Genomic DNA, 57671 nt, shown 5'->3' with positions numbered 1-57671 from the left:
GACTACCTCGTCGGTGAACGCTGTGGTGATATCACTCATTTGGCTGCTCCCGAGTAGTCAGCGTGGTTGGGGTTCTCCCAGATGACGGTGCCGCCCATGCCGAGACCGATGCACATGGTCGTCAGGCCGTAGCGCACGTCGGGCTGCTGAGCGAACTGGCGGCTCAGCTGCGTCATCAGGCGAACGCCCGAGGACGCGAGGGGGTGGCCGCACGCGATGGCACCGCCCCACTGGTTGACGCGGGGGTCGTCGTCGGCGATTCCGTAGTGCTCGAGGAAGGCGAGAACCTGGATGGCGAAGGCCTCGTTGATCTCGAACAGGCCGATGTCGTCGATGCTCAATCCGGTTCGGCCGAGCAGCTTTTCGGTCGCGGGGACCGGTCCGATGCCCATAACCGCCGGGTCGACGCCGGCGAAGCTGAAGCCGACCATCCGCATTCCGATGTTCAGGCCGAGCTCGTGCGCGGTGTCCTCACCGGCCAGAATCGCGGCGGTTGCGCCGTCGTTGAGTCCAGCGGCGTTGCCTGCGGTGACGCGGCCTGCGGGCCGGAACGGCGTTTTGAGCTTGGCGAGGTCTTCGATGGTGGTGCCGGGGCGAGGCGGCTCGTCCTCGGTGGCCAGGCCCCAGCCTGCGGCCGACTTGGTGGCGACGGGCACGAGGGTGTCGGCGATGTAGCCGGCCTTCTTGGCGGCGTCGTACTTGTTCTGGCTGGCGACGGCGTACGCGTCGGTGCGGTCCTTGGTGATGCTCGGGAACCGGTCGTGCAGGTTCTCGGCGGTGTTGCCCATGACCAGCGCGCTGGGATCGACGAGCTTGTCGGCGAGGAAGCGCGGGTTGGGGTCGACGCCTTCACCCATCGGGTGGCGGCCCATGTGCTCGACGCCACCGGCGATGACGACGTCGTACTGGCCGAAGCCGATGCCCGATCCGGTGGTGGTCACCGAGGTCATCGCGCCTGCGCACATGCGGTCGATGGCGAAGCCGGGGACGCTGCGGGGGAGTCCGGCGAGCAGTGCGGACGTACGTCCGATGGTCAGGCCCTGGTCACCGGTCTGCGTAGTCGCGGCGATCGCGACCTCGTCGATCCGTTCGGGAGGGAGGTTGGGGTTCTTGCGAAGCAGTTCGCGGATTGCCTTGACGACGAGGTCGTCTGCGCGAGTGTCGGCGTACATGCCCTTGGGGCCTGCCTTGCCGAACGGGGTACGGATGCCGTCGACGAAGACGACATTCCTCTGTGAGCTGGTGGACGCGGGTACAGACACGCTTTTCGATCCTCCCGACAGATGCGGACGACTCGCCCGGGTGCCCGGACGCGTCCACTACTGTAGCCGGTATTACCCGTCGGTAACTTGGGAAGGGTCCAGTGCCTTCGCCAGTACCGGCACCACCAGCGTCCGCTGCCAGGGTCGGGCCCCGCCGTCGGCCAGTCGGGCCTCGATCAGCTCGGCCGGGTCCACGTCGGAATCGACCGGATTCTGCCAATCCCACACCAGGCGGCGCAGCAGATCCGGCATCAACAAATTCTCGACCGGCACCGCAACCGATTCGCTGAGCTCGGTCATCGCGGCTCGTACGTCGGCGAGTCGCGCCGCTGCGTCGGGATCGCGGCGAGCCCACCGATTGACCGGAGGCGGGCCGTCGAACGAGGCTGCCATCGAGGGCAATTCGGACGTCGGAAGCGCCCGCGCACGGGTCAGAGCCGAGGCCCACAATCGGGACGATCTGCGCTGACGGGGACCGCCGAAGACCGGCAGTTGCTCGAGCTCCCGCGAGGATTTCGGGTCCGCTGTTGCCGCCGCCACGATCGCCGAGTCGGGCAGTACCCGGCTCGGTGCCACATCACGCTTGGCTGCCAGTTCGTCTCGCGTGGTCCACAATTCGCGAACGGCAGCGAGGGTGCGGGGAGATTTGATCGCATGGATCCCCGACGTCCGACGCCATCTGTCGGTCTTGGGTTTGGGTGGCCCGAGCGTGAGGATGTGGGCGAATTCCTGCGCTGCCCAGTCCGTCTTGCCCTGCTGTTCGAGCTCCTCGGCCATCGCGTCGCGCAGTTCGAGAAGAACCTCGACGTCGAGCGCGGCATAGTTCAGCCAGGTGTCGGGCAGCGGCCGGGTGGACCAGTCGGCTGCCCCGTGGCCTTTCTGCAGGGCCAGTCCGAGGGTGCGTTCGACGATGGCACCGAGCCCCACGCGATCGAATCCGGCGAGGCGTCCTGCCAGTTCGGTGTCGTACAGCGTGGCAGGCACCAGGCCGAGTTCGCCGAGCCCGGGTAGGTCCTGATCGGCGGAGTGCAATACCCATTCGAGCGGGTTGATCACCTCGGCGAGCGGGGCGAGATCGCCGGTGACCGGGATCGGATCGAGCAGGACCGTGCCAGCGCCGCGGCGACGGAACTGCAGCAGGTAGGCGCGCTGGGAGTAGCGGAAGCCGGAGGCGCGTTCGGCGTCGACGGCGAGTGGGCCGTGACCTGCTGCGAGCAGAGCGGCAGCGGCGCGCACGGCGTCCGGCGTGTCGACCACGTCGGGTACGCCGTCAGCCGGGGCCAGTAGCGGAACGGCGACAGGCGCGTTCGCCTCGTCGTCCGGCGTGGTCTCGGGAGAACTCTCGGCTGACATGAGATGTGACTCTAGGCCCTGCGGGTTCGAGAACCGCCCACTATGTCCGGCTGGAACTGCGCTGGCCGAGGGTGGTGATGCCCGCAGGCGGCAAACCGGCCGCGTAGGCGAGCACCTCGCAGAACGCCTCGACGTGCGTCGAGAGGTCCTCGGACGTGGCCGTCCACGAGGCGCGCAGTTCGAGCTGGTGGGCCTTGGGTGGACCGGCGATGTCGCCGTAGCGCACCGAGCTGGTCGAAGTGACCGTGCCGCCGAGTGCGTTGAGCGGCTCCGACCGTGACTCCAGCGCGTCGACCAGCCAACTCCATCCGACCTCGGGGAGCAGGGGATCGTCGGCGAGGGACTCGTCGACGTCCGCCTGGATGTATGCGACCAGTCGAAGGGTGCCGTTCCATGCCTCGGCACCGTCGGGGTCATACAGCAGAATGAGGCGGCCGAAGGCGTCGCCGTCGCTCTGTTCGTCGACCTGTTCGGAATCGGGATGCTTGACCTCGGCACCGATCGCGTAGCTGTAGGGGGCGAGACGCTGCGGCGGCCGGATCGGACCGATTTCGATCGCCGGGTGTACCTGAGCCCGATGCATCGCGTCGATGGCGGCGCGGAACGGCGCAGGTTCGGCGGTGGAATGGGGTTCGGTCACGTCACCGGACGTTAGACGCGTCACGTTGCCCCGAGGCGGAGGCGCGCCGAGCCGTGATGCAACCGAAGTGGGTGTGTCGCCCTTGGTGGCGGGAGCTTTCCCGACGCGTGGCAGCATGGAACCCGATGAACGCCGAACCGCACGCCACAGCCCCAGCCCGCCGGGAACTCCCGGACGCACCGTTCCTGGTCGCGATCGCGGGTCGAACTCCCTCGCGTCGGCCGGTGTGGTTCATGCGCCAGGCCGGTAGGTCGCTGCCCGAGTACCGCAAGATTCGTGCAGGCATCGGCATGTTGGATTCGTGCTTCCGGCCCGATCTCGTGGCCGAGATCACTCTTCAACCCGTTCGCCGTCATGACGTGGACGCGGCAATCCTGTTCTCGGACATCGTCGTTCCGCTCAAGGCCGCCGGTATCGATCTCGACATCGTCGCAGGCACCGGACCGGTCGTGGCGCAGCCGGTGCGGTCGGCTGCCGACGTCGCGGCTCTGCCGGTCCTGACCGTCGATCAGGTGGAGCCGGTGGCCGACGCGGTGCGGATCCTCACCCGCGAGCTCGCCGGTACGCCGCTCATCGGTTTCGCGGGTGCACCGTTCACCCTCGCGTCGTATCTGGTCGAAGGCGGCCCGAGTCGCAACCACGAGAAGACCAAAGCGCTCATGCGGTCCGATCCGGCGACCTGGCACGCCCTGCTCGACGCATTGGCCACCACGACGATCACCTTCCTGCAGGCTCAGTTGGCCGCAGGCGTCGACGCCGTGCAGGTGTTCGACTCCTGGGCGGGTGCGCTGTCCCTCGCCGACTACCGCGAGTACGTCCTGCCGCACTCGCAGCGAGTGTTCGAGGCCGTGTCCTCGGCCGGTGTGCCGAAGATCCACTTCGGCGTCGGAACCGGAGAGTTGCTCGGGGCGATGGGTGAGGCAGGTGCCGATGTGGTCGGCGTCGACTGGCGGATTCCACTCGACGACGCCGTGCATCGTGTCGGCAACGGCAAAGCCTTGCAGGGCAATCTCGATCCGGCGGTGCTGTTCGCCGGTTGGGACGCCGTCGAGACCGAAGTTCGACGCATCGCCGCCGAGGGAGACCGCGCTGTCGCGGCCGGTGCGCGCGGACATGTGTTCAACCTCGGACACGGAGTGCTTCCCGATACCGATCCCGACATTCTTACGCGCGTGGTGTCGCTGGTGCATTCGTTGTGACGGTGCGGCGATATGCCGTCGTCGGCGGCGGAATCTCCGGCCTCGTCGCGGCGTATCGCCTTCGGCAGTCCTGCGGGCCGGATGCCGAGATCACTCTCGTCGAGTCCTCGTCTCGCATCGGCGGCACGCTGCGCACCACCGCGGTCGGCACGGACTCCCTCGACGTCGGTGCGGAGGCCTTCATCGGTCGACGTCCCGAGGTGCCGGCACTGCTCGCCGAGCTCGGTCTGTCGGATCAGCTGGTGTACCCGGCACCGGTGCGACCGCTCGTCTTCTCCGGCGGTCGAACACACCCGCTTCCGCCCGGCACCCTGATGGGCATCCCGTCGTCCGCCGATTCCGTTCGGGATCTGGTGGACCCCGAAGACCTGCACGTCATCGAGACCGAAACCGCCCGGCCCTTCGCCTGGACCGCGGGATCGGATGTCAGCGTGGCCGAACTCGTGGGCACCAGATTCGGCTCCCAGGTGGTCAGCCGTTCGGTTGATCCGCTGCTCGGCGGCGTGTACTCCGGTTCGTCGAGCTCCATCGGCGTCCGCGCGGCACTGCCTACGTTGGCTGCGGCATTGGACGGCGGAGCGGCGAACCTCACCGAGGCAGTGCAGGCAGCACTGCCCACCCCGTCGCCGGGGCCGGTGTTCGGCGGACTGCGCGACGGCTATGCGGTGTTGCTCGATGCCCTCGTCGCTGCGACCGATGCCAGGACGGTCTTCGGAGCAGGCGTCGGCGAGATCCGCCGCGAGTCCGACGGATGGTTCGTCGACGGAGTCGGATCCGTCGACGGAGTGGTGCTCGCGGTCCCTGCCCCAGTTCTCGGTCGGCTCATCGCCGAGGTGGCACCCGCGGCGTCGCAGGCCGCGCGGGAGATCGAACTCGCATCCTCGGTCGTCGTCGCGCTCGCGTTCCCCAAGACCACGGAGCTACCCCAGAATTCGGGAATCCTGGTGGCCACGGACGCGGGCCTGGACGTCAAGGCATTCACCCTGTCGAGCCGCAAGTGGCCACACCTCGGTGAGCGTGACGCGGTACTGCTGCGGGCCTCGCTCGGCCGATTCGGTGACACCACGGCGTCGGACCGATCCGATGCGGAGTCGATAGAGACAGCCTCGAACGATCTGCGGACGGTAGCCGGAATCGATGTGAGGCCGCTCGCCGCGACCGTGCAGCGCTGGCCGGGGGGCCTGCCGCAGTACGCGCCGGGTCACCTCGATCGCGTCGCCGCCATCGAGGCCGGGGTCGCCGACCTACCCGGCCTCGAGGTCACCGGGGCCTGGCAGCGCGGCGTCGGGGTGCCGGCGTGTATTGCGTCCGCCACCACCGCTGCCGCTCGTCTGATCGAAGTGGCACGATAGGGCCATGGCACGCCTCGATTACTCAGCGCTCAACTCGACACTTCGCTACTTGATGTTCTCGGTCTACAAGGTCACGCCCGGCGTTCTGGGCGAGGATCGGGCCGCGGCCGCGAAGGAAGCGAAGGTGTTCTTCGAAGGTCGTGAGGACAAGGGTGTCGCGGTGCGCGGGGTCTACGACATCGCCGGCATGCGCGCCGACGCCGATTTCATGGTGTGGACCCACGCCGAGCGCATCGAGGACCTGCAGTCGACGTATTCCGATTTCCGTCGCACCACCGCGCTGGGCAAGGCGAGCACACCGGTGTGGAGCAACACCGCGCTGCACCGTCCGGCCGAATTCAACAAGAGCCACGTCCCGGCCTTCATCGCCGGTGAGGATCCGGGCGCGTACATCTGCGTCTACCCGTTCGTCCGCTCGATCGACTGGTACCTGCTGCCCGACGACGAGCGTCGCACGATGCTGGCCGACCACGGCAAGGCAGCACGCGACTACAAGGACGTTCGGGCGAACACCGTGCCGTCGTTCGCGCTCGGCGACTACGAGTGGATTCTGGCCTTCGAGGCTCCCGAGCTCGACCGCATCGTCGACCTGATGCGTGACCTGCGGGCCACCGAGGCGAGGCGTCACGTGCGCGAGGAGACTCCGTTCTTCACCGGCCCTCGGGTCGAGGTGGACGCGCTCGTCGAATCTCTGCCGTGACGACCACGGGCACACCCGCGATCGAAGCCGTCCTGTTCGACTTCTCGGGCACGCTGTTCAGGCTCGAGGAGGAGCCCTCGTGGTTCGACGGCGTCCACGACGCCGACGGCACTCCGGTCGACGGAGCGGGAGCTGCAGAGCTGATGCGGCGCATGACTGCTCCGGTCGGGGAGACTGTGGAGTTCGACGACGCCACCAGACACGCCTGGCGAAACCGAGATCTCGACCCGGCGCTGCACCGACAGGCGTACCTGCACGTGCTCGCACAGTCGGGGGTCAGCGACCCGCAGCAGGCCGAGTCGGTGTACGGACGCGTGATCGACGCAGATTCCTGGACGCCGTATCCGGACACCGAAGCGGTGCTGAAAAGGCTTGCGCACGAGTCGGTTCGGGTCGGAGTGTTGAGCAACATCGCCTTCGACATCCGTCCTGCGTTCGTCGATCGCGGTCTCGATCGGTACGTCGACGAATTCGTGCTCTCGTTCGAGGTGGGTCACGTCAAACCGCAGCCCGAGATCTTTCGGCACGCCGTCGCCGCTCTGGGCGTCGATCCGTCGCGGACGCTGATGGTCGGCGACAGCGACGAGGCCGACGGTGCCGCGCGGGAGATCGGATGCAACTTCGCTCTCGTGGATCCGGTGCCGACGGCGCAGCGGCCGGATGCACTGCTGGCAGCGTTGAGCGCGTTCGGAATTCGATGACCGGGGTGGTTCGATGACCGGAGCGGCCGGCGTCCAGCACATGGGCCACTGGGGAATGTTTCGGGCCGAGTCGGACGGACGAGAAGTCACTGCGGTCCATCCCCAGGTGACCGACAGCAACCCTTCCCCGGTGTTGGGAAACCTCGTCGGGTCGGTGACCCATCGATCGCGCGTTACCTCACCCGCGGTACGCAGAGGCTGGCTCGAGCGCGGCCCGGGTCCGACCGACAAGCGTGGCAGCGATGAGTTCGTCGACGTCTCGTGGGACGAGTTGACCGACCTGCTGTCCAACGAATTGCGCAGAGTTGTCGGCACATACGGCAACAGCGCCATCTACGGCGGCTCGTACGGGTGGGCGAGTGCCGGACGCTTCCATCACGCGCAGAGCCAGGTGCATCGCTTCCTGAACTGCATCGGCGGTTACACGCGATCGGTGCACAGCTACTCACTCGGTGCGACCGGTGTCATCATGCCGCACGTTCTCGGCGCGCACTGGAAGATGTTCTCGCGCTCCACATCCTGGAACGTGATAGCCGAGCACACCGAATTGTTGGTGGCGTTCGGTGGAGTTCCGGTGAAGAACACCGGCATCAATCACGGCGGTACGTCCGATCATCCGACGGTCGACTCACTCGACGCGATGCGGGCTCGCGGTGGGCAGATCGTCACCGTGAGTCCGCTACGCAACGACATAAGCGGCGACGCTCGATGGATTGCGCCGCGACCCGGTACCGACGTGGCGATGATGCTGGCACTCGCGTACGTGCTGGCCGACGAGAAGCTGCACGACACAGCGTTTCTGGAGAAGTACTGCGAGGGATACCCCGAGTTCGAGCGCTACCTGCTCGGCAGCACGGACGGCACACCCAAGACCCCGCGGTGGGCGTCGACGATCTGCGGCATCGAGGCCGCGGTGATCGCGGATCTGGCCCGAGAGATGGCGTCGAAACGCACGATGGTGACGGTCACCTGGTCGCTGCAGCGGACGCGGCACGGCGAGCAGGCCCCGTGGATGGGCGTCACCTTGGCGTCGATGCTCGGTGGGATAGGCGTTCCGGGAGCAGGATTCGGGCACGGGTACGGGTCGATGAACGAGCCCGGTCTGGCCCCGGTGCCGTATCCGTTGCCGACTCTGCCGCAGGGGATCAATCCCGTTCCCGACCTCATTCCGGTCGCCGCCGTCTCGGACATGCTGCTGAACCCGGGCTCCCAATTCGATTACGACGGTAAGCGATTGACCTATCCCGACATCAAGATCGTCTACTGGGCCGGCGGCAATCCGTTCCACCACCACCAAGACCTCGGGCGGCTGCGTCGCGCGCTCGGCAGAGCCGACACGGTCGTCGTACACGATCCGTACTGGACACCGATGGCCAAGCACGCCGACATCGTCGTCCCGTCGACCACGTCGTTGGAGCGATCGGACCTGAGCTGCACGCGCAACGATCCCTTGCTCGTCGCCATGTCACCCGCCGCTGAGCGCTTCGCCGAATCCCGCGACGATTACGACACGTTCGCCGAGCTGGCGACGAAACTCGGTGTGGGCGAGCAGTTCACCGAGGGGCGTAGCTCGCAGCAGTGGCTCGAGCACATGTACGAGCAGTGGCGCGGATATCTACGCGCCGACGGCGTCGACACTCCGGAATACGAAAACTTCCGGCGTGAGGGTTCGTTTCGGATGAAGACCGAGGACGATCTGACGTTCTTCGAGGATTTCCGACGCGATCCGGTGGGCAACGCGTTGCGCACCCCGAGCGGGAAAATCGAGATCTTTTCGGCGACGGTGGACGGGTTCGGCTACGACGACTGCCAGGGTCATCCGATGTGGTTCGAGCCGACCGAGTGGCTCGGCGGACCGAGGGCCGAGCAGTTTCCGTTGCACCTGATCGCCAATCAGCCGCGCACCAGGCTGCATAGTCAGCTCGATCACGGTGCGGTGAGCCGGAACTCGAAAATTCGGGGCCGCGAGCCGATACGCATGCACTCGTCGGCGGCCGGGGCCAGGGGAGTGTCGGACGGCGACGTGGTGCGGGTGTTCAACGACCGCGGTTCGTGCCTGGCCGGTGTGGTCGTCGACGACGCGCTGCTCGAGTCTGTCGTCCAGTTGTCCACAGGGGCCTGGTACGACCCCGAAGATCCGGCCGATCCCGATTCGATGTGCGTTCACGGGAGCGTGAACGTGCTCACCGCAGACGAGGGATCGTCGGCGCTCGCACGCGGCTGCACCGGCCAACACGTGTTGGTGGAGATCGAACGCTACGACGAGCCGTTGCCGCCGATCACAGCGTTCGATCCACCGGTTCGGTCCAGGGTCAGAACACGACCCGAGAGATGATCTCGGCGACGAGTGCAGGCTTGTCCTCGCCCTCGATCTGCAACGTTCCCGCCGTCACCATCTGCAGTGCTCCGCCGGATACCTCTTCGACCGAGACGAGGGTGGTTTGCAGACGCACGTGGGCTCCGACCTTCACCGGGTTGATGAAGCGAACCTTGTTGGAGCCGTAGTTGATTCCGAGCTTGGTGTTCTCGATGGTGTAGATCTGCCAGTTGAGCATCGACACCAGGGACAGGCTCAGAAATCCGTGGGCGATAGGTGCTCCGAAGGGGCTTTCCTTCTTCGCCCGCTCGACGTCGACGTGGATCCACTGATGATCGCCGGTGGCGTCGGCGAAGGTGTTCACCCGTTCCTGGGTGATCTGCAACCAATCGCTGGTGCCCAGGTCTTCGCCGACGGCCGCTTTGATCTGCTCTGGTGACGTGAAAGTGCGCATGCTCACAGTATGGACGAAGCAGCGCCGATCAGGATGCAGGCTTGAGTGTCAACGAAATCGAGTTGATGCAGTACCGCTGGTCGGTCGGCGTGGGGTAGCCCTCCCCCTCGAAGACGTGGCCGAGGTGGCTGTGGCAGGTGCGGCAGATGACCTCGACGCGACGCATCCCGAGCGAGGTGTCCTCCTTCAGGATGACGGCGTCGCTGTCGGCCGGGTCGAAGAACGACGGCCAGCCGCAGTGCGACTCGAACTTCTCGGTGCTGCGGAACAGTTCGGCACCGCAGGCGCGGCATTCGTAGATGCCCTCGGTGGTGGTGTCGGTGTATTCGCCGACTCCTGGGCGCTCGGTGCCTGCCTGCCGCAGCACCGCGTACTCCTCGGGGGTCAGCTTCTCGCGCCACTGTGCATCGGTGAGCTGGACGGCCGGGGCGGAATTGTTGTCGGTAGCTGAACTCATGCTCACACGCTAATACGTTTTGTCGGGCTATGCCGTTTTCGCTGGTGGTGCGCTCGGCAGTAGGTAGCTGGGTTCTATTCCGTCCTCCAACCGCCCTTCGCTGCGTGCGGCGAACCAGCGGGCGACGAGGACCCCGAAGATGACGACGATCAGCAGTGCCCAGCCGAAGGTGGTGCGCAGGTAGTCCAAGGCCCGGCCGGTTTCGATCCAGCGCCCCGAGAGCCATCGGTCGTAGTTCATGAACCCGTAGATCGCGAGCCAGGCGGGCCAGTTCCGCAGCACCGAATTCTTCAGCACGACGGTCATCAGCAGCGGGAACAGCATCATCGAGTAGTACATCTGGCCGAGCGAGCCCAGCAGCCAGTGCGCGGTGAGGATCAACCCCGATGTGGTGGCGAAGAAGAACAGACGGTCCTCGCGGCAGTATCGGTAGAGCAGCCACAGCGAGATGAGAACCATGATTCCCAGTACCGCTCGTATTCCGAGGGTGAGGAGTTCGGGGACACCGTAGTAGCGGCCGTTGCCGACGACCGCGCTGTTGAAGTAGTCGCGAGTCTGCAGCAGGTACGGCAGCGTGCGATCGATGAAGTTCATCGGATCCACCGACAACGGCCAGGCGATGGCCATCATCAGGACCGGAATGGCGATCGAGGTGATGAACACCTTCCACTGACGCGTCATCAGCGGGAGCAGGAGGAGCGGCGCGAGCATCGGCTTGATCGCCAGAGTCAAACCCATGGCGACGCCTGCCGACAGGTCCTTGCGCTGAAGGAGGAACCCGAGGAAGGCCACCTCGCCGAGCAGAACGAAGCCGTTGAAGTTGGTGAACACCAACGTGTTGGTGACGGTTTCGCTGACGAAGGCAGCCAGCAGGAGAGCGGGGGCCGCGACCGAATCGAGCCGGAACCCGAAGATGCGCAACAGGATGTACAACGCCAGGAGAATGGCGATCGTGCTGGCGAGGATGAACAGCCAACGAGACCGCTCGGGGTCGATGACGGCGATGGGGGAGAGCAGCATCGTCGCGCTCGGTTGGTACAGGTAGTGCGGATCGACGGAGTCGAAGTTCGCGGTGTACACCGGCTGACGGTTGAGAAATGCCAGGGCAGCGCTGTACACCGGGTTGAAGTCGTTGGTGATGTCACCGTTGACCGCCTTGATCACCACGCGCTGGATGACGGTCATGATGGCGATCGGCCACAGGGCGTACTTGATTACCTCGGCGGTCGTCCGCCCCGAACGCGGCTCCAGAAAGCTAAGTGACACCCGGGAACGGTACCCGAGGCGGTGACCGTCCCGGCGAAGGACACCCCGCGACGGGTACCGACTCAGGCGGGGCAGACCGTGCCGTCGGTCGGAAGCGCGGTGTCGCGTGCGTAGTTCACCGCTGCGCTCTGCAGACACTGCGATCCGCCCAGGCTCGGATGCCCGCTGCCCTGCCATGCAGCCGAGGCGACGCCTGCACCGGTCGCACCGACCAACCCGGTGACCGAGGACAGTCCGCCGTTGCCGACGATCGGGTCGCCTGCGTTGGACAGGACCAATACCGGAACGTCCAGAGAGGTGGGCAGGGGAGTGGACGGAGCCGTCAGCCAGGACGAGCACAGCAACGCCGTCAGTGCAGCATCGGTGCCGTAGATCGGATAGCGGTCGGTCCACTGCGAAGTCAGGTCGCGAACGCCCTGCGGTGATGGCCACTGCTGCCCGTCCGTGCACCGAGACACGAATTGCCCGTCGGTGCCGTAGGCGTTGCGGCCTCGCTCGGCGAGGGCGGACAACGCGGTGGTGTCGGACCCGGCAGCCGAGGACAGGGCGGCGGCGAGCCCGGTGGCCCGAGACGACGCGTCGCCTGCTGTCGAGGCGAGGGCGAAGGTGATGCCGTCGAGAATCTCGTGCGTGGACAGCGGTGAGAATTCGCCACCGGCGGCGCGTCGGAGCAGCTGCGCGACGGCGGCCGTCGGGTCGGGGCCGAGGGAGCAGTTCAGCGCGACGCATCGCTGCGCGAACGCACCGAACGCTGCTTCCTTGCCCTGTGTCCGCTGCTCTGCCAACGTGATCTGGTCGGCACCCACTCCGGCCGGTGAGTCCAGGATCAGGCGCGAGATGTTGGCCGGAAACTTCGCTGCGTAGGCCAACGCGGTGAGCGCGCCGTTGCCCGAGCCGATCAGGCCGATCTGTTCCACGCCCCAAAGTTGACGCAGACGGTCGAGATCGTCGGCGGCGTAAGTGGTTCCGAAGGCGAGCTCCTGCGGCTGCAACGTGTCGGTGCACTCGATCGTGGCGTCACGACCGGCGTCGACAGCGCGGTCGACGCTGTCGGCATCGGATCTGGTGAACTGTCCCAGCGCGTCGACGTCCGTTTTGGTCGTCGGGTCGATGCAGTCGACGGCGGTGGATCGGCCGATGCCGCGTCGATCCACCGCGACGATCGGATGGGCCTCGAGCAGCGTCGCGAGCGGGCCGGCGGCCATCGTGGCCAACGTGGCAATCGAGGACCGATCCGAACCGGACGTGAACACCAGCGGTCCCGCATCGGTGGGTGTTCGGTCGAGCCGAGCTCGCAGCGCGCCGACGGCGAAGGTGCCGAACATCTGCCCGCTGGCATCGACGTCTGCTTCGTACTCTGCGCATTCGAGTGTCAGCCCGGGGGTGGTGGAGGTGAGCCCGAAGGTGCCGAGTGTGGCTGTGGTGCAGTCGGTCCAGGCGAGATCGGTAGCGGGAACGGCAAGCGCGACCGGTTCCGGTGGCGCGTCCGCCGAGGTTTCCGCCGGTTGACCGGGGGATCGTTGTTCCACCGCGACGTCGGGTCGGAGCGACGGGCCGGCGCCGCAGGCCGCGCACATCGTGGCGAGGACGAGGACCGCGGCGAGCAACGTTCGTTTCTGCGTCACCGTGCGAGGCTATCGACTTTTCGATCGTTGCCGGGTGGCGCGCAGCTCATGGGCGACGAACCCAGCGCGTGAGCAGCGTTCCGTCCGCATCGCCCAGAACGTGTGCCCGGTGCATGGGCGTGTCGGACGCGACGCCTGCGTGGGCGATACGGCCCGCCTCTCCTGCGACCAACATCGGCGAGGTCGTCAGACACAATTCGTCCGCCGCCCCGTCGGAGACGAGTTGCCCGAACAGTCCCGGTCCGCCCTCGCACAGGATGCGGCGGAATCCGAGGTCGCTCAGCGTCGCAACGATGTCGCCGGTCGACACCGATTCGCCGGACACCCCGATCACCGTCGCACCCGCCGAACGAAGCGCGGCCACTGTCGAGCTGTCCGCCGCCGCGGAGGTCAGCACCACCGGCTGCACGTCGGCGTCGGTGACCAATCGAGAATCCGCATCGATGGAACCGGAGGCGGTCACCACCACGATCGTCGGAACCGGTTCGAGTCCACCGGCCACCCGCCGTGCCTTCGCTTCGGCGGACAGCGAAACGCCGCCGTAGTTCTCGGCGCGAGCGGTTCCGGCACCGACCAGTACGGCGTCGCAGAGTTCACGCAGAATGCCGAACAGTCGGGCGTCCGCGGGGGTTCCCAGGCCCGCCGACTTACCTTCAGCGGTGACCGATCCGTCGATGCTGGCGACGAAGTTCGTGCGGATCCACGGTCGGTCCAGTTGTGTGGGGTAGGAGTACAGGGCCCGGATGGCATCGTCGTCGAGGATCGAGCCGACGGCGGGCGCGGAGTCGGCTGCCTGCTCCGATGTGAAGTAGGTCCCATTATCGAGAAGCTGCATGAGAGAGATCAGACCACGTCGTTACGCTCGACAAATGCCCGCACGCCTTGTCGACCGAAATCCCGTGGTCCCCTCCGATCAGTTGATCGCGCAGATGGTCCCGCCGGCGATGTTCGACGACGTCAGTTTCTCCTCGTACATTCCCGACCCCAAGGAGCCGACGCAGGCTGCTGCGGTCGCGAAGGCCGAGGAGTTCGCGAACAAGGTGCAGAAGATCCGCGGCAAGGGCAAACGAGGTCTGTTCGGCAAGAAGACCCCGGCCATCGGTGCAGGCCTGTACCTCGACGGCGGCTTCGGTGTCGGCAAGACTCACTTGCTCGCCTCGATCTACCACAGCGTTCCCGAGCCCAAGGCGTTCGGCACGTTCGTCGAGCTGACGCACGTGGTCGGTGCTCTGGGCTTCAACAAGGCCCTCGAAGAACTCTCCAACCACAGCGTGCTGTGTATCGACGAGTTCGAGCTCGACGATCCCGGCGACACGATGTTGGTCTCTCGGTTGCTCTCCGAGCTCTCGCAGCGCGGAGTGTCCATCGTCGCGACCTCGAACACCTTGCCCGGGCAGCTCGGTGAGGGTCGCTTCGCCGCCGAGGACTTCATGCGGGAGATCAAGAAACTCGGCTCGATCTTCGAGTCCATCCGGGTCGACGGACCCGACTACCGCCATCGCGACCTGCCCCCGGCTCCCGAGCCCACGTCCGAGGCCGAGCTGGTAGACCGCGCCGATACCGTCGAGGGCGCAACCCTGGACGATTTCGACGAGCTGCTGGCGCATCTGAGCACGCTGCACCCCTCGCGCTACGGCAAGTTGCTCGACGGCATTCCTGCGGTGTTCCTGAAGAACGTGCACCCGGCATCGGATCAGGCCATCGCCCTGCGCCTGGTGGTCCTCGCCGATCGCCTGTACGACGCGGGTATCCCGGTGACGGCGTCGGGCGGCAAGCTCGACGAGATCTTCACCGAGGAGATGTTGGCCGGCGGCTACCGCAAGAAGTATCTGCGCGCCACGTCGCGGCTGCTCGCGTTGTCCCGTTTCGCCGCAGTCGGCTGAGCGGTCGTCACAGCCTCACCTCCATGACGTAGTCGTCGTGTGTCTGGACGCCGACGACGAATTTCTTGGTGCCCACGATCTGGAAGCCGTGTTTGGTGTAGAACTTCTGCGCCCGTACGTTCTGTTGGTTGACACCCAACCATGCTGCCGCACAACTGGATTCGCGTGCCTGGCTCAGCGACGACGACATCAGTCGGCCCGCGGCTCCGCTGCCGTGCTGGGTCGGTTCCACGTAGAGTTTGCTGATCTCGATGGTCGGCTCGTGCGACAGGGTGGCGCGAATATCCGGGTCGGTGGGCGTCCCCGACACGAGCATCGCGTAGCCCACCACGTGAGCGTCCACAGTTTCGTCGATCAGGACGGCTCTGTTCGGATCGGCGATGTAGTTCTCGAAGTGCTCGGCCGACAGCACGTTCGAAATGAACTGCTCGATGTCGTCGGGCCGGGTTCCCGGCGGGCAGGCGAGCGGAAAGGTCGACGCGGCCACCTCGGCGACGCGATGTGCATCGCCGAGTGTTGCTACCCGCACGGTCACAGCAGATCCACTGCGTTCTTGGCATCGCGCAACGACATACCGGTCCGGTCGCGCAGCAGTTTGATGGCCGAGATCGTCTTGCCCTCCGATTTGAGGGACTGCAGTCGCGGGATCAGATCGTTCCAGGGTGTCGGACCGGATTGCGCGGCGTCGACGATGGTGGCCGAGGACGGAAGGGGCTCGCCGCGCTGGACGCTTTCGATCGCGATCTTCGCGTCGTGGAGGCCGGCACCTGTTCGGTCGCGAAAGACCTTGATCGCCTGGAGCTTCTTGTTGGCGGCCAGAAGCTGATGAATGTCTGCGCGGGCGCTCTCGTCGAGACCGACGAACATGATGTGGCGTGAGGTGTCCGAGGACGAGCCGGGCTTCTTGCGGGCCAGCAGCCACGCCGCGAGCACCGCCGCGTCGACGAGGACCAACGCCACGATGAACCATCCCCAGGTCGGCATGCCTTAGTAGACCACTTCAGCGTGACGGGTCGAAGAGCGGGACGTCAACGGACGAATCGGACGTCGGGGCAGCGAACAACGAGGTGGCCCCGGCAAGGGTTTTCGTCGCCGCGTCGTACCTGACCGGAGCGAGGTCGTGGCCTGCGCCCTCGATGTCGACGAGCAGTGTAGGTGCCGGGACGAGCGCGAGCGCAGCGCTCAGCTCGGCAGTGGTGCCGAACGGGTCCTTCGTGCCGTGCACCAGCACAGCCGGTGTTCGCAGTTCCGGAAGGTGCTGGGTACGAACCTTTTCCGGCTTGCCCGGCGGGTGCAAGGGGTAGGACGTCAGCACGAGCCCGTCGACGAGGCCCGGTCGTTCGGCCGCGATCATCGACCCTTGCCTGCCACCGTAGGAATGCCCACCGAACGCGATGAATCCGTCTGTCTCGGCGCGGAGGCGTTCGACGGCAACGGAGATACCGAGCCGGTCCTCGGCCGAGCGGGACGGGTGCGGCGGTCCTTTGGGTTTGCGTACCCGAAAGGGAAGGTCGAACCTCAGCACCGTGAACCCGGCTGCCGTCCATACTGCGGCGATGCGTTGCAACAGCGGCGACTCGCAGTTGCCGCCCGCACCGTGGGTGAGAGCCAGGCCGCCCCGTGACGGGATCGCGGGCGTGTGCAGAAAGGCGACACCCCCGCCGAGATCGATGTCGGCGGGGGCGTCGGGACCTTCGGGTTCAGGCATCGTTCGAGGACGTTACCTTTTCCTGGTTGTCGGCGTGATCCGTGGCGGAATCGTCATCGGAGCCGGCGGAGTCCCGGTCGTCGGCGTCCACCATCTCACCGTTGTCGTCGACCATGTCCGCGAACGCGGTGCCGGCGACGGTCCCGTTGGTTCCCGGAAGGGCCACGGTGGGCCGGGCGCCGGGTCGATACCGGTCGTCGAGGCCCTCGACGGACTTCTTCGCTTCCTCCAGGGTGGCGTCGTCGACTGTGGGTTCGCTCTGAGCTTCGTCCGACACGTGAGTGTCCTTCCGTCGAAGTGTGTGCGTCATCTCCACTGTGCACTTCTATGGCGTGAATCACCACATTTGATTCGTCAAGCACAAAAAAGACCCCCTCGAAAGGGGGCCTTCGTTGTGTTGCTGTGGTGCGCGATACTGGGATTGAACCAGTGACCTCTTCCGTGTCAGGGAAGCGCTCTCCCGCTGAGCTAATCGCGCGTGTCCTCGCATCGGCCTTGCGACCGACGCACTTGCGAGGTGGAGACGGGAATCGAACCCGTGTGCACGGCTTTGCAGGCCGTTGCCTCACCACTCGGCCACTCCACCATGGGTCGAGACCCTCGAGCGGATGACGGGATTCGAACCCGCGACCCTCACCTTGGCAAGGTGATGCGCTACCACTGCGCCACATCCGCATACCCCGGAGCCGTTCACTGCTGGGCAGTTACTGTCTCCGTGGTGCGGGGAAAACATTAACCCAACGGGAGTGAAACTCACAAATCTCGTGGTCAGCCGCGGAATTCGACCGATCGGCCCATGTGAATGATGTGAAAGCAGAGGCGGAACGAGTCCAGTGGAGGTAGTCCATCGACGAATTCGATGATCGGGCAGGCGATTCGGTTCGCCGCGGCACCTCGTGTTAATGTTTTGCCTCGTTCGGTCCCGTGGCTCAGTGGGAGAGCGTCCGCTTCACACGCGGAAGGTCGCTGGTTCGATCCCAGCCGGGACCACAGAAAAGAAGGCCCGCACCGCTCGTCGGTGTGGGCCTTCTTGCGTTCGAGGCCGGTAACCTGGGTCGGTGAGCACCGAAGAGACGAAGCCGCAGGCCGTCGACGACCAGGGTCCGATGGACACAGCCAAGGTGAAGCATCGGCGCTTCCGGGCGCGCATCGCCGAGAACAAGTCGCTCGATCTCGCGTACCGGATAACGATCGGTGTCGTCGGAACGGTCGTGCTGGTGCTGGGTGTACTCGCCATTCCGTACCCGGGGCCCGGGTGGCTGATCGTGTTCGCGGGTCTGGGCATCCTGGCCTCGGAATTCGCGTGGGCCAAGAGTGCGCTGCGGTTCGTCCGCAAGAGATACGACGCATTCATGGCGTGGTTCTCCAAGCAATCGATGTTCGTCAAGGGCCTCGGCGTTCTGTTCACCACCGTGGTCGTGCTGGCCACGCTGTGGCTGCTGGGAACGTTCGCGTTGGTCGGAGGGTGGATCGGGCTCGACTGGACGTGGCTCGAAAGCCCGATCTGACGTCACGCGTCGCGCTGAGGCCAATCGAGTGGACCGATGCCGATAGGCTGTCGGAGGCCTTCCTGGCCAGAAGAACCGATCGAGGAGTACATCGCTGTGAGCATGCCCGTTGTCGCCGCTGTTTCGCCCGCCCGCATCATGGTGCCGGCCGGAACCACGGCAGGTACGGCGCTCCGCGACACCGGCCTGCCCAACAAGGGACCCGACGCGATCGTCGTCGTGCGCGATCCCGACGGCAAGCTCCGTGACCTGTCATGGGCACCGCAGGGCGACACCGAGGTCGAGCCCGTTCCGGCGAACACCGAGGACGGACGAAGCGTCATCAGGCACTCGGCTGCGCACGTGCTGGCGCAGGCCGTTCAGGATCTCTTTCCCGACGCCAAGCTGGGCATCGGACCGTTCATCAAGGATGGCTTCTACTACGACTTCGACGTTCAGCAGCCGTTCACTCCCGAGGATCTGACGGCCCTCGAGAAGAAGATGAAGCAGATCGTCAAGGCCGGACAACGTTTCTCACGTCGGGTGTACGAGTCGGTGGAGCAGGCCCGTGAGGAGTTGGCTAACGAGCCGTACAAGCTCGAGCTGATCGACGACAAGTCCGGCATCGACGATCCTGAGGTCATGGAGGTCGGCGGGGGAGAGCTGACCGCCTACGACAATCTCAATCCCCGGACCGGCGAGCGCATCTGGGGCGATCTGTGCCGCGGACCCCACATCCCCACCACCAAGTACGTGCCCGCGTTCAAGCTCACCCGCAGTTCGGCCGCCTACTGGCGCGGCAATCAGGACAATGCAGGCCTGCAGCGCATCTACGGAACGGCTTGGGAGTCTGCCGAAGCGCTCGATGCGCATCTCGAACTGCTGGCCGAGGCGGAGCGTCGCGATCACCGCAAGCTCGGATCCGAGCTGGACCTGTTCAGCTTTCCCGACGAATTGGGCTCCGGTCTTCCGGTGTTCCATCCGAAGGGTGGTGTGATCCGCAACGAGCTGGAGAACTACTCCCGCCAGCGGCACATCGAAGAGGGCTACGAGTTCGTCAACACCCCGCACATCACCAAGGGCCATCTCTACGAGGTCTCGGGTCACCTCGATTGGTACCGGGACGGCATGTTCCCGGCGATGCACCTGGACGCCGAACTCGACGAGAACGGCGACGTGCGCAAGCCCGGCCAGGACTACTACCTCAAGCCGATGAACTGCCCGATGCACAACCTGATCTTCCGCTCTCGCGGCCGTTCGTACCGCGAACTGCCGTTGCGCCTGTTCGAGTTCGGCTCGGTCTACCGCTACGAGAAGTCCGGCGTCATCCACGGTCTGACCCGGGTGCGCGGGATGACCCAGGACGACGCGCACATCTTCTGCACCCGCGAGCAGATGCGCGGCGAGCTCACCAGCACCCTCGAGTTCGTTCTCGGGCTGCTCAAGGACTACGGCCTCGACGACTTCTACCTCGAACTCTCCACTCGCAACCCGGAGAAGTCGGTCGGCAGCGACGAGGTCTGGGAAGAAGCGACCAACACCCTCGCCGAGGTGGCGGCTGCGTCGGGCCTGAACCTGGTGCCCGATCCGGGTGGTGCGGCGTTCTACGGACCGAAGATCTCGGTACAGGCCAAGGATGCGCTGGGGCGTACCTGGCAGATGTCGACCATTCAGCTCGACTTCAACCTGCCCGAACGCTTCGAACTCGAATACACCGGCTCGGGCGGAACCAAGGAACGCCCGGTGATGATTCACCGCGCGCTGTTCGGATCCATCGAGCGCTTCTTCGGAGTGCTCACCGAGCATTACGCGGGCGCGTTCCCGGCCTGGCTCGCACCGGTCCAGGTCGTGGGCATCCCGGTTGCCGAGGTCTACCAGGACCACCTGTTCGCGGTGGTGAACGAGCTGAAGAAGCGTGGCGTACGCGCCGAGGTCGACGCGAGTGACGACCGGATGCAGAAGAAGATCTTCAACCAGACGGCGCAGAAGGTTCCCTTCATGCTCCTCGCCGGCGAACGCGACGTCGAAGCCGGTGCCGTGAGCTTCCGATTCCGGGACGGCACTCAGGTCAACGGCGTCCCGGTGGCGCAGGCCATCACCGTCGTCACCGACTGGATCTCCCAGCGCAACAACGCATCACCGACCGCCGAGCTCGTGCAGACCGAACCCGCAGGAGTGAGCTGATCATGTCGGAACAGGACGAGTCGATCGTCGTCACCGGGGCCGGTGAGCCCGATCGGCTGCAGCGACTGTGGACGCCGCATCGGATGTCCTACATCGCCGAGGCTCCTCAGGGCTCGGCGAAGTCGAACGAGCCGTTCTCCGACATCCCCAAGATGAGCGACGAGGACGGTCTCGTCGTCGCACGAGGCGAATCGGTGTATGCGGTCCTCAACCTGTATCCGTACAACCCGGGCCACGCGATGATCGTGCCGTACCGTCGCGTCGCGGCACTGGAAGACCTCACGCCCGCGGAGAGCGCGGAACTGATGGCCTTCACGCAGCAGATGATTCGCGTCATCAAGCGAGTGTCACGTCCGCACGGGTTCAACGTCGGGCTCAACCTCGGAGCTGCCGCGGGCGGGTCCTTGGCCGAGCATCTGCATCAGCACATCGTGCCCCGGTGGGGCGGCGACGCGAACTTCATCACCGTGATCAGCGGCGCAAAAGTGATGCCGCAGCTGCTCCGCGACACTCGGGCCCTGCTGGCGTCGGCCTGGAACGAATGAACCACAGGCGAGAGGAGCACGCGCCGTGCTGAGCATTTTCGGCCGTGCGCCGGTCTCGAAGGTGACCGCCCCGCTCGGGCGCGCCCTCAACAGCACCGGACTGACCCCCAACTCGGTGACGATCATCGGCACCGTCGTCACCGTGACCGCGGCGGTCACGATGTACCCCGCCGGCTACCTGTGGTGGGGCTCGATCGTCATCACCCTGTTCGTCCTGTTCGACATGCTCGACGGTGCCATGGCGCGGGCTCGGGGTGGTGGTACCAAGTACGGTGCCGTCCTCGATGCGACGTGCGATCGAGTGGCCGACGGTGCGATCTTCGGCGGATTGGCCTGGTGGGCCGTCTATTCCGAGCAGGACAAGCTGCTGCTGGTGGCCACCCTGATCTGCCTGGTCACCTCGCAGGTCATCTCGTACGCCAAAGCCCGCGCCGAGGCCAGCGGCCTGTCAGCGGACGGTGGTTGGATCGAACGACCGGACCGCCTCGTCATCGTTCTGGTCGGAGCTGGGCTCACCGGTGTCGGAAGACATTTCGACATTCCGTGGCTGGACAGCCTGATCTACCCGGCCATGTGGATTCTCGCCGCCCTGAGCATCGTCACCGTGTTCCAGCGCGTTCTCGCAGTTCGTGGATCCGAGGGTGCCCGTGACATCATCGTGCCTCCGGTGGCACCGGCACCCGACGACGGCGACGTGGCCGCGTCGTGAATCTCTCCGACAGAGCGAGCGACGCCGGCTACGCGGCCGGTTGGCGCCTGGTCCGGTCTCTGCCCGAGCCGGTGGCACGACGCCTGTTCGATCGCGGCGCAGACTTCGCGTCGACGCGCAACGGCGGCCCGGATCAGTTGCGTCGCAATCTCGCTCGCGTCCTGGGAACCACTCCCTCCGAGGTACCCGACGAGCTGATTCGCGACAGCCTGCGCTCCTATGCTCGATACTGGCGCGAGGCGTTTCGGTTGCCGTCGATGGATCTGGCCGCGCAGGCCGCCGTCATCGATCGGTGCGTGAACGGCAAGGAACATCTCGAGGGTGCGCTCGCGGCCGGTAAGGGAGTGGTCCTGGCTCTGCCGCACAGTGGCAATTGGGACATGGCCGGAATGTGGCTGGTGCGCACGCACGGAGGACTCTCCACCGTTGCCGAACGGCTGAAGCCCGAATCCCTGTACCAGCGATTCGTCGCCTATCGAGAGAGCCTGGGCTTCGAGATATTCCCGCTCAGCGGCGGCGAGCAACCGCCTCTGCTCGCACTGTCCGAGAGACTGCGCCAGAACAAGGTCGTCTGCCTGCTCGGCGAGCGGGACCTCGCCAAGCACGGGGTGCCGGTCACCTTCTTCGGTGAACCGACCCGGATGCCTGCGGGCGCGGCGAAACTCGCGATCGACACCGGGGCGACGCTGCTCCCGGTGCACGGCTACTTCGACGGCGACGGCTGGGGATTCGACATCTCGCCCGCAGTGGATGTCTCGGCCGGGGTCGGGCCTGCCACCCAGACGTTGGCCGATCATTTCGCAGCCGGAATCCGAGCCCATCCGGCGGATTGGCACATGCTGCAGCCGTTGTGGATGAGCGACTGGTCGGCCGATCGACGCGCCCGAATCGAGGGCGCGTGAAGATCGGCATGGTGTGCCCGTACTCGTTCGACGTTCCCGGTGGAGTGCAAGCACATGTTCAGCAGTTGGCCGAGGTGTTCATCGAACGCGGGCATCGCGTCAGTGTCCTGGCTCCGGCGTCCGACGATGTCGAGCTACCGGACTTCGTGGTGTCGGCGGGCGAGGCTCTCGCCATTCCGTACAACGGATCCGTCGCACGGCTGCGATTCGGACCGATCACGTATTCTCGAATCCGGAAGTGGATCTCCGACAACGACTTCGACGTGCTGCACATCCACGAACCGAACGCGCCGAGCCTGTCGATGCTGGCGCTCAAGGCCGCGGACGGCCCGATCGTGGCGACCTTCCACACCTCGACGACGAAGTCCCTGGTGCTCAGCACCTTTCAAGGAGTGCTGCGTCCGTACCACGAGAAGATCAGCGGCCGTATCGCCGTGTCGGAACTCGCCCGGCGCTGGCAGGTCGAGGCCCTCGGCTCCGACGCCGTCGAGATCCCCAACGGAGTCGACGTGCCCGCATTCGCCGATGCCCCTGTGCTGGAAGGCTATCCACGCGCCGGTCGCACGGTGCTCTTCCTCGGCCGTTTCGACGAACCGCGCAAAGGAATGGCAGTCCTGCTCGGCGCTCTGCCCACACTCGTCGAATCCCACCCCGACATCGAGATCCTGATCGTCGGCCGTGGCGACGAGGACAAGCTACGCAAGGACGCGGGCGCACTCGCGTCGCACCTGACGTTTCTGGGGCAGGTCGACGATGCGACCAAGGCATCCGCGATGCGCAGCGCCGACGTCTACTGCGCACCGAACCTCGGCGGTGAGAGCTTCGGCATCGTCCTGGTCGAGGCCATGGCCGCCGGAACACCGGTGGTGGCAAGCGAACTCGACGCATTCCGACGGGTCCTGCGGGACGGCACGTGCGGACTCCTCGTTCCGATCGACGACTCCGCTGCCCTCGCCGTCGCCGTCTGCTCGATCCTCGGCGACGATGCCGTCCGTGCACGTCTGGTCGACGCCGCCTCCGTGGCTGTCACCACCTACGACTGGCCCGTCGTCGCCGAGCAGATCCTGCGTGTCTACGAAACCGTCACCCTCGGGGGCCAGAAGGTGCGGGCAGCGAACTGATGACCTTCTCAGCGCTCACGATTCTGGTACTCGGGCTGATCGCCGTACTGATCCTCGTCGTCGGCCTGTGGGCCTACGGAACGGCGAACCGACTCGACCGCCTACACGTGCGCACCGACCTCGCCTGGCAGGCGCTCGATGCAGCACTCGCCCGCCGGGCCGTCGTCGCGCGCGCGGTGTCCGCGGCGACCCGGGACTCGGCCCCGTCGAGCAGAGAACTCGCTGCGTTGGCCGATCGGGCCGAACGCGTCGACCGGTCACAGCGTGAAGAGGCCGAGAACGCGGTGTCCATGGCTCTGGCCGTCGTCGAACCGAACGACTTGCCCCCGCAACTGGTCGCCGAACTGGCCGACGCCGAGGCCCGCGTGTTGATCGCACGACGGTTTCACAACGACGCAGTTCGCGACACCCTTGCCCTGCGCGTCAGACGTCCCGTCCGTTGGTTGCACCTCGGCGGAACCGCGGCACTGCCGTCGTACTTCGAGATCGCCGAGCGGTCTGCTGCCGCGACGTTCGGCAGCGAGAACCGCGCCACCCCGAGAACGTCCGCGCGGGTGGTGCTGCTCGACGAGCGCGGTCGCGTACTGCTGCTGCGCGGACACGATCCGACGGTTCCCGACACCTTCTTCTGGTTCACCATCGGTGGGGCAGTGGAGAAGGGCGAATCGCTCCGCGAGGCAGCGGTGCGGGAGGTACACGAGGAGACCGGCCTGACCATCGCTCCGGCCGACCTGCGCGGTCCGCTGTGGCGTCGGGTTGCGACGTTCCCGTTCAACGGAACTCTGATCCGCTCGGAAGAATTGTTCTTCGCGATCCGGACGCAGGAGTTCGAACCGCACAGTGCTGGTTTCACCGATTTCGAACGCCGCACCGTGACCGGCCATCAGTGGTGCACCGAGGCCGACATCCGTGCGCTGAGCGCGGTCGGCGAGAACGTCTATCCCCAGGACCTGGCGGAACTGCTCGACGAGGTCAACGTGGCTCTCGCTCGACGCGGTGATCCGGACGTGCGCGCTATCCGCTAGCGATCTGGACCCTTTTCGAGCAGTCCAGCAATCGTCAAGTGGTTATGGGAAACCGTCGCGTCGAGGCCTACAGTTCTGGGCGCGACTTCGCGCCGCGTGCGATCGTCCTCGGTTACCGCGGCTGAGCGTGGTCGCGTGTATCAGTCCGGAGCACCGGTTCGGTGCCCAGAACACAGGAGTCGGCTTGAGTACCCCACACGCATCCACTACACCCGCTGGATCCGCCGAAGGCGGGGCGGCCGAGAACGGAATCGGCACCGCACGCGTCAAGCGAGGAATGGCCGAGATGCTCAAGGGCGGCGTCATCATGGACGTGGTCACCGCCGATCAGGCCAAGATCGCCGAAGACGCAGGAGCCGTGGCCGTCATGGCACTCGAGCGCGTCCCCGCCGACATTCGCGCGCAGGGCGGGGTGTCGCGAATGAGCGATCCCGACATGATCGACAGCATCATCTCCTCGGTCAGCATCCCGGTGATGGCGAAGGCCCGCATCGGCCACTTCGTCGAAGCGCAGATCCTGCAGAGCCTCGGCGTCGACTACATCGACGAGTCCGAGGTGCTCACCCCGGCCGACTACGCGAACCACATCGACAAGTGGAACTTCACCGTTCCCTTCGTCTGTGGTGCCACCAACCTGGGTGAGGCAATGCGCCGAATCACCGAGGGCGCGGCCATGATTCGCTCCAAGGGCGAGGCCGGAACCGGCGACGTCTCGAACGCGACGACGCACATGCGCAAGATCCGTGACGAGATCCGTCGCCTCACCTCGCTTCCCGAGGACGAGCTGTACGTGGCGGCGAAAGAACTGCAGGCCCCGTACGACCTCGTCGTCGAGGTCGCCCGGGCAGGCAAGCTGCCCGTCACCCTGTTCACCGCGGGCGGCATCGCCACTCCCGCAGACGCGGCGATGATGATGCAGCTCGGTGCCGAGGGCGTGTTCGTCGGATCGGGAATCTTCAAGTCCGGCAACCCCAAGGAGCGCGCCGAGGCGATCGTCAAGGCCACCACGTTCTTCGACGACCCCGATGTGCTCGCCAAGGTCTCGCGCGGTCTCGGCGAGGCGATGGTCGGAATCAACGTCGACGACCTCCCAGTCGGACACCGTCTCGCCGAGCGCGGTTGGTGACGGTTTTCGATCAGTTGCGTTCGAGGGCCGGGCGGTCGGGATGGTCCCAGCGGACCAGGAAGTCCGGCCGCCCGGCCGCGTGGTCGAGGCCGTCGTAGTACTCGAGCAGCGGGGCGCAGGTCCACTGATCGTCGGCGCTCGTTCTGCGGCGTAATGCGCTGCCGGACAGGCGTAGATGCACCGACAGATCGACGTCCAATCCGCGGCCGAGCAGCATCGGTCCCGCGATCAGGACTATCTGATTCGTTGCTGCCGAGGCGCTGCGGGCTCGCGCCGAACGATCGGTGGCCTCATCCCACAGTCGCGGCAGGAAGTGACCTCCGCCACCGGGGCGTAGTGGGGCGATGACCTCTCTGACGAGGGCGTCGTAGTCGAACCACAGTGTGCGATAGCTCAATTCGTCGGTGCGCGAGTACTCGAATCGAATGGACGCAGGTCGGACGTAGTCGTGCAGGTCGACGACGGCAGCCGGACGGCCCAGAGAGCGGGCGTGTTCGGCTGTGCGCGTGGCGAACTCGACCGGCCGCGCGGCATCCGCGCCGTCGATCACGACGATCGATCGGGCACCGTCTCGGCACGAATCGACGATCGACTCGACGAGAAGGTCGGGAAATATCGGCATCGGTTGACCCACGCCGACCATCTTGCCTGGTCCGATCATTGTTAGCCTGAGCCGTTGTCACAGAAAGGTGGACACCAGCCATGGCCAGCATCGAGGACATTCTCGAATTGGAACGGATCGAGAACGACATCTATCGGGGACGGACCTTTCCTTCTCGGCTGCCCCGTACGTTCGGCGGTCAGGTTGCGGGCCAGGCGCTCGTTGCTGCGGTGCGCACGGTGGCCCCCGAGTTTCGTGTGCACTCGCTGCACGGCTACTTCCTGCGTCCGGGCAATCCGAACGAGCCGGCGGTGTTCATGGTGGACCGGATTCGCGACGGACGGTCGTTCTGCACCCGCCGCGTCACCGGCATTCAGCACGGCAAGGCGATCTTCACGATGTCCGCCTCGTTCCACGGCGACGACGACGGCATTTCGCACCAGGACGTCATGCCCGAGGTCGTCGGGCCGGACACCCTGCCCGATCCCACCACCCTTGCCGAGTACGACCACTCCTACTACAAGGAGTGGTCCGAGTGGGATATCCGTCTCATTCCCGAGGACCAGACCGTCAAGCATCCCAGTTTCGCTGCGCAACAACGTGTCTGGTTCCGCTACCGCGACACCTTGCCCGACGACCAGGTCTTCCATGTGTGTGCGCTGGCCTACATGAGCGACATGACGCTGCTCGGATCGGCCAAGGTTCCGCACCCGGACGCCGTCACTCAGACGGCCTCGCTCGATCATGCGCTGTGGTTCCTGCGGCCCTTCCGGGCCGACGAATGGTTGCTCTACGACCAGACGTCTCCGTCGGCAGATTTCGGGCGGGCGCTGACGCAGGGACGAATCTTCGACACGTCAGGCCGGTTGGTCGCCGCGGTGGTGCAAGAGGGGTTGATGCGTTACGAGCGGGACCCCGACGCGCCCCATGTCGATCCCTTCGGCCGCAAGTGAGCGCTCCGACCATCGGTGTTCTCGCCCTGCAGGGCGACGTTCGCGAACACCTGGCTGCGCTCGAATCGAGCGGTGCGCGCGGTGTCACGGTGCGTCGGCCCGCCGAGCTCGCGCAGATCGACGGACTCATCGTCCCCGGCGGGGAATCGACGACCATGAGCAACCTGCTCGGCGTGTTCGACCTTCTCGATCCACTGCGTGCTCGGTTGGCCGAGGGACTGCCCGCCTACGGTTCGTGCGCGGGCATGATTCTGCTGGCCTCCGAGATCCTCGACACCAGGCCCGACGCCCGGCATCTCGATGCGCTCGACATCACCGTTCGGCGAAACGCCTTCGGCCGTCAGGTCGATTCCTTCGAGACCGATCTCGATGTCACCGGCGTCGACGGCGGACCGGTGCGGGCGGTGTTCATTCGCGCGCCTTGGGTCGAGCGGGTGGGCGAGGATGTCGAGGTGCTCGCCACCGTGCCGCACGGCCCGGCTGCCGGACGCGTGGTGGCCGTTCGCCAGAACTCCGTCATGGCGACGAGCTTCCATCCCGAGGTCACCGGGGACGATCGCGTACACGCACTCTTCGTCGACATGGTACGACGCCGCTAGAATCCCTCGGCGGTCGGTCGGTGCCGAGCGCGGTACCGGGCGAGTAAAGTCGACAACACTGATTTCGAGCAGGAAGGGGCCCTATCGCATGAGCGGCCACTCAAAATGGGCCACCACCAAGCACAAGAAGGCGGTGATCGACGCCCGACGCGGCAAGTCTTTCGCCAAGCTCATCAAGAATATCGAGGTGGCGGCCCGCACGGGTGGTGGTGACCCGACGGGCAATCCGACCTTGTACGACGCCATCCAGAAGGCGAAGAAGACGTCGGTCCCCAACGACAACATCGAGCGCGCGCGCAAGCGCGGAGCGGGCGAGGAAGCCGGCGGTGCCGACTGGCAGACCATCATGTACGAGGGCTACGGTCCCAACGGTGTCGCTATTCTGATCGAGTGCCTCACCGACAACCGCAACCGCGCCGCGGGCGAGGTACGCGTGGCGATGACCCGCAACGGTGGGAACATGGCCGATCCGGGATCGGTGTCCTACCTGTTCTCCCGTAAGGGCGTCGTCACCCTGGAGAAGAACGGGCAGAGCGAGGACGACGTGCTCATGGCCGTCCTCGAAGCCGGTGCCGAGGAAGTCAACGACAACGGCGATACGTTCGAGGTCGTCAGCGAGCCGACCGACCTGGTCGCGGTGCGCACCGCGTTGCAGGAGGCCGGAATCGACTACGACTCGGCCGAGGCGAGCTTCCAGGCATCGGTCAACGTCCCGGTCGATGCGGACGGTGCACGCAAGGTGTTCAAGCTCATCGATGCCCTCGAGGACAGCGACGACGTCCAGAACGTGTGGTCCAACGTCGACCTCTCCGACGAGGTCATGGCCGAGCTCGACGACGAGGACTGACGCCCCTCGCATCCGACGACGTGTTCGACCGGGTGTCGTATCCCTGATCCAGCGGTGGGCTCCGCTACGCTATCGAACAACAGTTCGTAAGCGGAAGGTGTGGTGGCGTGCGGGTGATGGGTGTCGACCCCGGTCTCACCAGGTGTGGGCTCAGTCTGATCGAGGGTGGTGTTGGCCGAACGGTGGTCGCCCTCGATGTCGATGTGGTGCGAACGCCTGCGGACATGGATCTGGCGCAGCGGTTGCTGGCGATTTCCGAGGCCGCGGAGTACTGGCTCGATACCCACAAGCCTTCGGTGGTGGCCATCGAGCGAGTCTTCGCCCAGCACAACGTGCGTACGGCCATGGGTACGGCCCAGGCCGGTGGCGTCATCGCCCTCGCGGCGGCCAGACGCGGCATCGACGTCTGCTTTCACACTCCCAGTGAGGTCAAGGCCGCCGTCACGGGCAACGGCTCGGCCGACAAGGCTCAGGTGACCGCGATGGTCATGCGCATTCTCGGTCTGCAGACGGCACCGACTCCCGCCGACGCCGCCGACGCGCTGGCCCTCGGCATCTGTCATTGCTGGCGAGCGCCCATGATCGCCCGCATGGCCAAGGCCGAGGCCATGGCCGCCGAACAGAAACGCAAGTACGACGCTCGTCTGGCCGAGGAGCGCAAAGCTCGCGCCGTCGTGGCACGCAGGATCGAGAAAATGGCCAAGAAGGAGGCGGGCGCCCGATGATCGCGTCGATCAGGGGCTCGGTGTTCGACATCGCGCTCGATCACGCCGTGCTCGAGGCTGCGGGCGTCGGGTACCGCGTCAACGCCACGCCGGCCACGTTGGCCACTTTGCACCGGGGGAGCGAAGCGACCCTCCTGACGACCATGATCGTGCGCGAGGATTCGCAGACGCTGTACGGATTCCCCGACAAGGAGTCGCGGGAGCTGTTCGAGTTGCTCCTCACCGTGACCGGCGTCGGCCCGCGGATCGCCATGGCAACTCTTGCCGTACACGAGCCCGACGCACTGCGAACTGCGTTGGCCGACAGTGATATCGGAGCACTGACCAGGGTTCCCGGTATCGGTAAGCGCGGCGCGGAGAGAATGGTCGTCGAGCTGCGCGACAAGGTCGACGCAGTGGTCGGACGCGCAGGAAGCGCGGCCGTGCCGGGATCCGGAGTCGGCAACTCGATGCGAGACCAGATCGTCGAGGCGCTGATCGGTCTCGGATTCCCCGTGAAACAGGCCGAGGAAGCGACCGACGCGGTGCTCGCTCAGCAGCCCGAGGCCACGACGTCGACCGCGCTGAGGTCGGCGCTGGCATACCTCGGAAAGTCCAGGTAGGCCCGGGTGACCGAGGAAGATCGGTTCGCCGAATCCCAGGTCGGTGCGGACCCGATGTCCGACGACCTGGATGTCGAGACGAGTCTGCGTCCGAAGAACCTCACCGATTTCATCGGTCAACCTCGGGTGCGGGAGCAGCTGCAGCTCGTGTTGTCGGGTGCCAAGATGCGCGGCGGAACCCCCGATCACATCCTCATGTCCGGGCCGCCGGGCCTCGGCAAGACCAGTATGGCGATGATCATCGCCGCCGAGTTGGGAACCTCGCTGCGGCTCACGTCGGGTCCGGCGCTCGAGCGGGCAGGCGATCTCGCAGCGATGCTCAGCAACCTGGTCGAAGGCGACGTGCTGTTCATCGACGAGATCCATCGCATCGCTCGCCCGGCCGAGGAGATGCTGTATCTGGCGATGGAGGATTTCCGCGTCGACGTCATCGTCGGCAAGGGGCCGGGAGCGACGTCGATTCCACTCGAGGTCGCACCGTTCACCCTCGTCGGTGCCACCACCAGGTCGGGTGCGCTCACCGGACCGCTGCGCGACCGGTTCGGATTCGTGGCGCACATGGATTTCTACGAGCCGAACGAACTCGAGCGCATCCTCATGCGGTCCGCGGGAATCCTGGGTGTGCCGATCGATCGGGACGGATGCGCGGAGATCGCCGGGCGCTCGCGTGGCACCCCCCGTATCGCGAACCGATTGCTCCGCCGAGTCCGCGACTACGCGGACGTGCGCGGCGACGGCACCGTCACTCAGGACACCGCGAAGGCCGCCCTGGTGGTGTACGACGTCGACAAACTCGGGCTCGATCGACTCGACCGCGCCGTACTGAGCGCGCTCATCCGGAGCTTCGGCGGAGGGCCGGTGGGTGTGTCCACGCTGGCCGTCGCCGTCGGGGAGGAACCGTCGACGGTCGAGGAAGTGTGCGAGCCGTTCCTGGTACGTGCCGGAATGATCGCCCGTACCCCCCGCGGGCGCGTCGCGACCGCTGCTGCGTGGCAACACCTCGGTCTGACGCCGCCACCGGATCTCGCGGTGGGTGGAATTTCGGTCCGATCCTCGGAGGTCCAGCAGGGATTATTCGAATGAATCGGGCACAACAGGACACGAACGGACCGGACCGGTTCCAGGTAATGGCACACTGGGTAGCTGCGAGGCCCGCACCGGCGACGCTCTCGCACGAGACAATGACGTATTTCGAACCCGACTTCGAGGACTGACCTTCCGATGGATTTGCTGTTCCCGCTGCTGATCGTGGCACTTCTGGTACCGCTGTTTCTCAATGCGCGTCGACAGAAGAAGGTGTTGGCCAAGACAACGGAAATGCAGGACTCGCTGAAGATCGGTGACGAGGTGGTCACAACCGCAGGCCTGTACGCCCGAGTGGTCCTGGTCGAGGACGACACCATCGATCTGGAGATCGCCGACGGCGTGATCACCACCTGGTCGCGTGCAGTGGTACGTGAGGTTCTGCCCGACGACTCCGAGTTCGACGACACCGACCTCGACGCCACCACCGAGTCGGACATCACGGCGCTCGGCTCGAACGACACCGCTGGACCGTCGCTGAGCAAGGCGGACGTGAGTCGGCCGGACGAGACCATCGAGCAGACGTCGAAGAGGCTGGAAAAAGAGTGAGCAGGATGTGATCGAAACCGCTGTCGGAGACAGTATCCGGCAGCGGTTTTCTCTGCGGTGACCGATGTGGTGCACAATCGCACCGCTCATCGCCGACACATCGGGCCGCCAGGCCCTGCAGGAACCGACACTTTTCATCGCCCAGAGGAGAAACACACACCGTGGCACCTTCCAGCGGACCGGTGCAACCCGCCCGCTATCTCGCCGTTTTCGCGGTGCTGATGGCAGCGGTGTACGCCATGGTCTTCTTCACCGGAGACAAAGACCCCTCGCCGAAGTTGGGAATCGACCTGCAGGGCGGCACGCGCGTGACACTCACCGCGCGGACACCCGACGGCAACGCGCCGACGCAGGACAGCCTGAAGCAGGCGCAGCAGATCATCGAGACTCGTGTCAACGGTCTCGGTGTCTCGGGCTCCGAGGTGGTCATCGACGGCGACAATCTCGTCATCACGGTGCCCGGCGACGACAGCTCCCAGGCGCGCACTCTCGGGCAGACGGCGCGACTGTTCATTCGACCGGTTCTGAGCTCGGTAGCTCCGTCGGCAGGCGAGGGAGCAGGTTCGCAGCAGGCCCCGGTCGACCCGGCCGCGCCGGTCGATCCTGCTGCACCGGCAGACCCTGCTGCTTCGGCCGATCCGGCTGCGCCCGCAGACCCGGCCACTCCGCAGAACCGGGTGTTCCCGGCGCAGGATCCGACCACGGTCGATCCGGCTCCCGCCCCCACCACCGATGCGCCCGCCACCGACGCACCGGCGGCAGACGATCCCGCCACCGACGCGAACCTGTCCGACGCCGAGCGCGCAGCGCAGGAGATCGCCGACGCCAAGACGCTCCGACAGAGCGAGGATCCGCAGATCCAGCAGCTGGCCATGCAGTCCCTCGATTGCAACGCCGCCGACCCGCTCGCAGGCAACGACGATCCGGCGCTTCCCCTGGTGGCGTGCTCGACTGACGGAACAGCGGTCTACCTGCTGGGTCCGACGATCATCGACGGCCAGCAGATAGCCGACGCGACCTCCGGCTTCGACAGTCAGCAGGCCCAGTTCCAGGTCAGCCTGACGTTCGACACGGACGGCTCGAACACCTGGGCTCAGTTCACCGCGGCCAATCTCCAGAAGCAGGCCGCGTTCGTACTGGACTCGAAGGTGATCAGTGCGCCGGTCATTCAGGGGGCCACCCCTGCAGGCAGCGCCACCTCGATCACCGGCAACTTCAACAACCAGACCGCGTCCGAGCTCGCCAACACCCTCAAGTACGGCTCCCTGCCGCTGTCCTTCGTGTCCTCCGAGGCCGAGACGGTGTCGGCAACGCTGGGCTTGGCCTCTCTGGAAGCCGGACTGCTGGCCGGTGCCATCGGACTGGCTCTGGTGTTGGTCTACTGCCTGCTCTACTACCGGGCCCTCGGGCTGCTCACTGCGCTGTCGTTGGCGCTGGCCGGTCTCGTCGTCTACGGAATCATCGTTCTGCTGGGTCGATGGATCAGCTTCACGCTCGACCTCGCCGGCATCGCCGGCCTGATCATCGGTATCGGCATGACCGCTGACTCGTTCGTTGTGTTCTTCGAGCGCATCAAGGACGAGATCCGGGAGGGCCGCAGCTTCCGATCGGCGGTTCCTCGCGGTTGGGCACGCGCACGCAAGACGATCCTGTCGGGCAATGCGGTCAGCTTCATCGCCGCCGCAGTGCTCTACGTGTTGGCCGTCGGTCAGGTCCGCGGCTTCGCGTTCACGCTCGGGCTCACGACGATCCTGGACATCATCGTCGTGGTGCTGGTGACGTGGCCGCTGGTGTACCTGGCGTCGAAATCCACGTTCTGGTCCAAGCCGTCCGTCAACGGTCTCGGTGCCGTCCAGCAGATCGCGCTCGAACGCAAGCGCGCAGCCAACAAGGCACTCGCCGTCAAGACCGGCGCTGCGCCGTCGAAGGAGGCATGACATGTCGGACACGACCACGTCGACCCCATCGCCCCTCGACGACTCGGGTGTCGATCAATCCGCCCAGCCCAAGCACAGCTGGTTGTCCAGGCTGTACACCGGTACCGGAGCCTTCGACATCGTCGGTCGTCGCCGGTTCTACTACATCCTCACCGGCGTCATCGTGCTGGTGTGCCTGCTGAGCTTCGTCGTCCGCGGCTTCACCCTCGGTATCGATTTCGAGGGCGGAACGCGGATTGCGCTGCCCGCGGCCGACAACATCACCACCGAGCAGGTCGAAACCGTGTACGACGACTCGCTCGGCATGCCGCCGGTGTCGGTGCAGACCGTCGGTTCGGGTGCCGCAGCAACGGTGCAGATTCGCTCCGAAGCACTCGACCCAGCCGAAGTGGACACCCTTCGCCAGGCGTTGTTCGAGGCATTCCAGCCGCAGGACAACTCCGGTACCGCGACCCCCAACGCCATCAGTGTGTCCGACGTCAGTGAGACGTGGGGTAGCCAGATCACCCAGAAAGCCCTGATCGCACTCGTGGTCTTCCTGGTCATCGTCAGCATCTACATCGGTGTCCGATACGAGCGAGACATGGCGTTGGCGGCGCTGGCCGCCCTGGCATTCGACCTCCTCGTGACCGCAGGCGTGTACTCGCTCGTCGGGTTCGAGGTGACGCCTGCAACCGTGATCGGCTTGTTGACGATCCTCGGTTTCTCTCTGTACGACTCGGTGGTGGTGTTCGACAAGGTCGAGGAGAACACTCGCGGCATCCTCAACCTGCATCGCAAGACGTACGCCGAACAGGCCAACCTGGCCGTCAACCAGACCCTGATGCGCTCGATCAACACCACCGTGATCGGTGTCCTCCCGGTGATCGCACTGATGATCATCGCGGTGTGGCTGCTCGGAGTGGGCACGCTGAAGGACCTGGCTCTGGTACAGCTGGTCGGCATGATCGTCGGTGCCTACTCGTCGATCTTCTTCGCCACTCCGTTGCTGGTGACGCTCAAGGAGAAGTGGGGTCCCGTCGCAGTTCACACGCGCAAGGTCCACTCCAAGCGCGCCGAAGCGGCAGCTCGTGCAGCAGGCCACGCTCCGGAACCGGTGGCCGTCGGTGTGGCCGCCCCGAAGGCGTCGGCTCCGCAGCCGGGCAACCGGCCCACCGGAAAGCGAAACAAGAAGCGACGGTAGATGTCCATCCTCGACAGGGACGGAGAGTGCACGTGAAACGACGGTGGAGCGCGGCACTGGTGGCAGCAAGTGTCGGTGCGGTGTCCATCACTGCGTGCTCGTCGCCCGACGACAAGGTGCCCTCGATCGGCTATTCGTTCGACAACGTGGTCGACACCTACAACGCGAGAACCGTCGACGGCGCGGCGTCGGGAGCCCGGCAGGCGTTCACTCGGGTGCAGGTGGGCTTCAGCTATCTCGGGCCCGAGGGAGACGCGTTGTCGGACAACGACATCGGAACCGTGTCCGTGGTTCCCGGCGACACCCTGACCGTGCAGTACTCCATCGCCCCCGCGGCGACGTACTCGGACGGTGCGCCGATGGCCTGTGACGATCTGGTGTTGGCGTGGGCGGCGAACAGTGGAAAGTTCGCCACCGACCGCCCCCTGTTCGACGCGGCGTCGACGGCCGGGTACTCCGACATCGAGCGCATCGATTGCGTACCGGGGGCCAAGGAAGCGACGGTCGTCTTCGCGTCCGGCCGCAGCTACCAGAACTGGCGTGCCCTGTTCGGAGCCACCGACCTGCTACCGGCACATGTCGCGGCTCGAGCAGCGGGCGTGCCGAACGTCGTCGATCCCATCCTGGCCGAGGACGACGACGTGGTGACCCCTATCGCCGACTTCTGGAACACCGGCTGGACCCTGACACCGGGCTCGATCGACCTCGCGCTACTGCCCTCGGCCGGCCCCTACCGCATCGAGTCCTACACCGCCGAGGACGGTCTCGTGCTCGTGGCGAACGACGCCTGGTGGGGAAACCCACCCCAGACCCAGCAGGTGGTCGTCTGGCCCAAGGGCACCGACCTGGCCGCAAAGTTCGCGGACGGATCGTTGGACGTGATCGACCACGGTGCCGGTGCCGTCGACCTCGGGACCACCGAGGGATTCACGACGACCGAGGAACCGTCGCGGGGCGTCGAGCAGTTGACGTTCGCCACCCAGGGGGTCCTGGCCGATGCGAGTGCTCGTCGAGCAGTGGCCGCGTGCATCCCGCGGTCGGACCTGTTCGACACTCTGGGTCACCCCGGTTTCGAGGCGGAGGCGGCGGGTCTGGGTTCGGGCGTCGTCGACTCTCGTCTCGTCCAGCCCGACACGCTCGAGTATCCGTCGGTCGCAACGGTGGTGGGCGATCGATACCAGCGCTCGGACCTGGACCAGGCGAGCCGAGAACTCGAGGCTGCGGGCGAGAATGCTCTGACCGTTCGTGTCGGCTACCGGGGACCGGACGCGCGCCGCGCCCAGGTGGTGAGTCGCATGGCTGCCGATTGCGCGGCTGCGGGCATCACCGTCGAGGACGCGAGCTCACCGGACTTCACACCGTCCGCACTGCGCGCCGGGGCTGTCGACGCCGTGCTCGGTAGCAGCGGATCCCTTCCCGGACCGTCGGGTTCTGCCGCCGCGGTGACCGCACGGTATTCGTTGCGGACGGGAATCGGCCTGAACGTCGGCGGATACAGCAACGGCAGGATCGATTCCATCATCGATCAGTTGGCGGTGACCGACGACCCCGAGCGAGTGCTGGCTCTGGCCACCGAGGGTGAGAACATCCTGTGGAACGACATGCCGTCGCTTCCCCTGTACAACGAGCCACGGACCACCGTCGTCAGCGACGGCATGCAGGACGTGGTGCCCAACCCGACGGCCGCAGGTGCCGGTTGGAACATGGATCGGTGGGTGCTTCTTCGATGAACGACGTGGACGAGCGAGCGGGTGCTGCCGCCGCGGTGACCAGGCTGACACGGTGGGTCGACGACTTCCCCGTCGCGGGCGTTCGCTTCGGCGATCTGACGCCGGTGTTCGCGGACGGACCGGCGTTACGCAGTGTCGTGTCGGAGCTGGCGCAGGGTTTCGAGGACGTCGACCTGGTGGCGGGTATCGATGCACGGGGGTTCCTGCTCGGTGCCGGAGTTGCCCTCGAACTCGGGTGCGGTGTGCTGGCGGTGCGCAAGGCGGGCAAGCTGCCGCCTCCGGTGCATTCACGGTCGTACGAACTCGAGTACGGAACCGCCGCACTGCAGATCCCGACTGCGATCGACGTGGCCGGAAAACGAGTGCTCGTGGTCGACGACGTGCTGGCGACCGGCGGTACCGTCGATGCAACGGCTCGGTTGTTGACCGAGCAGGGAGCGGTGATCGTCGGTGCCGCTGTCGTTCTCGAGATCGCCGTTCTGGGCGGGCGCGACAAGTGCAGTGGCTACCCGCTCGGCTGCCTGGTTCGAGTATGAGGACTAAAGTCTCTGTCACAATGCGTTGACGTTTCGACGACAGCGCGGAATGTGTGGCAGGAGGTGATGAGAGTGACCCGATACATCGATCAACCCTTGCCCGACGGGCCTGCCGTCCCCGAGCGGCCCGTAGTTGCCGATCGGACCGGAGTTACCGATCGGACCGGAGTCGACGTCGTCACGACCGACGAGTCCGCGTCCGGCGGTGTCCGCCCGGCCGTCGACGCTCCGGTTCCCCACGGCCCGGTTCCCCACGACCCGGCGGCGACCGATTCGCAGGCTCCGTCCGGAACCCGTAATTCGGCACCCGTTCCCACCTCCGCGTCGAGGCGGGTCCGCGCACGCCTGGCGCGCCGCATCACCGCTGGGCGCAGCGCGGCGGTCAAACCGGTGCTCGAGCCACTCGTCAGCCTGCACCGTGAGCTCTATCCCAAGGCAGACCTGACGCTGCTGCAGCGGGCCTACGACGTTGCCGACGAGCTGCACGCCTCGCAGATGCGCAAGTCCGGCGATCCCTACATCACGCATCCGCTCGCCGTGGCCAACATTCTGGCCGAGCTGGGGATGGACACGACAACGCTGGTTGCAGCTCTGCTGCACGACACGGTCGAGGACACCGGATACTCGCTCGCCAAGCTGACCGAGGAGTTCGGCGACGAGGTGTCCCATCTCGTGGACGGGGTGACCAAGCTCGACAAGGTCGTGCTCGGAACCGCAGCCGAGGGCGAAACGATCCGCAAGATGATCATCGCGATGGCGCGAGATCCGCGGGTGTTGGTCATCAAGGTCGCCGACCGGTTGCACAACATGCGCACCATGCGGTTCCTGCCCCCGGAGAAGCAGGCGCGCAAGGCCAAGGAGACGTTGGAAGTCATTGCGCCGCTTGCCCATCGGCTCGGAATGGCCACGGTCAAGTGGGAGCTCGAAGACCTGGCGTTCGCGATTCTTCATCCCAAGAAGTACGACGAGATCGTGCGGCTCGTCGCCGATCGGGCACCGTCCCGCGACACCTACCTCGAGAAGGTTCGGGCCGAGATCAACGCGACGCTCGCCGCGTCGAGAATCAGCGCGGTCGTCGAGGGTCGCCCGAAGCACTACTGGTCGATCTACCAGAAGATGATCGTCAAGGGTCGCGACTTCGACGACATCCACGACCTCGTGGGCGTCCGAATTCTGTGCGACGAGATCCGTGACTGTTACGCCGCTGTCGGCGTGGTGCATTCGCTGTGGCAGCCGATGGCGGGCCGTTTCAAGGACTACATCGCACAGCCGCGTTACGGCGTCTACCAGTCGCTGCACACCACGGTGATCGGACCGGAGGGCAAGCCCCTCGAGGTGCAGATTCGTACGCGCGACATGCACCGCACAGCCGAGTTCGGCATCGCGGCACACTGGCGGTACAAGGAGACCAAGGGCAAGCACTCGCAGGACAACGCCGAGGTCGACGACATGGCGTGGATGCGCCAGTTGCTCGACTGGCAGCGAGAAGCCGCCGATCCGGGGGAGTTCCTCGAGTCGCTGCGCTACGACCTCGCGGTCAAGGAGATCTTCGTCTTCACCCCCAAGGGCGACGTCGTCACCCTGCCTGCCGGATCGTGCCCGGTCGACTTCGCGTACGCCGTGCACACCGAAGTGGGACATCGCTGCATCGGCGCGCGGGTCAACGGTCGACTCGTCGCCCTGGAACGGACACTCGACAACGGTGAAGTGGTCGAGGTGTTCACCTCGAAAGCTGCCACCGCAGGCCCGAGTCGGGACTGGCAGGGATTCGTCGCCTCACCGCGAGCCAAGACCAAGATTCGCCAGTGGTTCGCCAAGGAGCGTCGCGAGGAAGCCCTGGAGGCAGGCAAGGACGGCATCGCCAAGGAGGTCCGTCGAGGCGGACTTCCCCTGCAGCGCTTGATGAATGCCGAGTCCATGTCGGCGATCGCGCACGAGCTACGGTACGTCGACGTCTCCGCTCTCTACACCGCGGTCGGCGAGAATCACGTATCCGCTCGCCACGTGGTGCAGCGGTTGGTCGCCCATCTCGGTGGAGTCGGCGACGTCGAGGAAGAGCTCGCCGAGCGGTCGACACCGTCGACCATTCCCACTCGACCCCGTCAGGTCGGCGACGCGGGCGTGCTGGTCACCGGTGCCGAGGGCGTCGTCGCGAAACTTGCGAAGTGCTGTACGCCGGTGCCGGGAGACGAGATCCTCGGATTCGTCACCCGTGGTGGATCGGTGAGTGTCCACCGCACCGACTGCACCAACGCACGATCGCTGGAAGAGCAGTCCGAGCGGTTCATCGAGGTTCAGTGGGCACCGTCGGCGTCCTCGGTGTTCCTGGTCGCCATCCAGATCGAGGCACTGGACCGTCACCGACTGCTCTCCGACGTCACCAAGGCGCTCGCCGACGAGCGAGTCAACATTCTCTCGGCATCGGTTGCCACGTCCGGGGACCGGGTGGCGATCAGCAAGTTCACGTTCGAGATGGGTGACCCGAAGCACCTCGGGCACGTGCTGAACGTCGTGCGCAACGTCGAGGGCGTGTACGACGTGTATCGGCTGACGTCGGCCGCCTGAGCGGTCCGGAGAACGACGAGAGGGTGAGCAGAGAATCTCTGCTCACCCTCTCGTCGTTCTATCGGAGCTACACCGTTGCCGATTCCACGATCACCGGAGTCGCCGGTGCGCCGTCTTCCGAGCCACCGGTCACCCCGCCCGCTGCGATGGCGTCCAGGGTTTGCAGACCGGCGTCCGAGATGGTGCCGAACACCGTGTATTGCGGCGGCAGCACCGAATCGGCGTACACCAGGAAGAACTGGCTGCCGTTGGTGTCGGGGCCGGCATTGGCCATCGCCAGCGTTCCGCGGGGGTAGACCACCGGGTTCTCGGCCTGCGCCGGATCGTCCGTGTACGCGGTGGTGGGGTACTCGTTGGCGAAGGTGTATCCCGGTCCGCCTCGACCGGAACCGGACGGGTCACCGCACTGCAGTACCTCGAGGCCCGGTGACGTCGTCAGTCGGTGACAGGGTGAGCCGTCGAAGTACCCCTGCTCGACGAGGCTCACGACACTGTTGACCGTGCACGGTGCTGGTGTCCGGTCCAGTGTGATGCCGATCGGACCTGCAGTGGTGGACAACGTCACATCGACGGTTCCGTACACGTCGACGTTGTCGGTAGCCGGAGCGGTGACCTGCTTGACGGCCGGAGACTGCTCCGGATACGAGCAGGAGACCGTGTCGGTCGTGGGCTGCGGCACGGGCGGCAGAGCCCCGAAACGGGACAGATCGAGTGCAGGCCGCGGCGCGGGTGCCTCGGTTGTCGTGGTGGTCGTCGACGACGGCGTGGTGGCCGGCGCAGCTGCCGGTTCGGCCGAACCGGAACACCCTGCGAGAACCAGCGCGGTGGCCGAGATCGCGATCGTCAGAGCCGAGGCGCGGTTCACAGGTCGCTCAACATGGACGTGATGTCGACCGGTTCGGCGGGGGCTCCATCGGACGCGCCGCCTTCGACTCCCTTGGCCGCGATGGCGTCGAGGGTGGCGAGTCCGGTCTCGTCGATGGTGCCGAACGCGGTGTAGGCGGGCGGCAGTTCGGAATCGCCGTAGACGAGGAAGAACTGGCTGCCGTTGGTTCCCGGGCCCGCATTGGCCATGGCCAACGTTCCACGTGGGTAGGAGATCGGGGTCTGCGCGGCAGGGTCGCCTTCGGCGAACGTATCGGTGGGGAATTCGTCGGCGAACTGGTAGCCCGGCCCGCCGGAGCCGGTGCCGGTGGGATCGCCGCACTGGAGAACCTGCAGACCCGCGCCCGTGGTGAGTCGATGGCAGGTGGTGCCGTCGAAGTAACCCTGATTGGCGAGCGAGACGAAACTGTTGACCGTGCAGGGAGACTCGGGGTTGTTCAGCGTCAGACCGATGTTTCCCGCAGTCGTGGTCATGCTGTAGCTCAGCGGCTCGTCGCTGGTCGGCACGTTGTCGGTGCGCGGGGGAGTGTTCGGCTTGGCCGCAGGCCCCGCCGCGGCGGGGTAGGAGCAGTTCACCGTCTCGGGCAACGGCTCGGTGCGTCCGGCTGCGATGATCGAATCGGCGGGTGCCGACGTCGAGGATTCCTGAGCGGTACTGGCATCGTCGTCACCGCGGGTCACCACGAACACGACCGAGACGACGGCCACCACCGCAACGACGCCGAGAATGGAACCGGCGATCGTCAATTGCTTACGACGCCGGGCTCGTTCGGCACGGCGTACGAGTTGGCGTTCGAGCTTTCGTTTGGCAGCCTCGCGCCGTTGCTCGTTGCTGGGCAATTCGTGTTCCTCCCGCTTGTCGAAAAACGACCTCGCCCGCTCGCTGCACGGACCGATCGTGTGGTAATCGGCCGAGAATCGGCCAACGCGAGTTTGCCATCACTGCCTGAGAGCATGCTGGGGGGACCCGACGGGATCGGCCCCACTAAGCTTGTTCGGTACTTCGGCCTCAGCCATTTAGGAGCGTTTGTCTTGCTCGTCACCGGATTCCCCGCAGGCATGTTTCAGACGAACTGTTACATCCTGGCCCAGGACGACGCGTCCGAGTGCGTCGTCGTCGATCCCGGTCAGGACGCCGCGGATCCGCTGATCGACTTCCTGACGCAGTCCTCGCTCACCCCCACCGCAGTACTGCTCACGCACGGCCATCTGGACCACACGTGGTCGGTGGAGCCGATCTGCGCAAAGTACGGCATCCCGGCGTACATCGCACCCGAGGACCGCTACATGCTGGCCGATCCGATCAAGGGAACCGGCCCGACGTTGGCGGCGGTACTGGGCGACCTCGAGTTCCACGAACCGGCCGAGGTGATCGAGCTCACGGACGGTCGACGGCTCGAACTCGCCGGAATCGAATTCACGGTGGTACACACCCCCGGGCACACTCAGGGATCGGTGGTGTTCCTCGCTCACGCCGACGGGCCCGACGGCTCGGTTCCGTTGGCTCTGACCGGGGACACCCTCTTCGCGGGGTCGATCGGGCGCACCGATCTGCCCGGCGGCGATCACGATCAACTGCTGCGCTCCATCGCGACTCGGCTGCTCCCTCTGAGCGACGACACGGTGGTGCTCCCGGGACACGGCGGACAGAGCTCGATCGGCCAGGAGCGCGCATCCAACCCGTTCCTCGTTGGACTCACCGACCCCGGGCAAGGAAAGCTGTGAGCGTGAGCAAGCCGACCGCCTTTTCCGCGCCCAAGGGCATTCCCGATTACTTCCCGCCCAACTCGGCCGAGTTCGTCGCCGTACGCGAAGGGTTGCTCGACGCAGCCCGCACCGCCGGCTACGGCCACATCGAACTGCCGATCTTCGAGGACACCGGCCTGTTCGCCCGTGGGGTCGGGGAGTCGACCGATGTGGTGAGCAAGGAGATGTACACCTTCTCCGATCGCGGAGACCGATCGGTGACGCTGCGCCCCGAGGGCACCGCCGGAGTCATGCGCGCGGTGATCGAGCACGGACTGGATCGGGGAGCGCTACCGGTCAAGTTGGCCTACGCCGGGCCGTTCTTCCGCTACGAACGCCCGCAGGCCGGCCGCTACCGGCAGCTGCAGCAGGTGGGCGTCGAGGCGATCGGCGTCGACGACCCTGCACTGGATGCCGAGGTCATCGCCGTGGCCGACGCCGGTTTCCGGGCCCTGGGTCTGACCGGCTTCCGGCTCGAGATCACCTCGCTCGGCGACGACACCTGTCGCCCGCAGTACCGAGAGCTGTTGCAGCAGTTCCTGTTCGCCCTTCCGCTCGACGAGGACACTCGCCGACGTGCCGAGATCAACCCGCTGCGTGTGCTCGACGACAAGCGGCCCGAGGTGCGCGCGATGACCGCGGACGCACCGCTGATGCTCGATCACCTCTCGGATTCGGCGAAGGAACACTTCGACGAAGTGCTGGCCTACCTGGACGTGATGAACGTCCCGTACCTGGTGAACCCGCGAATGGTGCGTGGCCTCGACTACTACACCAAGACGACGTTCGAATTCGTGCACGACGGACTCGGCGCACAATCGGGCATCGGCGGCGGCGGCCGCTACGACGGTTTGATGGAACAGCTCGGCGGGCAGGCGCTCTCCGGAATCGGGTTCGGCCTCGGGGTCGACCGCACGGTGCTGGCCCTGGCCGCCGAGGGCAAGACTGCGGGCGCGACGGCACGATGCCAGGTCTTCGGTGTTCCGATGGGTGCCGGTGCGAAGCTGGCGATCGTCGACATCGCGGCTCAGCTACGCGAACGAGGAATAGCGGTGGACATGGCTTACGGGAATCGCGGAATCAAGGGTGCCATGAAGGCCGCCGACCGATCCGGAGCACGTTTCGCGTTGGTGCTCGGGGATCAGGAACTCGCTGCCGAAGCGGTTCTGGTGAAGGACCTTTCGAACGGTGAGCAGGACACCGTTCCGATGGCCGACGTGGTCGACGCCCTCGGAGCGCGTCTTGCCCGGTGAGTCCCCGCCCGGTGAGTCCCCGCCCGGTGACTCCCGGTCCAACGCGGGGCCGGTAGCACTGGACCTGGTCTCGGTGGAGTTCCTGAAACCGCGCCTGCGCAAGATCATGGTCGGGTCGGCGGCGATCGGGATCGTTGTCGCCGTCGTGCTGGCGCTGTTCGCGCCGGTGTGGGTCGCAGTTCTCGTCGGAGTGATCGTCGGCGGTCCCGCGGTACTGTCCGGCTGGCTCGGTCTGCGCCGCCGGATTTGGCTCGACGGTCCGCAACTGTGTGCACGAGGGTTGCGCACGCGCCGACTGAAGATGCCGGAGGTGGTGACCGCCGAACTGACCATTCGGACGGCCGGAATCGATCAGATCTCGCTACGGCTCTACGACGGGCGTACACACGTCGTGGTTCCGCTTGCGCTCTACACCAGGGACGGGGGCCGGGAACTGCCGATTCTGTCGTTGCGCACCCTCGCCGACTCGCTGTGGACCACCGAGTTGGTGCCGGCTGCGGCGATCGCATCGGTGCTGGTCGATCAGCTGCGCGCCGAGGCACGCGACGCCGGGCTCGACCAACGGCCGCTCTACCGCGCCGTCGAACTCGTCCGTAGCAAGGGACGAACTCCGCAGGCGACTCTGACCGACCGGGAGGTCGCCCACCTGCTCGACTGAGCCGGGATCAGGTGACCAGGAATGCGTCGAGTACGACGGCTTCGGCCGAGCGAGATCCGGACGTGACGACGAGCGCACGGTTGAGATAGGTGAACTTCGGGACCGCGGTCGACACGCGAAGGGTGCCGCGGAAGTAGTACGTGGCGGGGTCCACCTCACGCTCGGGATCGTTCAGAGCGTCGATCACCTCGGCCGGCCCGAACTGAACTCCGCGGTAGTCGAGCGAGAGATAACCGCCGGTTGCCAACTCCAGGACGAGGTCGGTGCTGAACTCGGTGCATCCGTCGGGCCGCGTCACGCTGACGACGGTCGACCCGGCGGCGAGGGTGCCCTCGATGTCGGGGCCGGGAGCTGCGCCGCCGAGCACGGTGGTGACCACCCGCTCACCGGCCGGCACCGAGCCGACGTCGATTCCCGGTCCGAGGGTGAGGCCGAGACGCAGAATCGGCTCGAGGGTCGGTGTGTTCGGGGCGGTCACTTGTGGTGCACTCCTAGGATCGGCTGGGGACCTACGCTATCGCCTTCCGGTGACCATGCCCGAGCGGGGATCCGCGGGGGAGAGCCGCCCTTGACACGACATAGAACAAATGTTCGACTGTGTGCATGCGATGGGCCGGCCAGACTCTCGATGCCGCGGACGACGGGGCGCTACCGGGGCTCGAGCGATCGGGACTGGTCCGCAGCGTCCAGACGCCCGAGTTCGAGGGCATCACCTTCCACGAAGTGTTGTGCAAGAGCGCTCTGAACGAAGTGCCGAGCGAATCTCAGGTGCCCTTCTCGTGGACCGTCAATCCGATGCGCGGGTGCTCGCACGCATGTCGATACTGCTTCGCCCGCCCGACGCACGAATATCTGGATCTGAACTCCGGCAACGACTTCGACTCGCAGATCGTCGTGAAGACGAACGTTGCTGCGGTACTGCGCAAGGAACTCGCGCGCCGGTCGTGGAAACGGGAGCCGGTGGCGCTCGGGACCAACACCGACCCCTATCAGCGCGCGGAAGGGCGATATCGGTTGATGCCGGGGATCATTCGAGCATTGGCCGAATCCGGGACGCCGTTCTCCATTCTCACCAAGGGCACACTGCTGCGGCGTGATCTGCCCCTGTTGACGCTGGCTGCGCAGCAGGTGGAGGTGCAGGTGAGCATCAGCCTGGCCATTCACGATGCCGACCTGCAGAAGCAGCTCGAGCCCGGAACCCCCAGTCCACGAGCGCGATTGGATCTCGTTCGTGCGGTCCGCGACGCGGGCCTGGACTGCGGCGTTCTGGTGGCACCGGTGATTCCGTTTCTCACCGATGGGGCCAAGCAGTTGGACGGCCTCATCGGTGCCCTGGCAGAGGCAGGTGCGACAACCGTGACGGCGCTGCCGATGCATCTGCGTTCGAGCACCAAGGACTGGTACATGAGCTGGCTGGTGAAGGAACACCCCGCGTTGGTGCGTCGGTACCGTCAGCTCTACGGACACGGGGCCTATGTGACTCCTGAGTACAAGCAGTGGCTCAAAGCGAGAATCGATCCGCTGCTCGACACCTACGGGTTCGCCGCCGAGCAGACCCGCTCGCTGCCCGCCAACGAGCCTGCCGAACCCCGAGCACCGGTGACCTCGGGGCCGGCTCTCACCCTGTTCTGAGCTGGATGATCAGGGGTTGTTCAGGTCGCGTGCCGAGAACGTGTCGCAGGCCGCCACCTGTCCGGTTTCGTAGCCCGCGGTGAACCATGCCTGACGCTGCGCAGAAGAACCGTGCGTCCAACCCTCGGGGTTGACGCGGCCGGTGGATGCCTGCTGGATGCGGTCGTCGCCCACCGACGACGCCGCCGAGAGTGCGTCGTCGATGTCGGTAGCGGTCAGCGGCTCGAGGAAGGGGACTCCAGTTTTCGGGTCGACCGTCTCGGCTGCGTAGTGCGCCCAGATTCCCGCGTAGCAGTCGGCCTGCAACTCCACCTTGACGCCACCGGACTCGGGTCCTTGGGGATCGGCCTGCGCGCGTCCGATATCGCCCAGCTGATTCTGGATGTGGTGGCCGATCTCGTGCGCCACCACGTATTCCTGTGCGAGTGGTCCGCCGCTGGAGCCGAACTGGTCGACGAGTACTTGGAAGAAGCTCGTGTCGAAGTAGGCGGTGGAATCGGCCGGGCAGTAGAACGGCCCGACGGCGCTGGTGGCGTTGCCGCAGCCGGTGCCGGTCGAACCGGAGAACAATCTCACGGCCGGCTGGACGTAGGCGACGCCGGTCTGCGATTGCAGCTGCGATTCCCACACGGTATCGAGGCTCGCCACCGTGAAATCCACCCGGCAGTCGACGTTGCTGTTCGCCTCTGTGACGTCACAGTCGAGCGTTCCGGACGACCCGGAGTCGTTCTGGCCGGCGGAACTGTCGCCGCCGCTGATCTGGTTCAGGATCGCGCCGGGATCGCCGCCGAACAGCAGGGCAAGGACGATGACGACCAGTCCACCCGCGCCGCCTCCGATCGCCAACTTGCGGCGTCCGCCACCCCCTCCGCTGCCACCGACGGAGACTCGGCCTGGTGTCGATTGCGAGCCTTCTCTGAACGTCATGCTGGAGTTCCCCTCCGCCGAGCGCGCATCTGTGATGCGAACCGATACCGCCACTGTCGGCCTTAGCTTCGCATGCCGCGTTGCGATCTCGTTTCCTTCTACGGCGATGTGCTCCGTAGGATCGAGGATCGAACAACACGATCAGCGGATTTTTCTCGAAAGGACACCCGTGCTGCGCACCCACCTCGCCGGCTCATTACGCCCCGAGCACGTCGACCGAACCGTGACGCTGACGGGATGGGTGGCCCGCCGACGCGATCACGGCGGCGTCATCTTCATCGATCTGCGCGACGCGTCCGGTGTGTCCCAGGTCGTCTTCCGTGAGGGCGCAGCACTCGAGCAGGCCCACCGCCTGCGCGCCGAATACGTGGTGAAGGTGACCGGCAAGGTCGAGGGTCGTCCGGAGGGCAACGCGAACTACGAGATCCCCACCGGTGCGATCGAGGTCGAGGCCTCCGAGATCGAGGTCCTGTCCGAGGCCGCGCCGCTGCCGTTCCAGCTCGACGACCAGCCGGGCGAGGAAGCGCGGCTCAAGTACCGCTACCTCGATCTGCGTCGCGAGGGACCGGGCCACGCCATTCGCCTGCGCTCGCACGTCAACGCAGCAGCCCGCTCGGTACTCGCGCACCACGAGTTCGTCGAGGTCGAGACTCCGACGCTCACGCGATCCACTCCCGAGGGCGCCCGCGACTTCCTGGTGCCGGCGAGGTTGCAGCCGGGCAGCTTCTACGCTCTGCCGCAGAGCCCGCAGCTGTTCAAGCAGTTGCTCATGGTCGGCGGTATCGAGCGCTACTACCAGATCGCCCGGTGCTACCGAGACGAGGATTTCCGCGCCGACCGTCAACCGGAGTTCACTCAGCTCGACGTCGAGATGAGCTTCGTCACCCAGGACGACGTCATCCTCCTGGCCGAAGAGATCCTGGCGTCGCTGTGGAAGCTCGTCGGCCACCACTTCACGGCTCCGATTCCACGGATCACCTACGCCGAGGCGATGCGTCGCTACGGTTCGGACAAGCCCGATCTCCGCTTCGACATCGAACTGGTCGAATGCACGGACTTCTTCTCCGACACCACGTTCCGAGTGTTCCAGGCCCCGTACGTCGGTGCCGTCGTCATGCCCGGTGGTGCATCGCAGCCCCGCAAGCAGTTGGACCGGTGGCAGGAATTCGCCAAGCAGCGTGGCCACAAAGGCCTCGCCTACGTGCTCGTCGGCGAGGACGGCACCTTGGGTGGCCCGGTTGCCAAGAATCTCACCGACGCCGAGCGTGACGGCCTCGCCGCGCACGTCGGCGCGAACAACGGTGATGCGATCTTCTTCTCCGCGGGCCCGATCAAGGCATCACGTGGCTTGCTCGGTGCCGTGCGCGGCGAGATCGCTCGCAAGCTCGACCTGATCGACCCGAAGGCATGGGCATTCGTGTGGGTCGTCGACGCTCCGCTGTTCGAGCCCACGTCCGACGCCACCGCCAGTGGTGACGTGGCCGTCGGATCCGGTGCGTGGACTGCCGTGCACCACGCCTTCACGTCGCCGAAGCCGGAGTCGATGGATACGTTCGACACCGATCCCGGATCCGCACTGGCCTACGCCTACGACATCGTCTGCAACGGCAACGAGATCGGCGGCGGCAGTATTCGTATCCACCGCAAGGACATTCAGGAACGGGTGTTCGCGATCATGGGTATCGGCAAGGAAGAAGCCCAGGAGAAGTTCGGTTTTCTCCTCGACGCCTTCTCCTACGGCGCACCGCCGCACGGCGGCATCGCGTTCGGTTGGGACCGCATCACTGCGCTGCTCGCCGGCGTCGACTCCATCCGCGAGGTCATCGCGTTCCCCAAGTCCGGTGGCGGCATCGACCCGTTGACCGACGCGCCCGCCCCGATCACCCCGCAGCAGCGTAAGGAATCGGGCGTCGACTTCAAGCCGGAGAAGAAGGAAGAACCGGCCGAGGCCTGAGAAGTTTCGAAAACGACTGTCCCCGTAGCGCTGTGCGCTACGGGGACAGTCGTCTGTTGTCGGGCAGGTCAGCGTGCGGGGGACAGCGGCCCACCGGTCAGTACGCGGTAGGCGTAGTTGGTTGCGATCACCGAGATCGGGATGGTGAACAGCAGACCGAGACCGCACAGCAGCGCACCGACGATGTTGATCGCGGCCAGCAGCAGCAGGAGCAACACCACGGGACCGAAGTTCTTCACGGTCAGGTCGACACTCGATCTGATGGATTCGATCGCCGTCTGATTGCGATCGATCAGGAACGTCAGTGCGAAATTGGCGAGGAAGCCGATCACGATCAGAACGACCGTTCCGAGGAACGGGATGAAACTGACCACCACACTCACGATCGTCCAGATCAGTGCGAGAACGGCGATCTGGCCGACGTTGGTGAGCTGGAAAAATCTACCGAACGACGGCTTCTGCGGGGCACCGGTCTCGTCCAGCGCACCTCGAACGTACGCGGCGTTGACGAAATACGACACGAACGTGATGATCGCCGTCAGCACGACGGCCACCCCGGATGTCGTGGCCGTGAATGTCGTGTCGCCGCTGTCGGCTGCCACCATTGCCGCGGTGAACGTCGACGCGAAGACCACGGCGAGACCGATAGCCGTCACGGCCCACACGATGGCGGTGATTCCGAGCCATGGGCCGACGTTGGCCTTGAATTTGTCGAACCCGTAACTCAGCGCTGCCCCGACGTCGAGCCGTCCGGGATTCGGACCCAGTGGCGTCTGCCCGTAGCCCTGGTTTCCATAGGTGCCGGGCGGCGGCGGGTACGCACCACCCTGCGGTGGATAGCCGCCGGGTGCACCACCCTGCGGTGGGTAGTTGCCGGGAGGTGGGTAGCCGCCCTGCGGTTGGTAGTTCCCCTGTGGTGGGTAGTTCCCCTGCGGTGGGTAGTTGCCGGGAGGCGGGTAGCCGCCCTGCGGTGGGTAGCTGCCCTGCGGTGGGTAGTTGCCGGGAGGTGGGTAGCCGCCCTGCGGCGGGTAGCTTTCGGTCGGGGGTGGGTACTGACCGCCGGGAGTCGGCGGGGTGTTTCCCGTGCTCGGCGGGGGACTGTTGGGCGTGTCGGTGCGGTCGGGATCGGATCCCTCGCCGGGCCGGGGTTCGCCGGTCGGATTGTCGCTCAACGTCGTTCTCCTGGTCTGTGGTCGGGAGCAATGGGGTGATTCGGGGCGTCGAGGCCGTGGAACACCCGGACGCAGACGAGCGGGCCTCCGCCGTGTGTCGAAGGTCCGCTCGTGCGTGGATGGGGTTTTACGAGATGGCGACGACCTGGGTTCCGCCGGCGAACTCGTCGTGCTTGCCCTGCTTGGTCGGGCTCGAGTTGATGGTCACCGCAATGACGATGTACGCCACGATCACCAGGAAGGTGCCGAGCAGCGGTACCACGTTCAGCAGCAGGAAGGCGTTGCGCTTGGCCGCTTCGGCCTGGGTGGGCAGTCCGCCCGATGCGCCGAGGGTTCGCAGACCGAGGAGCTGCTTGCCCAGAGTCCGGCCACGCGAGGACTCGAGCAGCGTGAAGTACGCGAAGCCGAGGAGTGCGGACGCGAGGCTCAGCAGCACGGTTCCGAAGAACCCGTTCGGGAGAATCACGTACAGGATGAACTGGACGACCGCGAGAACGAGCCCATCCAGGAAGCGGGCGGCGAATCGTGAGCCGAGGCTGCCGGGCTGCGCGCCGCCGGGCAGCGGGGAACCCGTGCCGAAGGCCGCGTTGCCGCCGACCGGCGGCGGTGGATAGTTGCCCGGGGGCGGGTAGTTGCCGGGTGGCGGGTAGCCGGACGCTGGATTCGTGGGGTACTGGGGTCGGTTCGGATCGGAGCCGTAGTGCGGTCCGTCGGATGGATTGTCGCTCACGAGATTCCCTTTGATTGCAAACTGTGACGTGCGTCGAACGAGTACTCGATTCTCGCTGAGCGAACCGCACCACGAAGGGGGTGTCAAGGACTACGCGCCTGCCCGGTCGGCACATTTCGGACACGATTTCTCGCCGAGCGCACCGGGCCCGGTCCTACTAGGGTTGGGTGTTCTACCCATACCGGGACTATCACGAGGGGCTCGCCGTGGGCATCAAGGTTGCACTCGAACACCGCACCAGCTACAAATTCGACCGCACCGTCAAGATCTTTCCGCACGAGATTCGGCTGCGACCGGCACCGCATTCGCGTACTCCCATCGAGGCGTACTCGCTGAAGATCGAACCGGCGGAGCATTTCGTCAACTGGCAGCAGGACGTGTTCGGAAACTTCCTCGCTCGGGTGGTCTTCCCCGAGCGAACCGACCACCTGTCGATCACCGTCGGACTCGTCGCGGACATGGCGTCGATCAACCCCCTCGACTTCTTCGTCGAGGAATGGGCCGAGCACTTCGGGTTCGCGTACGAGGAGCACGACCTTCCCGACCTCGAGCCGTACCTGCGCCCGGTGGACGAGGGCAAGGCGGGATCAGGACCGGGCCCGGTGGTCTCGGCATGGGTGGAGAAGCTACAGGCAGCCGTCGTCGAACGCGGAGAGTCGTTGCGCACCATCGATTTTCTCGTGATGGCAAACCAAGCCGTGATGGGGGACGTCGGGTACTCGGTGCGGATGGAACCGGGAGTGCAGACCCCGGATCTGACCCTGACGTCCGCCGTCGGGTCGTGCCGCGACTCGGCGTGGTTGCTGGTGTCGGTCCTGCGTCAGATGGGTCTGGCCGCGCGCTTCGTCTCGGGTTACCTGGTTCAGTTGTCCTCCGACGTCAAGTCTTTGGACGGCCCGTCCGGGCCGGTGGAGGACTTCACCGATCTGCACGCGTGGACCGAGGTCTATCTCCCCGGTGCGGGCTGGGTCGGGATGGATCCGACCTCCGGCCTGTTCGCCGGCGAAGGTCACATTCCACTGTCGGCGACGCCACACCCGTCGACTGCCGCCGCGATCTCCGGTGCCACGAGCAAGTGCAAGGCCGAACTCGACTTCTCCAACACCGTCGTACGCGTCCACGAGGATCCGCGAACGACGTTGCCCTACACCGCCGAACAGTGGGAGTCGATCAAGGCGACAGCCGAGAAGATCGACAAGCGGATGCTCGATCAGGACATTCGACTGACCGTCGGCGGTGAGCCCACATTCGTCGCGATCGAGAATCAGGAAGCGCCCGAGTGGAACACCACGGCCGATGGCCCACACAAGCGCAAGCTGGCAAGTGTGCTCGCCGAACGGCTTCGCACCATCTATGCACCGGACGGCCTGGTGCAACGCAGTCAGGGCAAGTGGTACCCGGGTGAGCCGCTGCCACGGTGGCAAGTGGGATTGTTCTGGCGCACCGATGGTCAAGCCCTGTGGCACGACTCCGACCTGATCGCCGATCCCTGGTTGGCAGAGGATCTGCGCCCGGAACCGGTGGACAACTCGGCGTCGCAGGAATTGATCGACGAGTTGGTCAAGGCTCTCGGACTGCCTGCCTCACAAGCGCGTCCCGCCTACGAGGACCCGTTGGTGAAACTGTTGGACCTGGTTCGTCAGCCCTACGGTGACCCGCCCGCCGACGACGACGACCTCGAACCTGGAGCCGATTCCGCGGACGCCAGGAAGCGACTGCTCGAACGGCTCGATGCCAGCACCGACGAGCCGGCGGCATTCGTGCTGCCCATCTCGCGCACCGAGGACGGGTCCGGCTGGGAGAGCTCGGACTGGAAGTTGCGCCGTGGCCGAATCGTGTTGTTGGAAGGCGATTCTCCTGCGGGCCTGCGGCTGCCCCTGCGAGCGATCTCCTGGGACGGGGGACCGGTCGAGAACCCGGCCGACCCCACCGCCCCCAAGCCGGATCTGCCGACACCGCAGCTCACGCAGCAGCCGCCGCGCGCGGTGAACCCGGCCGAGTCGCGGTACGCGCAGTTGGTCGACGAGACGTCCAGGGTCGGCGGCACCGCCGTCACCGCTCTGGTCGCCGAGGTCCGTGACGGCATCCTGCACGTGTTCATGCCGCCGATGGATCGACTGGACGATTTCGTCGACCTCGTCTCACGCGTCGAGCAGGCGGCGTCGACCATCGACACCCCCGTCGTGATCGAGGGCTACGGCCCGCCGTCGGATCCGCGTATCCAAACCCTCACTGTCACACCGGATCCCGGTGTGATCGAGGTCAACGTGCAACCGACCTCCTCGTGGGCAGAACAGAACGAACTGATGGAGCGTCTCTACCTCGAGGCTCGCCAGTCCCGGTTGAGCACCGAAGGATTCGACAACGACGGCACCACCCGCGGAACCGGCGGCGGCAACCACATCACTCTCGGCGGCGTGACGCCGGTCGATTCACCCGTTCTGCGTCGACCGGATCTGTTGGTGTCGCTGCTCACTCACTGGCAGCGGCACCCGTCGCTGTCGTACCTGTTCTCGGGCCGCTTCATCGGCACCACATCGCAGGCACCTCGCGCCGACGAGGGTCGAGAGGAATCGCTCTACGAGCTCGAGGTCGCATTCAGCGAGATCAAGCGACTGACCGGGGCCGATCGATCGGCCTCGCCCTGGGTGGTCGACCGAGCACTGCGGCACCTGCTCACCGACATCACCGGCAACACGCACCGCGCCGAGTTCTGCATCGACAAGCTCTACAGCCCCGACTCCACCCGCGGCCGACTCGGATTGCTCGAACTGCGCGGGTTCGAGATGCCGCCGCACCATCAGATGGCGATGGTGCAGTCACTGCTCGTGCGATCGATGGTCTCGCGATTCTGGGACACCCCGCTCGAGGCCCCGCTGATCCGGCACGGTGCCAATCTGCACGGCCGATACATGCTTCCGCACTTCGTGATCAGCGACATCGGCCGCGTGGCCGAGGACCTCCGTGAGCACGGTATCGACTTCGACACCAGCTGGCTCGATCCGTTCACCGAATTCCGATTCCCGCGGATCGGCACCACCGTGGTCGGCGATGCCGAGATCGAACTACGTGGCGCGATCGAGCCCTGGAACACCCTCGGCGAAGAGTCGACGTCCTCCGGCACCGCACGGTACGTGGACTCCTCGGTGGAGCGGATCCAGGTTCGGGTCGCCGGAGCCGACGCGGGCCGATACATGGTGACGTGCAACGGGGTGCCGGTACCGATGGTGCGCACCGAGCGTCAGGACGTTCAGGTCGCCGGTGTGCGCTACCGCGCCTGGCAGCCGCCGAGCGCTCTGCACCCGACGATCGAGGTGCAGAGTCCACTGCGTTTCGACCTGGTGGAAATGCAGACCGGACGCGCAGTCGGTGGATGCTCGTACCACGTCGTGCATCCGGGCGGGCGCTCGTACGAGGGGCCGCCCGTCAACTCGGTCGAAGCCGAGGCTCGCCGCAACGGCCGCTTCGAGGAGGGCGGGTTCACCTCGGGGAAGGTGGACATAGCAAGATTGCTCGAGATGCACGCTCGCCAAGCGATCGATGTGTCCGCGCCCGGCATGCTCGACCTGCGCCGGACCGGAGTCATCACGTCCTGAGACGCGACTGCACAGGAGAACGAGTCGACCGGTAGCGATCTCGGTCCGACGCGTATCGGGTGGGTCCGCAGCAAGCGGAGCCGCCCGGCGGCGGAGTGTGATCGACCGACGGAAGGAACAACGGCTCGATGGTGCCCGTGGATACCACCCTGAGTGGAGCCGGCAGAAACGACGATGTCTCGAGTGGAGCCGGCAGAAACGACGATGTCTCGAGTGGAGCCGGCAGAAACGACGATGTCTCGAGTGGAGCCGGCGGGAACGACGGTGTTTCGAGTGGTGCCGGGTCGCCGTGGCTCGCGTATCGCGGTCGGCGCGAGGCCGTGAGCGGTCGCGTCGATCGGTTCGACGAGTTGCTCGACGCCGACGACGCCGTTCGTCCGCATTGGGCGGAGTTGGTCGACGGTATGCGTGAGGCCGGCTCCGGTGCCATGCAGACGTTGCAGTCGCGGGTGAGCCGTCTGGTCGACGACCATGGCATCACGTACAACCCCATTCCGCCGTCGGGTGGCAGCGAGGCATTGCCCAGTGCTGTTCGGTGGGGGTTGGACAGTGTTCCGTTGGTGGTCGCGGCCGATGAGTGGGATCGTCTGGAAGCCGGTTTGGTTCAGCGGTCGATGCTGCTCGACGCCGTGCTCACCGATATCTACGGGGCCCAGGAAACCGTTCGTCGGGGGTTGATTCCGCCGGAGTTGGTCTTCGGTAATCCGGGTTATCTGCGCACTGCGCACGCGATCACCATTCCGGGGCCGCATCAGCTGTTCATGCATGCCGCCGATGTCGCCCGAGGTTCGGACGGTGAGTTCCGAGTCGTCGCCGACCGCACGCAGGCACCGTCGGGAGTGGGGTACGCGCTCGCCGATCGACGGGTGATGTCTCGCGCGATGCCCGAGTTGTTCCAGGCGAGCAATCCGAGGCCGCTCTCGACGTTCGCACGCGCGGTGCGCCTGGCGCTTCGCGATGCTGCGCCCGCGTCGGCCGAAAATCCGGTCGTGGTGGTGCTCAGTCCTGGTTCGCACTCCGAGACGGCATTCGATCAGGCTTATCTCGCAACGGTTCTCGGTTTTCCGCTGGTGGAGAATGCCGATCTCGTGGTCCGTGACGGTTGTCTGTGGATGCGGTCGCTCGGCAAGTTGCGCCGGGTGGATGTGGTGCTGCGCCGAGTCGACGCCGAGTTCGCGGACCCACTCGATCTACGACCGGATTCGCACCTGGGTGTCGTCGGTCTGGTCGAGGTGTTACGCCGCGGGGCCGTGAGCGTGGTGAACACCCTCGGTAGCGGTGTGCTCGAGAACCCGGCTCTGCTTCCGCTGCTTCCGGCGTTGAGCCGTGCGCTGCTGGACGAGGATCTGATTCTCGGTTCGGTTCGGACCTACTGGGGCGGTGACCCGAATCAGCTCTCGCACATCGGCAGCCGGCTGCGTTCGCTGGTACTGCGGTCGACCACCTCGCGTCGCACGGTGGTGGGGCACGATCTCACCGACGTCGCAGCCAGGGAGCTGTGGGATCGAATCGTGGCCGAGCCGTGGAAGTGGACCGGGCAGGAAGTCCCCGAGTTCTCGCTGGCTCCGGTCGGTTCGTCGATCGACGGCGAGTCGGGGTCGCAGTTGGCGGTAGCCCCTGCGCAGGTGGGGATGCGGCTGTTCACGGTTGCGCAACGGGGTGGGTACACACCGATGCGCGGCGGCCTGGGGCAGGTGGTGCTCACCGCGCCGGTCACCGATCCGCTCATCACGGTGGCGTCGAAGGACGTGTGGGTCAAGTCGGTGGAACGGGTCACCCCGGCGGACTCCGCCCCGCACACCCCTCCCGCCACGGTGGAGGAGTTGCCGCAGTACGCCGCGTCCAACGTCGATGTCGTCAGCTCTCCGCGTGTGCTCGGTGATCTGTTCTGGTTCGGGCGCTACAGCGAACGTGCCGAGGACATGACTCGCTTGCTGATCGCTGCGCGCGAACGCAATCAGGACTACCGCTCGATGCCGTGGCTCGAGGGCAGCGACAGTCTGCCGATCCTGCTCGAAGCGGTCACGAAGGTCTCGCGTACCTCGCCGGGGTTCCTCGACGAGAAGAACCACGTCGACGCGACCGTGGAAATGCGTTCGCTGATGCTGTCGACGGGCCGTATGGGTTCGCTGGCGCAATCGGTGGACCGGATGCAGCAAGCGGCGCGCGCGGTACGCGACCAGCTCTCGAACGACACCTGGGCGGTTCTGAACCGCATCGACACCGCGCTGGAGGAGCTGGCCGAGTCGCCGGTTCACAACGGCGCGCAACTGGCGTCGTCGCAGTCGAGTGTGCTGCGTGGTTTGCTCGCACTGTCCGGCCTGGCGTCGGAATCGATGGTGCGAGACGCGGGCTGGTACCTGATGGACGCCGGTAAGCGGATCGAGCGTGGTCTGCAGCTGACTGCGCTGCTCTCGGCCACCCTGAGTCACGCTCTCACTCCGTCCACGGAACAGGCGGTCATCGATTCGGTGTTGTCCGCCGCCGAGTCCTCGGTGATCTACCGCAGACGCAACAGTGGGCGCGCGCGTCCGGCGGCCGTCGCGCAGCTGTTGCTGTTCGACGAAGGCAACCCGCGAGCGCTGGTCTACCAGCTCGACCGGCTTCGGGACGATCTGGGTTCGTTGCCCGATGCCTCGGGCACGTCACGGCCCGAGCAGCTCGTCGAGCAGATGCGGGTGCGATTGCGACGGGTCGACCCGGGCGATCTGGAGTCGGTCGACGCGAACGGTCGCCGGGTGGAGTTGCTCGAACTGGTGGACGGGATCCACGACTCACTCGAGGAGTTGTCTCGCGTCGTCCTCGCCACGCACATGTCGTTGCCCGGCGGCACGCAGCCGCTGTGGGGCAGCTCGAACATCCGATCTGCGAACGGGGTGCGGTGATGAGTCGTCGGTATCGAATCAAGCACATCACCACCTACACGTACTCCGACCGCGTGACCTCGTCCTACGGCCGTGGATTCCTGGCTCCGCGCGACATGGACGGGCAGCACTGCGTGGAGAAGTCGGTCACGGTGGAGCCGGCACCGACCGATCAATCCTTCGGTGTCGACGTCTACGGCAACGAGGATGTGTACTTCCACGTCACCCAGGACCACGAGAAACTGGTGGTGACGGCGGATTCTCTCGTGGAGGTGTATCCGCGCCCGGCGGACGAAACCACGTCGTGGCCGGCGACGGCGTCGTGGGA

General features: G+C 65.9%; 54 protein-coding genes and 4 tRNA genes (2 of these 58 only partly in view). 35 read left to right on the top strand and 23 right to left on the bottom strand.

Translation table 11 applies throughout. The features are described from left to right. The 4 genes from CH249_RS22680 to CH249_RS22665 all read right to left on the bottom strand — a co-directional run. Positions 1 to 39: the beginning of a 3-hydroxyacyl-CoA dehydrogenase NAD-binding domain-containing protein gene (locus CH249_RS22680; RefSeq protein WP_032397935.1), read on the bottom strand. 2067 nt of this gene lie to the left of the window's left edge; 39 of the gene's 2106 nt are visible here — the first part of the coding sequence; its start codon is at positions 37 to 39; its stop codon lies off the left edge, out of view. Further along, the gene (locus tag CH249_RS22675; protein ID WP_045195380.1) at positions 36 to 1262 is read right to left on the bottom strand and encodes a thiolase family protein; all 1227 of its coding nucleotides are present in this window, start codon (positions 1260 to 1262) and stop codon (positions 36 to 38) included. Before CH249_RS22675 ends, CH249_RS22680 begins: the two co-directional genes overlap by 4 nt. Before the next feature lie 72 nt (positions 1263 to 1334). Further along, positions 1335 to 2615 (bottom strand): ribonuclease D, encoded by a 1281-nt coding sequence (locus tag CH249_RS22670; RefSeq protein WP_094630061.1) that lies wholly within the window; start codon positions 2613 to 2615, stop codon positions 1335 to 1337. A gap of 40 nt (positions 2616 to 2655) precedes the next feature. Then, positions 2656 to 3255 carry a DUF3000 domain-containing protein gene (locus CH249_RS22665; protein WP_032397938.1) on the bottom strand — a complete coding sequence of 200 codons (600 nt, stop codon included), beginning with the start codon at positions 3253 to 3255 and terminating at the stop codon, positions 2656 to 2658. 125 nt (positions 3256 to 3380) lie between these two features. Here CH249_RS22665 and hemE point away from each other — a divergent pair, with 125 nt between their 5' ends. Genes hemE through CH249_RS22640 form a run of 5 tightly spaced genes read left to right on the top strand, consistent with a single transcriptional unit; the run spans position 3381 to position 9542 of the window. Next, positions 3381 to 4454: a uroporphyrinogen decarboxylase gene (gene hemE / locus CH249_RS22660; RefSeq protein ID WP_094682810.1), complete on the top strand. Its 1074-nt coding sequence runs from the start codon at positions 3381 to 3383 to the stop codon at positions 4452 to 4454. Beyond that, the gene (locus tag CH249_RS22655) at positions 4451 to 5806 is read left to right on the top strand and encodes a protoporphyrinogen oxidase (protein WP_094647980.1); all 1356 of its coding nucleotides are present in this window, start codon (positions 4451 to 4453) and stop codon (positions 5804 to 5806) included. The genes hemE and CH249_RS22655 overlap by 4 nt, the downstream gene beginning before the upstream one ends. Positions 5807 to 5810: 4 nt before the next feature. After that, entirely contained in the window at positions 5811 to 6506 is a 696-nt protein-coding gene (hemQ, locus tag CH249_RS22650; RefSeq protein WP_094647979.1) for a hydrogen peroxide-dependent heme synthase, read from the top strand. After that, a complete protein-coding gene (locus CH249_RS22645) occupies positions 6503 to 7207 on the top strand; it encodes an HAD family hydrolase (protein WP_032397942.1) in 705 nt (234 codons plus the stop codon). Before hemQ ends, CH249_RS22645 begins: the two co-directional genes overlap by 4 nt. A 13-nt stretch (positions 7208 to 7220) precedes the next feature. Next, positions 7221 to 9542 (top strand): molybdopterin-dependent oxidoreductase, encoded by a 2322-nt coding sequence (locus tag CH249_RS22640; RefSeq protein ID WP_179272744.1) that lies wholly within the window; start codon positions 7221 to 7223, stop codon positions 9540 to 9542. Here CH249_RS22640 and CH249_RS22635 read toward each other — a convergent pair. From CH249_RS22635 to CH249_RS22615, 5 genes are all read right to left on the bottom strand, one after another. Beyond that, positions 9520 to 9978 (bottom strand): MaoC family dehydratase, encoded by a 459-nt coding sequence (locus tag CH249_RS22635; protein WP_045195371.1) that lies wholly within the window; start codon positions 9976 to 9978, stop codon positions 9520 to 9522. The two genes, CH249_RS22640 and CH249_RS22635, sit on opposite strands and share 23 nt — an antisense overlap. Before the next feature lie 28 nt (positions 9979 to 10006). Further along, positions 10007 to 10435: a peptide-methionine (R)-S-oxide reductase MsrB gene (gene msrB / locus CH249_RS22630; RefSeq protein ID WP_032397944.1), complete on the bottom strand. Its 429-nt coding sequence runs from the start codon at positions 10433 to 10435 to the stop codon at positions 10007 to 10009. A gap of 27 nt (positions 10436 to 10462) precedes the next feature. After that, the gene (locus tag CH249_RS22625; RefSeq protein ID WP_094647978.1) at positions 10463 to 11701 is read right to left on the bottom strand and encodes a glycosyltransferase family 87 protein; all 1239 of its coding nucleotides are present in this window, start codon (positions 11699 to 11701) and stop codon (positions 10463 to 10465) included. Between the two features lie 62 nt (positions 11702 to 11763). Further along, entirely contained in the window at positions 11764 to 13326 is a 1563-nt protein-coding gene (locus CH249_RS22620; protein ID WP_094682809.1) for an alpha/beta hydrolase, read from the bottom strand. A gap of 46 nt (positions 13327 to 13372) precedes the next feature. Beyond that, positions 13373 to 14161 (bottom strand): pyrimidine reductase family protein, encoded by a 789-nt coding sequence (locus CH249_RS22615; RefSeq protein ID WP_045195366.1) that lies wholly within the window; start codon positions 14159 to 14161, stop codon positions 13373 to 13375. Positions 14162 to 14195: 34 nt separating this feature from the next. On the opposite strand from CH249_RS22615, the gene zapE reads away from it, so the two are divergent. Then, the gene (gene zapE / locus CH249_RS22610) at positions 14196 to 15209 is read left to right on the top strand and encodes a cell division protein ZapE (protein WP_094630055.1); all 1014 of its coding nucleotides are present in this window, start codon (positions 14196 to 14198) and stop codon (positions 15207 to 15209) included. Between the two features lie 7 nt (positions 15210 to 15216). On the opposite strand, the gene CH249_RS22605 is transcribed toward zapE, so the two are convergent. The 7 genes from CH249_RS22605 to CH249_RS22575 form a co-directional block, all read right to left on the bottom strand. Then, complete coding sequence (locus tag CH249_RS22605; protein ID WP_094647976.1) at positions 15217 to 15744, bottom strand: GNAT family N-acetyltransferase; 528 nt, start codon at positions 15742 to 15744, stop codon at positions 15217 to 15219. Continuing rightward, the gene (locus CH249_RS28080; RefSeq protein WP_179272743.1) at positions 15741 to 16193 is read right to left on the bottom strand and encodes a hypothetical protein; all 453 of its coding nucleotides are present in this window, start codon (positions 16191 to 16193) and stop codon (positions 15741 to 15743) included. The genes CH249_RS22605 and CH249_RS28080 overlap by 4 nt, the downstream gene beginning before the upstream one ends. 16 nt (positions 16194 to 16209) lie before the next feature. Further along, positions 16210 to 16917: an alpha/beta family hydrolase gene (locus tag CH249_RS22595; RefSeq protein WP_094647975.1), complete on the bottom strand. Its 708-nt coding sequence runs from the start codon at positions 16915 to 16917 to the stop codon at positions 16210 to 16212. After that, a complete protein-coding gene (locus tag CH249_RS22590; protein WP_256981236.1) occupies positions 16910 to 17194 on the bottom strand; it encodes a hypothetical protein in 285 nt (94 codons plus the stop codon). The genes CH249_RS22595 and CH249_RS22590 overlap by 8 nt, the downstream gene beginning before the upstream one ends. A 126-nt stretch (positions 17195 to 17320) precedes the next feature. Continuing rightward, a tRNA-Val gene (locus CH249_RS22585) sits at positions 17321 to 17395 on the bottom strand. A 37-nt stretch (positions 17396 to 17432) separates the two neighbouring features. Beyond that, positions 17433 to 17503, bottom strand: a tRNA-Cys gene (locus tag CH249_RS22580). Positions 17504 to 17520: 17 nt separating this feature from the next. After that, positions 17521 to 17592: transfer RNA gene (locus tag CH249_RS22575), tRNA-Gly, on the bottom strand. 243 nt (positions 17593 to 17835) lie between these two features. Here CH249_RS22575 and CH249_RS22570 point away from each other — a divergent pair. From CH249_RS22570 to pdxS, 9 genes are all read left to right on the top strand, one after another. Continuing rightward, positions 17836 to 17907, top strand: a tRNA-Val gene (locus tag CH249_RS22570). A 116-nt stretch (positions 17908 to 18023) separates the two neighbouring features. After that, positions 18024 to 18425, top strand: a complete 402-nt coding sequence (locus tag CH249_RS22565) for a TIGR02611 family protein (RefSeq protein ID WP_094630114.1) — start codon at positions 18024 to 18026, stop codon at positions 18423 to 18425. Between the two features lie 102 nt (positions 18426 to 18527). Continuing rightward, positions 18528 to 20588, top strand: coding sequence for a threonine--tRNA ligase (gene thrS, locus CH249_RS22560; RefSeq protein ID WP_032397952.1), 2061 nt, complete (start codon positions 18528 to 18530; stop codon positions 20586 to 20588). A gap of 2 nt (positions 20589 to 20590) precedes the next feature. Beyond that, on the top strand, positions 20591 to 21133 hold the full coding sequence (locus tag CH249_RS22555; protein WP_032397953.1) for an HIT domain-containing protein: 543 nt from the start codon (positions 20591 to 20593) through the stop codon (positions 21131 to 21133). A 25-nt stretch (positions 21134 to 21158) separates the two neighbouring features. Next, a complete protein-coding gene (pgsA, locus tag CH249_RS22550; protein ID WP_032397954.1) occupies positions 21159 to 21842 on the top strand; it encodes a phosphatidylinositol phosphate synthase in 684 nt (227 codons plus the stop codon). Then, positions 21839 to 22744 carry a phosphatidylinositol mannoside acyltransferase gene (locus CH249_RS22545; protein ID WP_094647962.1) on the top strand — a complete coding sequence of 302 codons (906 nt, stop codon included), beginning with the start codon at positions 21839 to 21841 and terminating at the stop codon, positions 22742 to 22744. Before pgsA ends, CH249_RS22545 begins: the two co-directional genes overlap by 4 nt. Further along, a complete protein-coding gene (locus CH249_RS22540; protein WP_032397956.1) occupies positions 22741 to 23865 on the top strand; it encodes a glycosyltransferase family 4 protein in 1125 nt (374 codons plus the stop codon). Before CH249_RS22545 ends, CH249_RS22540 begins: the two co-directional genes overlap by 4 nt. Next, entirely contained in the window at positions 23865 to 24890 is a 1026-nt protein-coding gene (locus CH249_RS22535) for an NUDIX domain-containing protein (RefSeq protein WP_032397957.1), read from the top strand. Before CH249_RS22540 ends, CH249_RS22535 begins: the two co-directional genes overlap by 1 nt. Positions 24891 to 25074: 184 nt before the next feature. Continuing rightward, positions 25075 to 26016 carry a pyridoxal 5'-phosphate synthase lyase subunit PdxS gene (pdxS, locus tag CH249_RS22530; RefSeq protein WP_082073976.1) on the top strand — a complete coding sequence of 314 codons (942 nt, stop codon included), beginning with the start codon at positions 25075 to 25077 and terminating at the stop codon, positions 26014 to 26016. A 10-nt stretch (positions 26017 to 26026) separates the two neighbouring features. On the opposite strand, the gene CH249_RS22525 is transcribed toward pdxS, so the two are convergent. After that, positions 26027 to 26638, bottom strand: coding sequence for a hypothetical protein (locus CH249_RS22525; RefSeq protein WP_094648027.1), 612 nt, complete (start codon positions 26636 to 26638; stop codon positions 26027 to 26029). Between the two features lie 80 nt (positions 26639 to 26718). Between CH249_RS22525 and CH249_RS22520 the strand changes: the two genes are divergently transcribed. The 12 genes from CH249_RS22520 to CH249_RS22465 all read left to right on the top strand — a co-directional run bounded on the left by CH249_RS22520 (position 26719) and on the right by CH249_RS22465 (position 39926). Then, a complete protein-coding gene (locus CH249_RS22520) occupies positions 26719 to 27570 on the top strand; it encodes an acyl-CoA thioesterase II (RefSeq protein WP_045195353.1) in 852 nt (283 codons plus the stop codon). Beyond that, positions 27567 to 28169, top strand: a complete 603-nt coding sequence (pdxT, locus tag CH249_RS22515) for a pyridoxal 5'-phosphate synthase glutaminase subunit PdxT (protein ID WP_094630048.1) — start codon at positions 27567 to 27569, stop codon at positions 28167 to 28169. The genes CH249_RS22520 and pdxT overlap by 4 nt, the downstream gene beginning before the upstream one ends. Positions 28170 to 28257: 88 nt before the next feature. Then, positions 28258 to 29016, top strand: coding sequence for a YebC/PmpR family DNA-binding transcriptional regulator (locus CH249_RS22510; RefSeq protein ID WP_032397960.1), 759 nt, complete (start codon positions 28258 to 28260; stop codon positions 29014 to 29016). A gap of 107 nt (positions 29017 to 29123) precedes the next feature. Continuing rightward, positions 29124 to 29741, top strand: coding sequence for a crossover junction endodeoxyribonuclease RuvC (ruvC, locus tag CH249_RS22505; RefSeq protein WP_032397961.1), 618 nt, complete (start codon positions 29124 to 29126; stop codon positions 29739 to 29741). Next, complete coding sequence (gene ruvA, locus CH249_RS22500) at positions 29738 to 30343, top strand: Holliday junction branch migration protein RuvA (protein ID WP_045195348.1); 606 nt, start codon at positions 29738 to 29740, stop codon at positions 30341 to 30343. The genes ruvC and ruvA overlap by 4 nt, the downstream gene beginning before the upstream one ends. A gap of 54 nt (positions 30344 to 30397) precedes the next feature. Continuing rightward, positions 30398 to 31426 carry a Holliday junction branch migration DNA helicase RuvB gene (gene ruvB, locus CH249_RS22495; RefSeq protein WP_045199784.1) on the top strand — a complete coding sequence of 343 codons (1029 nt, stop codon included), beginning with the start codon at positions 30398 to 30400 and terminating at the stop codon, positions 31424 to 31426. 138 nt (positions 31427 to 31564) lie between these two features. Next, the gene (gene yajC / locus CH249_RS22490) at positions 31565 to 31975 is read left to right on the top strand and encodes a preprotein translocase subunit YajC (RefSeq protein WP_094630047.1); all 411 of its coding nucleotides are present in this window, start codon (positions 31565 to 31567) and stop codon (positions 31973 to 31975) included. A gap of 161 nt (positions 31976 to 32136) precedes the next feature. Beyond that, complete coding sequence (secD, locus tag CH249_RS22485) at positions 32137 to 33912, top strand: protein translocase subunit SecD (protein WP_179272742.1); 1776 nt, start codon at positions 32137 to 32139, stop codon at positions 33910 to 33912. Between the two features lies 1 nt (position 33913). Continuing rightward, positions 33914 to 35095, top strand: coding sequence for a protein translocase subunit SecF (gene secF, locus CH249_RS22480; protein ID WP_094682808.1), 1182 nt, complete (start codon positions 33914 to 33916; stop codon positions 35093 to 35095). A gap of 26 nt (positions 35096 to 35121) precedes the next feature. Next, positions 35122 to 36825, top strand: a complete 1704-nt coding sequence (locus tag CH249_RS22475) for an ABC transporter substrate-binding protein (RefSeq protein ID WP_094682807.1) — start codon at positions 35122 to 35124, stop codon at positions 36823 to 36825. A 5-nt stretch (positions 36826 to 36830) separates the two neighbouring features. Then, positions 36831 to 37361, top strand: coding sequence for an adenine phosphoribosyltransferase (locus tag CH249_RS22470; protein ID WP_373453533.1), 531 nt, complete (start codon positions 36831 to 36833; stop codon positions 37359 to 37361). Positions 37362 to 37433: 72 nt separating this feature from the next. Continuing rightward, on the top strand, positions 37434 to 39926 hold the full coding sequence (locus CH249_RS22465) for a bifunctional (p)ppGpp synthetase/guanosine-3',5'-bis(diphosphate) 3'-pyrophosphohydrolase (protein WP_179273203.1): 2493 nt from the start codon (positions 37434 to 37436) through the stop codon (positions 39924 to 39926). A gap of 67 nt (positions 39927 to 39993) precedes the next feature. Here CH249_RS22465 and CH249_RS22460 read toward each other — a convergent pair whose 3' ends face one another. Next, positions 39994 to 40791, bottom strand: coding sequence for a peptidylprolyl isomerase (locus CH249_RS22460; RefSeq protein ID WP_256988418.1), 798 nt, complete (start codon positions 40789 to 40791; stop codon positions 39994 to 39996). Next, positions 40788 to 41651, bottom strand: a complete 864-nt coding sequence (locus tag CH249_RS22455) for a peptidylprolyl isomerase (protein ID WP_094630044.1) — start codon at positions 41649 to 41651, stop codon at positions 40788 to 40790. The genes CH249_RS22460 and CH249_RS22455 overlap by 4 nt, the downstream gene beginning before the upstream one ends. A gap of 192 nt (positions 41652 to 41843) precedes the next feature. Between CH249_RS22455 and CH249_RS22450 the strand changes: the two genes are divergently transcribed. Genes CH249_RS22450 through CH249_RS22440 form a run of 3 tightly spaced genes read left to right on the top strand, consistent with a single transcriptional unit; the run spans position 41844 to position 44468 of the window. Further along, positions 41844 to 42536: an MBL fold metallo-hydrolase gene (locus CH249_RS22450; RefSeq protein ID WP_094630043.1), complete on the top strand. Its 693-nt coding sequence runs from the start codon at positions 41844 to 41846 to the stop codon at positions 42534 to 42536. Positions 42537 to 42538: 2 nt separating this feature from the next. Then, positions 42539 to 43810, top strand: a complete 1272-nt coding sequence (hisS, locus tag CH249_RS22445; RefSeq protein ID WP_032397971.1) for a histidine--tRNA ligase — start codon at positions 42539 to 42541, stop codon at positions 43808 to 43810. Further along, a complete protein-coding gene (locus tag CH249_RS22440; protein ID WP_256988417.1) occupies positions 43800 to 44468 on the top strand; it encodes a hypothetical protein in 669 nt (222 codons plus the stop codon). The genes hisS and CH249_RS22440 overlap by 11 nt, the downstream gene beginning before the upstream one ends. 7 nt (positions 44469 to 44475) lie before the next feature. Here CH249_RS22440 and CH249_RS22435 read toward each other — a convergent pair whose 3' ends face one another. Next, positions 44476 to 44946, bottom strand: a complete 471-nt coding sequence (locus CH249_RS22435) for a DUF3237 domain-containing protein (RefSeq protein ID WP_094682806.1) — start codon at positions 44944 to 44946, stop codon at positions 44476 to 44478. Positions 44947 to 45071: 125 nt separating this feature from the next. Here CH249_RS22435 and CH249_RS22430 point away from each other — a divergent pair, with 125 nt between their 5' ends. After that, a complete protein-coding gene (locus CH249_RS22430) occupies positions 45072 to 46100 on the top strand; it encodes an Rv2578c family radical SAM protein (protein WP_094630041.1) in 1029 nt (342 codons plus the stop codon). A gap of 9 nt (positions 46101 to 46109) precedes the next feature. Here the strand turns inward: CH249_RS22430 and CH249_RS22425 are convergent, their stop codons facing one another. Further along, positions 46110 to 47027, bottom strand: a complete 918-nt coding sequence (locus CH249_RS22425) for a neutral zinc metallopeptidase (protein ID WP_094682930.1) — start codon at positions 47025 to 47027, stop codon at positions 46110 to 46112. 169 nt (positions 47028 to 47196) lie between these two features. Between CH249_RS22425 and aspS the strand changes: the two genes are divergently transcribed. Further along, entirely contained in the window at positions 47197 to 48981 is a 1785-nt protein-coding gene (aspS, locus tag CH249_RS22420; RefSeq protein WP_094647959.1) for an aspartate--tRNA ligase, read from the top strand. Positions 48982 to 49049: 68 nt separating this feature from the next. On the opposite strand, the gene CH249_RS28075 is transcribed toward aspS, so the two are convergent. Beyond that, entirely contained in the window at positions 49050 to 50153 is a 1104-nt protein-coding gene (locus tag CH249_RS28075; protein WP_179273202.1) for a hypothetical protein, read from the bottom strand. 127 nt (positions 50154 to 50280) lie between these two features. Then, the gene (locus CH249_RS22405) at positions 50281 to 50883 is read right to left on the bottom strand and encodes an RDD family protein (protein WP_256988415.1); all 603 of its coding nucleotides are present in this window, start codon (positions 50881 to 50883) and stop codon (positions 50281 to 50283) included. A gap of 206 nt (positions 50884 to 51089) precedes the next feature. Here CH249_RS22405 and CH249_RS22400 point away from each other — a divergent pair, with 206 nt between their 5' ends. The 3 genes from CH249_RS22400 to CH249_RS22390 all read left to right on the top strand — a co-directional run. Next, positions 51090 to 54479, top strand: coding sequence for a DUF2126 domain-containing protein (locus CH249_RS22400; protein ID WP_094682928.1), 3390 nt, complete (start codon positions 51090 to 51092; stop codon positions 54477 to 54479). A 128-nt stretch (positions 54480 to 54607) separates the two neighbouring features. Next, positions 54608 to 57364: a circularly permuted type 2 ATP-grasp protein gene (locus CH249_RS22395; protein WP_373453524.1), complete on the top strand. Its 2757-nt coding sequence runs from the start codon at positions 54608 to 54610 to the stop codon at positions 57362 to 57364. Further along, positions 57364 to 57671: the start of a transglutaminase family protein gene (locus tag CH249_RS22390; RefSeq protein WP_045199773.1), read on the top strand. The gene runs 592 nt beyond the window's last position; only the first 308 of its 900 coding nucleotides appear in the window; the start codon lies at positions 57364 to 57366; its stop codon lies beyond the right edge, outside the window. Before CH249_RS22395 ends, CH249_RS22390 begins: the two co-directional genes overlap by 1 nt.

Origin of the sequence: Rhodococcus sp. 05-2255-3B1 (assembly GCF_002258545.1) — a bacterium.
In the GTDB taxonomy this organism is placed as follows: Bacteria; Actinomycetota; Actinomycetes; order Mycobacteriales; family Mycobacteriaceae; genus Rhodococcoides.
Note: the sequence above shows the minus strand (reverse complement) of the source record. Positions and strands in the feature narration are given on the sequence as shown.

What these genes read in the sequence shown, in the direction of transcription:
- CH249_RS22430 (WP_094630041.1), top strand. Translation starts at nt 45,072, where the DNA reads ATGCGATGGGCCGGCCAGACTCTCGATGCCGCGGACGACGGGGCGCTA.
- zapE (WP_094630055.1), top strand. Translation starts at nt 14,196, where the DNA reads ATGCCCGCACGCCTTGTCGACCGAAATCCCGTGGTCCCCTCCGATCAG.
- thrS (WP_032397952.1), top strand. Translation starts at nt 18,528, where the DNA reads ATGCCCGTTGTCGCCGCTGTTTCGCCCGCCCGCATCATGGTGCCGGCC.
- CH249_RS22615 (WP_045195366.1), bottom strand. Translation starts at nt 14,161, where the DNA reads ATGCAGCTTCTCGATAATGGGACCTACTTCACATCGGAGCAGGCAGCC.
- CH249_RS22535 (WP_032397957.1), top strand. Translation starts at nt 23,865, where the DNA reads ATGACCTTCTCAGCGCTCACGATTCTGGTACTCGGGCTGATCGCCGTA.
- CH249_RS22595 (WP_094647975.1), bottom strand. Translation starts at nt 16,917, where the DNA reads ATGCCTGAACCCGAAGGTCCCGACGCCCCCGCCGACATCGATCTCGGC.
- CH249_RS22640 (WP_179272744.1), top strand. Translation starts at nt 7,221, where the DNA reads ATGACCGGAGCGGCCGGCGTCCAGCACATGGGCCACTGGGGAATGTTT.
- secF (WP_094682808.1), top strand. Translation starts at nt 33,914, where the DNA reads ATGTCGGACACGACCACGTCGACCCCATCGCCCCTCGACGACTCGGGT.
- ruvB (WP_045199784.1), top strand. Translation starts at nt 30,398, where the DNA reads ATGTCCGACGACCTGGATGTCGAGACGAGTCTGCGTCCGAAGAACCTC.
- yajC (WP_094630047.1), top strand. Translation starts at nt 31,565, where the DNA reads ATGGATTTGCTGTTCCCGCTGCTGATCGTGGCACTTCTGGTACCGCTG.
- CH249_RS22525 (WP_094648027.1), bottom strand. Translation starts at nt 26,638, where the DNA reads ATGCCGATATTTCCCGACCTTCTCGTCGAGTCGATCGTCGATTCGTGC.
- CH249_RS28080 (WP_179272743.1), bottom strand. Translation starts at nt 16,193, where the DNA reads ATGCCGACCTGGGGATGGTTCATCGTGGCGTTGGTCCTCGTCGACGCG.
- hemE (WP_094682810.1), top strand. Translation starts at nt 3,381, where the DNA reads ATGAACGCCGAACCGCACGCCACAGCCCCAGCCCGCCGGGAACTCCCG.
- ruvA (WP_045195348.1), top strand. Translation starts at nt 29,738, where the DNA reads ATGATCGCGTCGATCAGGGGCTCGGTGTTCGACATCGCGCTCGATCAC.
- CH249_RS22635 (WP_045195371.1), bottom strand. Translation starts at nt 9,978, where the DNA reads ATGCGCACTTTCACGTCACCAGAGCAGATCAAAGCGGCCGTCGGCGAA.
- msrB (WP_032397944.1), bottom strand. Translation starts at nt 10,435, where the DNA reads ATGAGTTCAGCTACCGACAACAATTCCGCCCCGGCCGTCCAGCTCACC.
- hemQ (WP_094647979.1), top strand. Translation starts at nt 5,811, where the DNA reads ATGGCACGCCTCGATTACTCAGCGCTCAACTCGACACTTCGCTACTTG.
- CH249_RS22510 (WP_032397960.1), top strand. Translation starts at nt 28,258, where the DNA reads ATGAGCGGCCACTCAAAATGGGCCACCACCAAGCACAAGAAGGCGGTG.
- CH249_RS22425 (WP_094682930.1), bottom strand. Translation starts at nt 47,027, where the DNA reads ATGACGTTCAGAGAAGGCTCGCAATCGACACCAGGCCGAGTCTCCGTC.
- CH249_RS22565 (WP_094630114.1), top strand. Translation starts at nt 18,024, where the DNA reads ATGGACACAGCCAAGGTGAAGCATCGGCGCTTCCGGGCGCGCATCGCC.
- CH249_RS22670 (WP_094630061.1), bottom strand. Translation starts at nt 2,615, where the DNA reads ATGTCAGCCGAGAGTTCTCCCGAGACCACGCCGGACGACGAGGCGAAC.
- CH249_RS22520 (WP_045195353.1), top strand. Translation starts at nt 26,719, where the DNA reads ATGGCCAGCATCGAGGACATTCTCGAATTGGAACGGATCGAGAACGAC.
- CH249_RS22395 (WP_373453524.1), top strand. Translation starts at nt 54,608, where the DNA reads ATGGTGCCCGTGGATACCACCCTGAGTGGAGCCGGCAGAAACGACGAT.
- CH249_RS22555 (WP_032397953.1), top strand. Translation starts at nt 20,591, where the DNA reads ATGTCGGAACAGGACGAGTCGATCGTCGTCACCGGGGCCGGTGAGCCC.